The organism is Glaciihabitans sp. dw_435 (genome assembly GCF_018449675.1).
Classification (GTDB): domain Bacteria; phylum Actinomycetota; class Actinomycetes; order Actinomycetales; family Microbacteriaceae; genus Glaciihabitans.
In genome coordinates this window covers 1-57,671 of sequence record NZ_JAAVUZ010000009.1, presented here as the reverse complement: position 1 = coordinate 57,671, position 57,671 = coordinate 1, and the positions used below count along the sequence as shown (strand labels likewise).

The window sequence follows — 57,671 nt, the reverse complement described above, 5'->3', positions numbered from 1 at the left end:
TGCCATCACAATTCCACTGCACCCGCACCCGGGATACGTCCACCTGCTCGATGAGCGCGAGGACGGCTCCACGCACGATGGCCCGGCCGGCGTGGGCGACCTCTCCGGGCAGCGCCCTTCCGTCAATGGGAGGCTCCACGAACTGCACGTCGAGTTTGCCGAAGCGCATGAGGGGCTGGAGGTCGTCGCGGAGTCGCTCGAATGCCTTCGCCACCGGCTCCTCGGTCAGCGTCCTGTCCCGGTCGGATACCGCGCGCAGCCGCACCATCGCGCCGGCGGCGAGGTCCGCGGTGATCTGGCGAGCCGCTTCGTCGCTCGTGGTCGTTGACCGCAGCACCGCGAGCAGCGACTCGAGGGTGGTGGAGTGGTCATCGGTGAGTTCGGCGATCGCGCTCGCCCGTTCCGCGGACGCCGCCCGGGAGTCGAGCAGGTAGGCCGGGGGAGCGGCGGCAACCTGGTGCCGAATGCTCAGGGCCACGAGTTCCCACAGCGCCGCAATGGTGGGCAGCAGGTCGGCGGCGGTCGTCCCGGGCGCGAGGCGCGGGTCGGTGAGCACGAGCAGCGCACCCGTGGACGCACCGAAGACGGCGACCGGGCGGCTGGCCGCGGCGAGCTCCCGCTCCTCGCCCCAGACGGTGCTGCGCTGCGCCGGAAGCGACCTGCGCACGGCGTCGAGCTCGTCGATGGTGACGTGGTCGATGATTACCGCATCGCCCGCCTTCTTCTGCGGCCGCCCGGTGCAGTCCTCGGTGAAGATCACCAGGGCCGAGTGTGCGACGGCCGGCTGCAGCATCTGCGAGAACGCGGGCGCAATTCCGAGCAGCGAACTCGACAGCACGGAGTGGAGGGCACCGAGCGTCTCCACAAACGGGGCCGGCCCCGGGGCATCCCGTAGCTCGATTGGGTTGGTGTCGATGCGCGTGGCCATCTGGAAAGCCTACCCGCGGTGGCTGTGACTACCCGTTCGGGTGGGGAAGTCTATTCGGTCGGTGGGGCGGTCGGTCCGGAAGTCCGGCGAAAGATGGGGGTATGACCACAGCCCCACCTCTCGCCACCGCCACCGCCCTGTCGACGATTGTCGACGAGATTGCGGGAGTGGCCGGCAGGCTGGATCAGGACCAGATGGATGCCGCGGCGCGGAGTCTGCGCGAGGCCGACCGTGTCTTCGTGCTCGGTGCCGGCCGGTCGGGTCTCGCCCTCAGCATGACCGCGATGCGCCTCATGCACCTCGGCCTCGACGTCTACGTGGTCGGAGACGCGACCACGCCCGCCATCGCCGCGGGGGACCTGTTGCTGGTTGCCAGCGGGTCGGGCACAACGGCGGGCATCCTGCGCTCGGCCGAGACGGCGGTGTCCGTCGGCGCTCGCGTGCTGTGTCTGACCACCGCCCCGGATTCGCCCCTGGCGGCGCTCGCATCCGACGTCGTCACGATTCCCGCCGCCCAGAAGCAGGACCGCGCCGGCACGGCGTCGGCCCAGTACGCCGGTGGCCTGTTCGAACAGGCAGTTGTTGTCGTCGGCGATGCACTCTTTCACGCGCTCTGGCTCGTCTCCGGTCTGACGGCCGACGAGATGTGGTCACGGCATTCCAACCTCGAATAATCCACCAACCCCCGTAAGGAACACCATGAAGCTCCAAGTCGCTATGGACGTACTGACCACCGAAGACGCACTCGCGCTCGCCGGCAAGGTCGCACCGCACGTCGACATCATCGAGCTGGGCACCCCGCTCATCAAGGCCGAGGGCCTGCGCGCCATCACCGCCATCAAGAAGGCGCACCCCGACAAGATCGTTTTCGCCGACCTCAAAACGATGGACGCCGGCGAGCTCGAGGCCGACATCGCCTTCTCCGCCGGTGCCGACCTCGTCACCGTTCTCGGCACCGCCGGCGACAGCACGATCGTCGGCGCCGTCACGGCCGCCACCAAGCACGGCAAGGGCATCGTCGTCGACCTCATTGGTGTCGCCGACAAGGTCACCCGCGCCCGCGAGGTCATCGCGCTCGGCGCCGAGTTCGTCGAGATGCACGCCGGACTCGACGAGCAGGCCGAAGAGGGCTTCACCTTCCAGACGCTGCTCGACGACGGCGAGACTGCCGCCGTGTCGTTCTCCGTCGCCGGTGGTGTGAACGTGTCGACCATCGCCGCGGTCCAGCGCGCGGGAGCGACCGTCGCCGTCGCCGGCGGTGCGATTTACGGAGCGGATGACCCCGCTGCCGCGGCCGCCGAACTGCGCGCCGCGATCGTCTAACCGAACCATCCGGAGCACCCCCGGGGCGCCCCTGTCACGAGCCCCATACGCCTGTCGTGTGGGGTTCGTTCGTTAAATCTCAGCAAACAGCCAGCTATGGCCTAAAACAGGCAGCTCAATTAGATTTACGCCCCCGGTCGGGGGAGGATAGAGGCCATGACCATCAGCGCTGAAACGCGCGCCGAAGCTCCCGAGACCGTCCGCCTGGGTTACACCCTCTGGGCCGTACTTCGACGTGACCCCACTCGTCCATTCACCGGCGGAGATCTCGCGCCCGCAATCGCGGCCGTCGAGGCCGCAGGCGTGACCATCCGCGGTTTTTACGACGTCTCCGCCATGCGCGCCGACGCCGACATCATGATCTGGGTTCACGGGCCCGACGCCGAGAAGTTGCAGTGGGCACTGCGCGAGCTGCGCCGCAGCGAACCGCTGTCCAACCTGCTGCCGACGTGGAACGCGATGGGCGTACACCGCGACGCCGAATTCACGCGGAACCATCTCCCGGCCTACATGCGCGACAAGGCACCCGAGGCCTGGATCACCGTCTACCCATTCGTGCGCAGCTACGAGTGGTACATCCTTCCCGAGGACGAGCGCAGCGGGATGCTCCGCGACCACGGTCGCAAGGGTGCCGAGTACCCGCAGGTTCTCGCCAACACCGTCGCCTCGTTCGCCCTGGGCGACTACGAGTGGATTCTCGGTCTCGAAGCTCCCGAGCTTGTCGACCTTGTCGACCTCATGCGTCACCTGCGCCAGACCGAGGCGCGCCGCCACGTGCGCGAAGAGGTCCCGTTCTACACCGGGCGTCGCATCCAGCCAGAGGAGATCGCCGAGGTGCTGCGATGACCATCGCCAATGGTGAACTTGACAGGGTGGGTGGGCAAGCCCGTGTGCTCGCCGCGACGTCGGCCGCGGCCAGTGGCCCCGAGCACGTCGAAGAGCCCGTCGCCTACGACGCGATCCTCCTCGCGAGCTTCGGCGGACCGGAGGGCCAGGACGACGTCATCCCCTTCCTCCGCAACGTCACCGGTGGCCGCGGCATCCCCGAGGAGCGCCTCGAAGAGGTCGCCCACCACTACCGCGCGTTCGGCGGCATCAGCCCGATCAACAGCCAGAACCGCGAACTCAAGGCAGCGCTCGAGGCCGAGCTCGCCAGCCGGGGCATCGACCTTCCCGTGCTCTGGGGCAACCGCAACTGGGCCCCGTACATTCGCGACGCGCTGACCGAGGCCAATGAGCGGGGCTTCACGAAGCTCATCGCGATCGGCACGAGCGCCTACAGTTCCTACTCGAGCTGTCGCCAGTACCGCGAGGACTATGCGATCGGCCTCGACGCCACCAACCTCTGGGACACCCTGCAGATCGACAAGATCCGACAGTTTTTTGACCACCCAGGCTTCGTGCAGCCCTTCATCGACGGTGTCGTGCAGGGACTCGCGGATGTCGCGGCGAAGGGCTTCACCGCCGCCGAGACGCACGTGCTCTTCTCCACCCACAGCATCCCCTCGACGGACGCCGCCAAGAGCGGCCCCGAGTCGCGTGGTTTCGGTGACGGCGGCGCCTATGCTGCCCAGCACCTCGCCGTCGCGGAAGTCGTCATCGAGGCGGCAACGACCGACGAGGTCACGCCCGCCTGGTCACTCGTGTACCAGTCGCGCTCCGGCCCGCCGAGCATGCCGTGGCTCGAGCCCGACATCAGCGACGCCATGCGCGACCTCGCGGCCGCCGGCACGAAGGCCTTCGTCATTGTGCCGCTCGGCTTTGTGAGCGACCACATGGAGGTCAAGTGGGACCTCGATACCGAGGCCATGGAAACGGCGGAGGAAATCGGAGCGTTCGCCGTGCGGGTTCCCACCCCCGGCATCCACCCCGCCTACGTCACGGGTCTCGTTGACCTCGTCATGGAGCGCGTTAACGGAACGCCGACCGCCGACCGCCCGTCGATGACGGAGCTCGGCCCCTGGTATGACGTCTGCCGCCCAGGCTGCTGTGAGAACGTCCGGCTCGGGTTCAAGCCCGCGCTGGCGGGTTTGGCACCATGACGCCGTCACCGTCCGTGGCCGCCGGCACCTTCCGTATCGGAACCCGTGGCAGCGCGCTCGCCCTTGCCCAGACCGGAATCGTCGCGAAGGCCCTCGCGGCGAAGACCGGCCTGACGGTCGAGCTCGTTGTCATCAGCACCGAGGGCGACCGTTCCAAGGAGTCCCTTGCCAGTCTCGGTGGCACCGGTGTCTTCGCGAGCGCCCTGCGTGAGGCGCTCATCGCGGGGGAGTGCGACGCGATCGTGCACTCGCTCAAGGACCTCCCCACCGCTCCCTACCCGGGGCTCGTCATCGCGGCCATCCCCAAGCGGGAGGACGCCCGTGACGCCCTGGTCGCCCGTGACGGCCTGACCATGGACACGCTTCCCGAGGGAGCCCGTGTCGGTACCGGGTCGCCGCGCCGAGTGGCGCAGCTGCGTGCGCGCCGCCCCGATGTCGAGGTCATCGACATCCGCGGCAACATCGATTCGCGCCTCGCGCGGGTTCTTGACGAGACAACCCCGCCCGAGCGACGCCTCGACGCGGTCATCCTCGCCGCGGCCGGCCTCGGTCGCATTGGGCGCCTTGGCGCCATTACCGAGTACCTCAGCATTGACGGCTGGCCCACCGCACCCGGACAGGGAGCGCTGGCCATGGAAGTCCGCGCCGGCGATGAGAAAAAGGTGCAGTCCCTCGACCACAAGACGACGCGCATCGTTGTCGACGCCGAGCGCGCAGTGCTCGCCATTCTCGAGGCGGGCTGCGCCGCACCGATCGGCGCAAATGCCCTGGTCGACGACGGTTTGCTCTTCCTTTCCGCACGGGTTTACGCCACCGACGGGTCCCGCCGCATCACAAGCTCCCACGCGCTGTATGTTTCAGACGTGAAAGATCCTTCGATTGAGGTAGCGACGAGCGTCGCGCGTGATCTTCTGGACTCCGGGGCGGCGTCACTCGTTCCGCCGGGGAGCGTCCTGTGACCGCCGGCGTGAAGCCGCTCGCGGGCTGGCGCGTACTGGTGCCGCGCGGCGGCAAGTGGGGCGACGGCGTCGCCGCGGAGCTCCGCGGGTTCGGGGCACTTCCCGTGATCGCCCCCATGATCAACTTTGCGTCGTCCGGTGATGGTCCGGCGCTCGAGAGCGCGCTGCGCGAGCTGCAGGATGGCGCGTTCGACTGGCTCGTCATCACCAGCGCCACCACCGTCGACGTTCTGATGAGCCAGCGCGTCGTGATCCCCGACACCACCAAGATCGCCGCCGTCGGAGAGACCACCGGCGCCGCGTTGTCCCTCGCCGGATACCGCGTTGACTATGTCCCCGAGGCCGATAACTCCGCGCGCGGACTCGTCAAGGAGTGGCCACGCTCGGAGATTTCCGGACGCGTGCTCGTTCCACAGTCCGACATTGCCGAGCCGACCCTGGTGAGCGGCCTCGCCGCCCTCGGACTCGACGCGCGATTTGTCGCCGCGTATAGGACTGTCGGGGTGCCCGTCGCCCAGAACATTCGCGAGGACGTGGCATCCGGCCGCATCCGCGCCATTCTCGTTACCTCGGGCAGTGTTGCCCGCCAGATTGCCGGTCAGCTGGCGCCGATTCCCGACGAAACGGTGGTCGCTTGCATCGGCCCCCGCACCGCCTATGACGCGCGCGCGGCCGGACTGAACGTCCACGCAATTGCCGAAAACCGCACAGCGACCTCGCTGGTGGAGGCCCTCGTGGAATATGCCACACACCCGACCGACAGTGCCCCGGAGGCCTAACGTGTCCGACCCGCTCCACCCGTACATCCGACCGCGCCGTCTTCGTGCCACTCCCGCCATGCGGCGACTGGTAGCCGAGACGCGCCTGCACCCGGCCGACCTGGTTCTGCCCATGTTCGTGCGCGAGGGCATCACAGAACCCGTGCCGATTCAGTCGATGCCGGGCGTCGTGCACCATTCCCTCGAGAGCCTCAAGGTTGCCGTGGCGGAAGCCGCCGAGGCCGGCATCGGTGGAGTGATGCTCTTCGGCATCCCCGAGCACAAGGACGCCGTCGGCTCGGGCGCCGTCGACCCCGAGGGAATCCTCAATGTCGCGACCCGCGTCGCCGTCGACACCGTCGGTGACGCACTGGTCGTACAGACCGATCTCTGCCTCGACGAGTTCACCGACCACGGGCACTGCGGAGTGCTCGACGACAAGGGACGCGTCGACAACGACGCAACCCTGCTCGTCTACCGCGACATGGCGCTTGCCCAGGCCGCAGCCGGATCCCAGTTGCTCGGACTCAGCGGCATGATGGACGGCCAGGTCGCCGCCGTGCGTGACGCCCTCGATGCCAACGGGTACTCCGATACCGCCGTGCTCGCCTACGCGGCGAAGTACGCCTCCGCCTTCTACGGTCCCTTCCGCGAGGCCGTGCAGTCCTCGCTCGTCGGAGACCGCCGCACCTACCAGCTCGACTCGGGCAACCGTCGCGAGGGCCTCCGCGAGGTCGCGCTCGACATCGCCGAGGGTGCTGACATCGTCATGGTTAAGCCCGCGGGCAGCTACCTCGACGTGCTCGCCGACACCGCCGCGTTCAGCGAGGTGCCGGTCTGGGCGTACCAGATCAGCGGGGAGTACTCGATGATCGAGGCTGCCGCAGCAAACGGCTGGATCGACCGCGAGGCAGCCATCTTCGAGAGTGTCCTCGGCATCAAGCGCGCAGGCGCGGACGCCATCCTCACGTACTTCGCGGTCGAACTCGCCCGCACCCTCAGCGGCATTCCCCGCCGCGTCGGACGGCGCGCCAAGTGAGCGAGAACGACGACCAGTTCGCCCGCGCCCGCGTTTCGATCCCCGGCGGTGTGAACTCACCGGTTCGCGCGTTCGGTTCGGTCGGCGGCACGCCCCGCTTCCTCGTCTCGGCCAACGGCGCCTACGTCACCGACGTCGAGGGACGCAACTACGTCGACCTCGTCAGCTCGTGGGGTCCGGCCATCCTGGGTCATGCCCATCCCGATGCCGTGAAGGCGGTTCAGGATGCCGCGGCGCGCGGCCTCTCGTTCGGGGCATCCACCCCGGCCGAGACCGAGCTCGCGGAACTCGTCCGCGCCCGCGTCACCAACGCGGCGGGCGACGCTCCCATCGAGAAGCTTCGCCTCGTCTCCACCGGCACGGAAGCCACGATGACGGCCATCCGTCTTGCCCGCGGCTTCACCGGCCGCGAGCTGCTGATCAAGTTCGCCGGTCACTACCACGGTCACTCCGATGGCTTGCTCGCCGAGGCCGGATCCGGACTTGCGACGCTGTCGATGCCCGGTTCCGCCGGCGTCACGGCGGCGACCGCGGCGCAGACCATCGTCGTGCCCTACAACGACCTCGAGGCGCTTCGCGCGGTCTTCGCCGAGCGCGGGGACAACATCGCCGCGATCATCTTCGAAGCAGCTGCCGCCAACATGGGTGTCGTCGTGCCGCAACCCGGCTTCAACGCCGCGATCAGCAAACTCGCCCACGAGTACGGCGCCCTCACCATCATCGATGAGGTCCTCACCGGCTTCCGTGTCGGCCCCGCCGGCTGGTGGGGTCTCGAGTCGGAGACCACCCCGTGGATCCCCGACCTCGTCACTTTCGGCAAGGTCGTCGGCGGCGGAATGCCGCTCGCCGCCCTCGGCGGTCGCGCCGACGTCATGGACTACCTCGCACCCCTCGGCCCGGTCTACCAGGCGGGCACGCTGAGCGGGAACCCGGTCGCGGTCGCGGCGGGCCTGGCAACATTGCGGGCAGCGGATGACGCGGTGTACGCGAAACTCCACGCAGTGGCAGACACCATCTCCGCGGCGGTATCGACCGCCCTCACCGCCGAGGGAGTGGCCCACGTCGTGCAGCGGGCAGGCACCCTCTTCTCGTTCGTGTTCTCGAGCACAGCTCCCCAGAACTATGACGAGGTGCGGGCGCAGGATGCGTTCCGCTACCCGCCGTTCTTCCACGCGATGCTCGACGCGGGTGTCTCACTTCCGCCCTCGGTCTACGAGGCGTGGTTCGTCTCCGCGGCCTTCGACGACGACGCCATCGCGCGCGTGGTTGCGGCGCTCCCGGCGGCCGCCCGCGCCGCTGCCGCAGCAACCCCGTAGCTAAGTCCGCCCGACACCCACGTTCCCCGCCCGACCACCCACGTTCCCCGTGCGGCGGGAGAAAACGCAGGCTTCGGCGGGAGAACCTGGCGCGTGGCGGGAGTCCTCACTCCCGCCACGCGCTTTTTTCTCCCGCCAGGATCGTCGTGAGCGGCGGGCCAGGCTACTTCGTGCGGCTAATCGCAGCCGTATCGCTCGCCGAATGCCTCGTGGACGCGTTCTCTCGCGGTCGGGCTGCCCCACTCGTGGAATCCTGTGCAATTCGCCGATGCGTGGCTGGCGTAGAGCCCGAAAATGCCCACCGAAACGTAGGTATAGGTGTCGCGACCGTCACCGCCGCCTGTGCTGCCGGTGCCGGCGTTGCTGAGCGGCAGATCTACCCTCGCGCCGTCGGGAAAGACGAGTGGGACTCCCGCCGGAACACAGCTGGCACGACGATCGACGTCAAGCGATTCGACCGTCACTGGTTCCGCGGGTGTGCAGGCGACCAGATCGGTTCCCGCATCGTGTGCGTTCAGCGTAAGGGTGCCACTGCACCCGGAGACGGACGCGACAACGACGATCCCCACCGCGGCAGCCAACAGGAATGGATGTCTCGTCATGCCTAGCCCCTACTGACCGTGTGCCCGGCGCCCCTACGCCGAGTCGCGCCAGACGATTTCGGTGTCGAGCAGCAGACCGCCCGAGGGGGCCTTCTCGCCCGCGAGCTGGTCGAGCACCTGCTGGGCGGCGCGACGCCCGAGAGCGTCCGCGGGCTGGCGCACGGTCGAGAGCGCCGGAAAGCAGCGCAGCGCCCAGGTGCTGTCATCGAATCCGACGATGCCCACGTCCTCGGGAATCCGTCGCCCCGCCTGCTTGAGCACGTCCATGGCTCCGGCCGCGATCGCGTCCGACGCGGCGAAGACGCCGTCGATGTTCGGGTCACGCCGCAGCAACTCGCGCATGCCATCGGCGCCGGACGAGTACTGGTACAGCGGATAGGACACCACGAGGTTGGGGTCAAACGCGTCCCCGAGCGCCGCGGTGAATCCGGCGAGGCGATCGTGGCCCGAGTCGCGGTCAAGCGCGCTGGCGATCATGCCCACGCGGGTGCGCCCCGTGGCGAGCAGCCGCCGCGTGATCTGCTCGGCTGCCGCGGTGTTGTTGATGCCGATGTAGGGAAGGTCGGGGGTGTCGGTGGGGTGGCCCACGAAGGACGCGGGGATTCCGAGCTGCGCAACGGCAAGCGCGATGGGGTCTCCTGCGCGGGCTGACAGGATGATCGCGCCATCCACGAATCCTCCCCTCAGGTACTCGGCAACCCGGTCGCTGTCGCGTTGCGAGTCAAGAATCAGGGTGACCATCTGGTAGTCGGCCTCGGACAGCACCGCGTTCGTCCCCAGCAGGATGTTGCCGATGTTGGGGTCCTCGAGCACGAGCGAGTGCGGCTCGTGCACAACGAGGGCGATGGCGCGCGACCGCTGCGTGACGAGGTTGCGCGCCGCCGTGTTTCGCACGTATCCGACCTGCGCGATGGCTTGTTCGACCGCGATGCGGGCGTGCTCCGAGACGTACGGTTCGCCGTTGAGCACCCGGGACACCGTGCCGCGCGAGATGCCCGAAACCGCGGCAACGTCGTGAATTGTCGCTCGGCGTGGTCGCGAGCTATCACGGGGCATGGCCCCACTGTAGCGCGGCACACGCGCCTCCATCTCGCCGCGCACAACGGTCGCTCGTAGCCGCGCACGACGATCACTCGTCGCCGTCTGCGAGGGGCGGATGCCACGGGGCGGCGTCCCTACCGGACGCGCCTGGATTGCACAATAGGGCACCGCCGCACCACAAAATTTTGACATTCCGGGATTCGTCCGTTTACTCTGGGAACGTTCACAGAGGCTCGGCTCATTTTTTTTGAGAGCGTCTGTGAACCTTCACAGAAATCGCGTCTGCGGTGGGTGAAGTGACATGCGCACCGCCAATGACGTCGAGGACACTTGTGACTTACCCCGAACCACCCCTGCCATCCGCCGTCGGGCTTGGCACGGCAGGGCTCATCTACGGATGCGACTACAACCCCGAGCAGTGGGGCCCCGCGACGTGGAGTGAAGACGTCGCCCTCATGCGCGAAGCGGGCATCAACCTCGTGGCGATCAACATCTTTGGCTGGTCCCACGTCGAGCCCCGCGATGGCGAGTTCTTCTTCGACGATCTCGACACCGTCATCGAGTTGCTGCAGTCGAACGGTATTGGTGTGAACCTCGGCACGGGAACCTCGTCACCGCCCCCGTGGCTCAGCACGAGGCATCCCGAGATCCTGCCGCAGGTCGCCGACGGCACGACACGTTGGCCCGGAGGGCGCCAGGCGTGGTGCCCCAGCTCTCCCGTCTTCCGCGACCGGGCGCTGCGCCTCGTCGAGGCGACGGTACAGCGCTACGGCAGCCACCCGGCGGTCAAGCTCTGGCACGTGTCCAATGAGCTGGGCTGCCACAACGCCCTGTGCTACTGCGACGTCTCGGCCGCGGCCTTTCGCCGGTGGCTGCAGGCGCGCTACGCGACCATCGAGGGACTGAACGAGGCGTGGGGCACCGCGTTCTGGAGCCAGCGATACTCCGACTGGGACGAAATCCTCCCTCCCCGGGCGACCCTCTCGTTCTTGAACCCGACGCAGAACATCGACTTCTCGCGCTTCAGCTCGGACGAGCTGCTCTCGTACTACCAGGCGGAGGCCGCGGTGCTCCGCGAGCACAGCACCATCCCCGTCACGACGAACTTCATGGTGACCGCCCACATCCGCACCCAGGACTACTGGCAGTGGGCACCCAAGATGGACCTCATCGCCAACGACCACTACCTCGACAACCGGCTCGATGTGCCGCACCGCGAGTTGTCGTTTTCAGCGGATGCCACGCGCGGCCTCGCGTCCGGACAGCCGTGGCTGCTCATGGAGCACTCCACGAGTGCCGTCAACTGGCAGCCCCTCAATCGGGCAAAGACCCCCGGCGAGATGATGCGTAACTCACTCACCCACGTTGCCCGGGGCGCGGACGGGGTGTGCTTCTTCCAGTGGCGCGCGTCGGTGCAGGGCACCGAGAAGTATCACTCCGCTGTGCTGCCGCACGCCGGTGTGGACAGCCGTGTCTGGCGGGAATCCGTCGAACTGGGTGCGCTCATGGGCCGTCTCGGGGAAGTGGCGGGATCCACCGTGCACGCCGACGTCGCGATCGTCTTCAGCTGGGAGGCGTGGTGGGCGGCCGACTTCGAAGCGCACCCGTCGAGTGAGCTGCGCTACCTGGACCAGGTGCAGCAGCTGTATGAGGCGCTGTGGAGCATGGGCGTCACGGCCGACATCGTGAAGCCCGGCGCGGCGCTCGACGGCTACCGGCTCGTGGTCGTGCCGAGCCTCTACCTCGTATCGGACGAGGACGCGGCCGTCATCACGGACTTCGTTGCCGGTGGCGGTCACGCGGTGATCTCCTTCTTCAGCGGGATCGTCGACGCCGATGACCGCGTTCGTGCGGGTGGGTACCCGGGAGCGTTCCGCGAGGTGCTCGGCGTGCGCTCCGAAGAGTTCTACCCGCTGGGAACTGACGAGACGGTGTCGCTCAGCGACGGGTCCACCGGGTCCCTCTGGAGTGAACTGCTGCACCTCACCGGAGCGGAGGCGTGGGTGACCTATGCCGACGGGCCTCTTGCGGGAGTACCGGCGATTACGCGCAACGCCCATGGACGCGGCGTTGGCTGGTACCTCGCGACCGCCGTCGACCCCGCGGCGCTCATCGGGCTGCTCGCGACCATCACGGCCGAGGCGGGTGTCGTCCCGATCGGAACGGTGGCGCCCGGCGCCGAGGTAGTTCGCCGCCGGTCGCAGGAGCGCGACTACATCTTTGTGCTCAACCACACCGACCAGCCGATCCATCACGAGTTCCGTGGTTTTGACCTGGTCACCCAAGAATCCGTTGACGGCTTCGCGTCCGTAGCTCCCGGCGGCGTCCACATCATCCGACAGGACAGGAAGACATCATGACGACCACCGCCGCTGGGATAACCAGACCGGTCACCGCCGACCCGCCACGCCAGCGGAAGCCGCGCAACAGGAACGCCAAGGCCATCGCGATCTTCGTGCTGCCGTTCGGAGTGCTCTTCCTCGCCTTCTACATTCTCCCGATCATTTATGCGGTGTGGGAGTCCCTCCAGGTGATCCACCGCGAAGGCACCTACGGAAAACCGACGCAGGTGTTCGGGGGGCTGAGCCAGTACATCCTCGTCTTCCAGAGCGCGGACTTCTGGGGCTCCATCGGCCGGGTCCTCGTATTCGGCATCATCCAGGTGCCGGTCATGCTGGGGCTCGCGCTGGTGTTCGCCCTTCTGCTCGACTCGCCGCTGCTCAAGGGCAAGCGGTTCTTCCGTCTCGCATTCTTTGCCCCGTACGCGGTGCCGGGCGTGATCGCCGCGATCATGTGGGGCTATCTGTACTCCCCGAGCCTGTCGCCGTTCAAGCTCGTCACCGAACACTTCGACCTGCTGTCGGGCGGCACGATCCTCTGGGCCATTGCCAACGTCGTCACCTGGGTCTTCGTCGGCTACAACATGCTGATCATCTACTCGGCGCTGCTGGCCATCCCGACCGAGATCTACGAGGCGGCACGACTGGATGGCGCCGGACAGTTCCGCATCGCCTGGTCGATCAAGATTCCGCTCGTCGCCCCCGCGATAGTGCTGACCGCCGTCTTCTCCATCATCGGAACGCTCCAGCTGCTCACCGAGCCGGCGGTGTTCAAGCAGTTCACGTCGACCATCACCAGCACGTTCACCCCGAACCTGCTGATCTACTCGACCTCCGCCGTTCCGAACTTCAACCTCGCGGCCGCGTTCTCCGTCGTCCTCGCGCTGGCAACGTTCGTCCTCTCCTTCACCTTCCTTCGAGTCACCCAGCGGAAGAGCTCAGAATGACCTCACACGTCTCGTCCCGGCGCGCCACCAAGGTCCCGCGCCGGGTCATCACTCCGCGCCCATCCAAGGCGCAGACCGAGAGCCCGATGTCGCGGGCCGCGGCCATGCTGATCATGGGTGTCTTCACCCTGTACTTCCTGATTCCGATCTTCTGGCTGCTGGTTTCGTCGACGAAGACCCTCGACAACTTCAACTCGACGTTCGCCTTGTGGTTCACCCCGACGTCCCTCTCGGACGGCATCACCAACATCGTGTCCCTGTTCACCTACGAGGGCGGAATCTTCCCGCGCTGGATGCTCAACAGCATCGTGTACGCGGCGATCGCCGGCGGTATCGGAACCGTGTTCGCGGCGATGTGCGGCTATGCGCTGTCCAAGTACCGCTTCCGCGGACGGGAGGCGATCTTCAACACGATCCTCGGCGGAGTGCTCGTGCCGGCGACGGCCCTCGCGCTTCCGCTCTTCCTCATCTTCAGCCAGGTGCAGCTGACCAACACGTTCTGGGCTGTCTTCCTGCCGAGCATCGTGAGCCCGTTCGGGGTCTACCTCAGCCGTATCTACGCCGGGTCGAGCGTTCCCGACGAAATCATCGAGGCTGCCCGCATCGATGGCTCCGGCGAGATCCGCACCTTCTTCACCGTCTCCGTGCGCCTCATGTCTCCCGCGCTGGTGACCATCTTCCTGTTCCAGTTCGTCACCATCTGGAACAACTTCTTTCTTCCGCTCGTCATGCTGCGCGACCAGTCGCTCTTCCCCGTGACGCTCGGCCTCTATACGTGGAACTCGCAGGTCATGAGATCCCCGACATTCGAACCCTCGTTATCGTCGGCGCGTTTGTGTCAATCATCCCGCTGCTTGTCGCGTTCCTCTCCCTCCAGAAGTTCTGGAGGGGTGGGCTCGGCTCGGGTGGGCTCAAGTAAGGAAACAACGACGTTTGCACTGCGAAGCGAAACCCCTCCGCCTCGCGTCCCTTCACCGATTGGAAATAGTCACATGGCACTGAAACACACACGGGTCGCGGCGATCGCCGCGCTCTCCATGATTGCGCTCGCGGGATGTTCCGCCGCTGGAACCACCTCGGGCTCGGCCGGCTCTGCGTCCTCGTGCACGCCGTCCACGGGCGATGTCACCCTGAACTTCACCACCTGGGTTCCCGGAATGGACAAGGTCGTCGCACTCTGGAACGCGAAGAACCCCACGATCCAGGTCAAGGTGCAGACCGTGCCGAACGGCAACAGCGGTACCTACCAGAACTTCTTCAACGAGCTCAAGGCCGGCAACGCCCCCGACATCGGACAGGTGGAGTACGACACCCTCCCCGCCTTCCGTGTTCAGGACGGTCTTGCCGACATCTCTGCCTGCGCGGGTGTCTCCGACGCGAAGGCGGACTTCTCGTCCGGACTCTGGAACCAGGTGACGTTTGGCGAGGACACGGCCGTCTATGCGATCCCGCAGGACTCCGGCCCCATGCAGATGTTCTACCGCAAGGACCTCTTCGACAAGGCCGGGATCGCAGCCCCGACCACGTGGGAGGAGTACGCGGCCGACGCCGTCAAGATCAAGGCGCTGGGCGGCAACATCACCAACTTCCCCAAGGGAGACGTCAACTGGTTTGCCGGACTCGTCGCGCAGGCCGGCGGACAGTGGTTCACCAACACGGGCGACTCCTGGGACGTCAACCTGACATCTGCCGAGTCGACAAAGGTCGCCAGCTACTGGCAGGACCTCATCTCCAAGAAGCTCGTCACCACGATCCCCGGATTCACCGACCAGTGGAACAACGCCTACAACACGGGCGAAGACTGGACCTGGGTCTCCGCGGTCTGGGGTGCCAACACCATCATCAGCGGTGCCCCGAAGACCACGGGCGACTGGGCAGTGGCTCCCATGCCGCAGTGGGAATCCGGAGCGAACGTCTCGGCAGCATGGGGCGGATCGTCGAGTGTCGTCTTCAAGGGTGGAAAGCACCCGGCCGAGGCATCCAAGTTCCTGCTCTGGCTGAACACCAGCGATGAGGCGCTCAACGCCCTGATCGCCGGCGCCAACCTGTACCCGGCCAGCACCGCGGGCACCGAGCTGCCGGCCCTCACGGGCCCGGTCGCGTTCTACGGCAACCAGACCATCTACAAGGACTTCTCCGAGGCCGGCAAGGTCGTGAGCCCGTTCACCTGGGGCCCGACGATGACGCAGACCTACAACGACGTCGCGGATGGTTTCGGCGCAGCACTCACCGGCAACGGAACGCTGCAGGATGCGCTCGCCGCAGGGCAGACTAAGACGATTGCGGCCCTCAAGGCGCAGTCCATCCCCGTGAAGTAGAAGAGCAGACAGCATTTCCCACGTAATCCACCTCCGTGCCGCGGGCACCAGCTTCGTGCTGGACGCCCGCGGCACGGCCGTACCCACATTCATCCACTGGGGAACCGACCTCGGCGAGCTGTCCCAGAGCGACCTCGAGGCGCTCGCCGATGCCGCCGTTCCGGCCGTCGGGTTCAGCTCGCCCGATTTGCCCCTACGCTCCACCGTGCTCCCGACGATCGACGCAGGATGGCAGGGCCGCCCCGCCCTGTCCGGTCACGGTGTCGGCAGCGCCACCGGGGGAGCATGGGAGCTCGTCTCCGTGACACCCCGCGCCGAGGCATCCGTCGTCCTGCTCCTGCGCAGTGCGGCACTGGACGTCGCCCTCGACTATGAGCTGACGCCCGAGGGACTGCTGCGTGCCCGCGCCGCGGTGGTCAACACCGCAGCCACCGGGTATGCGCTCGAGCAGCTGAACGTCATTCTTCCGGTGGCCGCACAGGCGACCGAGGTTCTCGACTTCGCCGGTCACTGGTCGGCAGAGCGCCAGCCGCAGCGCCGCGACCTCGCGACCGGATCATGGGCGCGCGAGATCCGCCACGGGCGCCCCGGCCACGACGCGCCCTTCGTCACGGTCGCCGGAACCCCCGGGTTCGGCTTCCGGTCGGGCGAGACCTGGGGTGTTCATCTCGCCTGGAGCGGCAATCACCGCGTCTGGGTCGAGAGCCAGGTGTACGGCCCCGCGGTGATGGGTCTCGGCGAGCTCCTCGCCAGTGACGAGGTCGTGCTCGCCCCCGGTGAGCGATACGAGACACCCTGGGCCATCGGATCATTTTCTGCCGTGGGCCTCGACGGCGTCTCGGCGCGCTTCCACCGGTACCTGCGGCGCACGAGCCGCAGGGCCGCAAGCGACGCGGTTCGCCCGGTGATTCTCAACACCTGGGAGGCCGTGTACTTCGACCACGACCTGACAACCCTGCGGTCGCTGGCCGACGTGGGCGCAGAGGTCGGCGTCGAACGTTTCGTTCTGGACGATGGGTGGATGTCCCGCAGAACCAACGATGCCCGCGGACTTGGCGACTGGGTGATCGACGCCGAGCGCTGGCCCGGCGGTCTCGGCCCGATCGCCTCCTACGTCACCTCTCTTGGCATGGACTTCGGCCTCTGGGTCGAGCCCGAGATGCTCAACCTCGACTCCGATGTGGCGCGCGAACACCCGGAGTGGGTGCTGAGCACGGTCGCCGGCGAGCCGGGACTGACGGCCCGAAACCAGTACGTGCTCGACCTCACCCAGCCCGCGGCCTACGCCAGCGTGCTCGCGCGGTTGAGCGCGCTGCTCGACGACTACCCCATCGCCTACCTGAAGTGGGATCACAACCGGGACCTCTTCACCGCGAGCAGCCACGACCAGACGCTGGCCGCCTACCGGCTGATGGACGAACTCCTCGCCGCGCACCCCGGCGTCGAAATCGAGTCCTGCGCGTCGGGCGGGGGCCGCATCGACCTCGAAATCCTCGGGCGCACCACGCGCGTCTGGCCGAGCGACACCAACGACCCGCTGCAGCGCCAGTCCATCTACCGCTGGACGAGCACACTCATCCCGCCCGAGTTCTTCGGCGCCCACCTCGGCGCCGCAACCGCCCACACCACGGGCAGGACCCACGGCCTCGCGTTCCGCTTCGCCACCGCCCTGTTCGGCTGGGCCGGCATCGAGTGGGACATCACCCGCGCGACCCCCGATGAACGCGTCGCCGTCGCCACCTGGCTGCGCGAGTACAAGGCACTCCGCCCCCTGCTGCACTCCGGCACCGTTGTGCGGGCGGATCCCACTGATCCCACGCAGTGGGTTCATGGGGTCGTAGCGGATGACCGTTCGGCCGCGGTCTTCGCGGTGGTCTCCACCGCCATCTCACCGCAGTCGGTCCTTCCCCCGGTGCGATTGCCGGGGCTCGACCCCCTCGCCCGCTACCGGGTGGAGGTCATCGACCTCGGCGCGCCCCCGCGCTACTTCGCCGTCGCGCTCCCGGCGTGGATGACCACGGACGCCGCGTCGCCCCTCGAGCTGTCGGGAGCTGTGCTCGGCGAGGTCGGCGTTGCCGCCCCTCCGCTTGCCCCGGAGCAGGCCGTCGTGCTGCGCGTCACCCGCGTCGAGAACGGGTAGCACCACTGTCGACGACCCGACCGTCGGGGTTATCGTTGCAGCACCATGGGAGCGAAGACGCTGTCGACCGACTGCTGCATCGTGGGCGGAGGCCCCGCCGGGATGATGCTTGGCCTGCTGCTGGCCCGGGCCGGGATCGACGTGGTGGTACTAGAGAAGCATCGTGACTTCTTCCGCGATTTTCGCGGCGACACGATTCATCCATCCACACTCGATCTCATTGATCAGCTGGGGCTCCGCGAGAAATTCGAGGCAATACCCCACAGCTCTATCCACAGGCTCGACGTAGTTGTGAACGGCACGCGGTTGCGCCCCGTCGACTTCCGGCACCTGCCCAAACCCAACCGCGAGATCGCGCTGATGCCGCAGTGGGACTTCCTCGACCTGCTCGCCGACGAGGCACGCGGCATGCCCAATTTCCACCTGATCATGGACGCAGAGGCAACCCGACTGCGGCGCAAACTGCGGCTGCCGAAGAACGCCGATGCGGGCAAGCACCCCCGCGGTGTGGGGCTTCGCATCGCCGACCGGGACGGCCGCGGCGGCAGCCAACGGATCACGGGGGTCGTGGCATCCACCCCCGACGGTCCCCTCGACATCTCGGCGGGGCTCACCGTTGCCGCCGACGGACGTGACTCGCGCATGCGGGCCGCGTCCGCGCTGCCGGTGCGCAACTTCGGCGTCGCCATCGATGTGCTGTGGTTCCGGATGCCCCGTCCGGCCGTCACCCCTCCATCGACGCTCGGCTACCTGAACGAACGGACCATGGTGGTCACGATTCCGCGACCCGATTACTACCAGACGGCCATGCTCATACCGAAGGGCGGTTTCGACGCCGTGCGGGATGCGGGGTTGCCGGCATTCCGTTCCGACATCGTTGACGCGGCCGCGTTCCTCGCCCCGGTGGTCTCGTCGCTCGAGAGCTGGGACCAGGTCAGCCTGCTCTCGGTGCAGGTCAACAGGCTCGAGCGCTGGTACCTGCCGGGGTTCCTCTGCATCGGGGACGCCGCGCACGCCATGTCCCCGGCCTTCGGCGTCGGCATCAACTACGCGCTGCAGGACGCGGTCGCGGCGGCCAACATCCTCTCCGGCCCGATGACTGCCGGAGGGGTGACGAAGCGCCACCTGGCAGCCGTGCAGCGACGGCGCGCCTGGCCGGTGCGGATGATCCAACCGGTGCAACTGCAGCTGCACAAGGTGATCGCCCGGCCCAACGCGGGAGCGATCCTCCCGAACCCTCTTCCGCGGCGGGTGAAGCTGGCCCTGGCAGTGCTGCTGCCGAGCGCTCGGATCTTTACCGCGCGCCTGATCGGCCGCGGTTTCCGGCCGGAACGCATCCGGTCGGAGCTACTGCACCCCGCGGCTACGCGCGCACGTTGACGACGGTTCGCCCCCGGGATTCCCCGGCGAGGGTGCGTGCGGCGGCTCCTGCCGCGTCGGTCAGTGACACCTCGGTGGTCAGGGAATCGAGCAAATCGAAGTCGAGATCCCACGAGAGCCTGTCCCATGCCTCCAGGCGCATACGTCGGGGCGCCTCCACCGAGTTGATGCCGAGGAGGGTCACGCCGCGCAGGATGAACGGCATCACCGTGGTCGGCAGATCGGACCCGCCGACCAGCCCGCAGGCGGCCACCGTTCCTCCGTAGACCGTCTGTGCGAGTGCGTTGGCGAGGGTGGTGCCACCGACCGAGTCGATGACGCCCGCCCAGCGCTGCTTTTGCAGCGGCTTGCCCGGCTCCGCGAGTTCCGACCGCGCGATCGTGCCGGCGGCCCCCAGCGACAACAGGTAGTCGCGGTGTTCCGGGCGCCCGGTCGAGGCGATGGGGCGGTGACCGGATGCCGCGAGCAGCGCGATCGCGACGGACCCGACGCCACCCGATGCCCCGGTGACCAGCACATCGCCCCCGCCGAGCCCGCCGCGCTCCAGGGCAAGCACCGACAGTGCCGCCGTGAAGCCTGCGGTGCCGATGGCGGCGGCGCGGCGCGCGGATATCCCGGGCGGCAGCGGCACGAGCCACTCCGTCCGCACTCGGGCCCGGGTGGCGAGCCCGCCGTTGTGCGTTTCCCCGATGCCCCAGCCATTGACCAGAACCCGGTCGCCCACCCTCACGGACGCGCTCGCGTCGGCCGATCCCGCAACCGCGGCAACGGTACCCACGAGATCGATGCCGGGAATCAGTGGACTCGTGCGCATGACGCCGGGGTTTCCCGCGAGCGCCAACCCGTCCTTGTAGTTGATGCCCGACCACTCGACGTCGATGAGAACCTCGCCGTCGCCCAGGGGGCCTTCTCCCAGCTCGGAGTCGGGAATGTCCTCCCGAAGTTCGACGCGCACCGCGGATGCGCCGCCGGCTCCATCGCGGGTGACCTGCAGTGCACGGAACATACGTGTCCTATCCGAAGAGAATGCGGGCTTCGTCGTACCGGCTATCCGGCACCGTGTTCAGCGTGCCGAGAGCCTCTTCGAAGGGTACGTGCACAATGTCCGTTCCGCGCAGCGCGACCATCTGGCCCCAGTTGCCCTCGACCACCGAGTTGATCGCGGCCATGCCGAGGCGGGTGGCGAGCACCCTGTCGAAGGCGGACGGGGTGCCACCGCGCTGGATGTGTCCAAGGGTGGTCGCCCGCGTTTCGATGCCGGTGCGTTCCTCGATGATGGGCGCGATCATCTCGCCGATGCCGCCGAGGCGAGGTCGCCCGAAGGCATCGAGACCACGTTCCGAGTGCGCGTCATCCATGCTGTCCAGGGAAAATCCCTCGGCAACGACGACGAGGGGAGCGCGCCCGCGGTCATGGGCCGCCGTGACCCAGTCGCAGATCTGCTCGACAGAGGTCTTGCGTTCCGGGATGAGGATGGCGTGCGCGCCTGCCGCCATGCCCGAGTGCAGTGCGATCCAGCCGACGTGGCGTCCCATCACCTCGGCGACCATGCAGCGGTCATGGGCGTCACCGGTGGTGCGCAGCCTGTCCATCGCGTCGGTGGCGATGCCGACGGCCGTGTCGAATCCGAAGGAGTAATCCGTCGCCGACAGGTCGTTGTCCACCGTCTTCGGAACGCCGACGATCTTGATGCCAGCGTCGGTCAGCCGGCGGGCGGCGGCCAGGGTTCCCTCGCCGCCGATCGCGATGATGGCGTCGATGCCGTTCGTGCGCATGACCTCGTTGACGCGGTCGACTCCGCCGATTCCCTCGAACGGATTGGTGCGGGATGTCCCGAGGATGGTGCCACCCTGCTTGCTGATGCCCTTCACCTCGTGCCTGCCGAGGGGCACGATGTCGCCCTGCACAACACCCCGCCAGCCATTACGAAAACCCACGAATTCCTGGTTGTAGACCTGGATGCCGGTGAACACTGCCCCGCGGATTACCGCGTTCAGGCCGGGGGCGTCTCCGCCGCTGGTAAGGATGCCGATTCGCATGACTACATTGTGCTGTATTCGGTTTCTCGTGGATATGGACGCCCCAATATCGTGGGCGCCGCACAAATCTGACTGGCCACGCACTCTCAGCCCCCGCTAAGGTTGGGCTGCGCCGCTGTAGTCGCGGCGCTCTTCCTCGCCAGTTCGGCGGCCATACCTTCTCTGGAGTAACAATGACCGATGTCAACGGGGTTCCCCCTTACGTTCCGCCGACCAACGACGGCCCGCCGCCGTATGTCGCCCCGACCGGTGCGGGCGGCTACCCGCCGGCAGCCGCTCCCGGCCGCACCCTCGGAATCGTCGCCCTCGTGCTGGCAATCCTCTTCAACATCGTCGGTGGCATCGTGGGAATCGTCGCCCTCGTGCAGTCCCGCAAGGCTGGCCAGAAGAACGGCTTCGCCCTCGCCGCGATCATCGTCGGATTCCTGACCTTCATCCTGTGGATCGTCGGCATCATCGTGGCGAGTGTCTTCATTGTGGGCGTCGCCAGCGACCTGAACAGCGCGTGCGACGGTCTTCCCACCGGAACGGCCGTCACGGTTCAGGGACAGCCGGTCACCTGCCCGTAACACGCACACACGCATAACGAAGGGGCGCTGCCGGTGTATTCACCAACAGCGCCCCTTCTGCATTCGCCCGTGCCCTGCGGGGCTGGAGCGAAGTTATGGGTTTGGGCGCCCGCGTCGGGCGCCCCGGCTCGGGGCATCCGCCCCTCTCCAGGCGAAGCCGCGAGCGGGATAAGCCCTAGAGCGTGACCGTCTTGTTCTCGCCGACGTCGGGCTGACCGCCGGTGACGGCCGCCTTCGCCACCTTGAAGAGGGTGACGAGCTTTGGGTCATCGGTCGACCAGTACTCGACGGTGTCGGCGGTCACTTCGAGCAGGGCGACGGTCGCGTCGTCGCGTCCCTCGGGGAACCACGCCTCGGCCTGCGTGTTCCACAGCTCGTCGATCTTGGCGGGGTCACGCGTGACGCGGGCGGTTCCCGCGAGCGAGACCCAGCCCTTTCCGGACTCGAAGGCCACGTTGACCTGATTGTCGCCGGCGATGTCCTCAGTCTTGGGGGAGGGGTCCTGGGTGAAGAACCACAGGGTGCCGTCGAACTCGATCTCCTGCATGCCGAGCGGCCGGCTGACCAGCTTGCCCTCGGAGGTGCGCGTGGTGAGGATGCCGATCTTTGCCGCCTTCACGAGCGCGGCGATCTTCTGGATGTCTTCGTCTGTCGCAGTCATACCCCGACGGTAGGCGCGTTCGCCGCGGTGCGGACAGGGCTCGACATTCGGATGCCACGGGGTTAGGTATGTTCGTGCAACGCTTCCGCGTGAACCGCGCAGGCGGTCTGATCCGCGTGCTCATCGCACACGACGAGCTGTTCGCGGCAGCTGGGCTCGGCGCAATTCTCCATGCGTTTGGTCGCGGTGCCGCACGCGTAGCAGTGACCCAGCACCGCGGCATCCGCTGTGAAATCGATCGACTTGCGGTCGTCGAAGACGTAGAGCGATCCCTTCCACAGGCCGGAGTCGCCGTACTTCTCGCCGTACTTCACGATGCCGCCGTCGAGTTGGTAGACCTCGCCGAAGCCGCGGCTGACCATGAGTGAGCTGAGCACCTCGCACCGGATGCCGCCGGTGCAATAGGTGACGACGGGGGAGCCCTTGAGGTGGTCGTACTTGCCGCTGTCGAGTTCGGCGACGAAGTCGCGGGTGGTGGCGACGTCCGGCACGACGGCGCCCTCGAAGCGGCCGATCTCGGCCTCGAACGCGTTGCGGCCGTCGAAGAACGTCACTTCCTTGCGCTCGACGAGGTCGTGCAGTTCCTCGGGCGTGAGGCGCGTGCCGCCGCCGATGACACCGTTCTCGTCGACCCTGAGCTCGCCGGGGGCGCCGAAGCTGACGATCTCGTCGCGCACCCGCACGCTGAGGCGCGGGAAGTCATTGCCTTCACCCTCGCTCCACTTGACGTCCATGTTCTTGAACGGAGCGTATTCGCGGGTCTTGCGCAGGTACTTCTTGACGTCGGACAGCTCGCCGCCGACGGTGCCGTTGATGCCGTCCTTCGACAGCAGGATGCGCCCGGTGATGCCGAGGGACTCGCACAGGTCACGCTGCCACAGGCGAATCGCTTCGGGGTCGGCCAGTGGCGTGAATGCGTAAAACAGCAGGATTTTGGGAACGGCCACCGCACGAGTTTAGGTTGCCAGCCTCCCGCCGCGCTTGACCCGTACCATTTCAGACGTGACCACCCCCGAATCCGTGCTGCCCGCACCGCTGCACGCGCCCGCCGCTTCCGCCGCTTCCACCTCTTCCATAGCGCCCACCTCGTCTGCCCGCTCTGAGGTCGAACGCCTCGGCGCCGAGCGCTACGTGCTGCTCACCACCTTCCGGACGACCGGCGTGCCCGTCTCCACCCCAGTCTGGATCGGGCAGGACGGCGACACCCTCCTCGTCACCACCCGCGCCGGCTCCGGCAAGGTCAAGCGACTGCGCAACAGCGGCCGCGTCGAGCTCACCCCCTGCGACATTCGAGGAAACGTGGCGGATGGCGCGGCCACCGTCAGCGGAACCGCCGAGGTCTTTACCGACCCGGACTCCCGGGCCACCCTCACCGCGATCTTCGAAGAGAAATACGCGACCCGCTGGCACGAAATGCGCGCGGCAGATGCGAAACGCGATACCCCGCCGGTCTCGGCAACACTGAGGATCACGCTCGCGTGGCTGGACCCGGGGTACCCGGGTCATCCCGCTCGCTCGGCCCCGGGGCATCCGCCCCTCGCGTCTTATTTCGCCAGATCAGGAACTTCTGGGAGAAACCCTCCCATTTCTCCTGATGTGGGCCAAATGTGGCCGCCCAGTCCTTATCTGGCGACATGGCCGGTCGTTCTCGCGAAATGGCCGGTCGGTGCACGAAATGACTGGCTATCTAGCGACGTGGATGGCCCGAACGCAGCGGAAACGTATGGGTGGGGCGAGTGGATGGCTCGGCCGCCGCGGGCAATTGCGGTCGCTCGCAGCTCGCAGCCCGCCGCCCGCCGCCCGCGATCAGCGGAACGTCGGCAGCACCACGTAACCTCGACGGCATGGATGCAGCACCCCTGAACGCGACGGAACTCGGCGCTCCCGCCGAAACCGACCGCACGGGTGATACCGCCCCCGTACGCACTGTCTACGCCCCGGGGCATCCGCTCAACCTGAAGCAAACCCTCGGGCCGCTGAGCCGCGGCCACTACGACCCGACCCTCCGGTGGGATGGCCCTGCCGTCTGGCGCACCCTCAACACTCCCAGCGGCCCGGCGACCCTGCACCTGGTGGAGCGGCGCGACGGCATCTCGGCAACGGCGTGGGGCCCGGGCGCGGCTGACGCGATCGCCGGCGTCCCCGAGCTCTGCGGCCACGGGGACGACTGGTCCGAGCTCGACGTCAGCAACAACGCGTTCCTCGCCGAAAGCCTGCGACGCTCGCCGGGGCTGCGGTTGCTCCGCACGAACGCCGTGTTCGAGGCGCTGCTGCCCGCGATTCTTGAGCAGAAGGTCACGGGCATCGAGGCCCGTCGCGCCTGGCGGCAACTCATCCTCAAGTACGGCGAGCCGGCGCCCGGCCCCGCCCCTGACGGCATGCGCGTATTTCCTTCGGCGGACGTCTGGCGCCGCATCCCCTCGTGGGAGTGGCACCGCGCCGGCGTCGGCCCGCAACGTTCCCAGACCGCCGTGCGCGCGTCGGTCGTCGCCGCATCGCTCGAACGCACCCTCACGATGGGGCGGGGCGGGGCGGATGTCGCGAGCAAGCTGCGATCTCTTCCGGGCATCGGCATCTGGACCGCCGCAGAAACGACACAACGCTCCCACGGCGACCCCGACTCCCCGAGCGTCGGCGACTACCACCTGCCCGCCGTTGTCGGGTGGGCCCTCATCGGCAAACCGGTGGATGACGACGGCATGCTGGAGCTGCTCTCGCCGTGGGCGGGTCACCGCCAGCGCATCATGCGGCTGATCGGGGTAAGCGGATTCCGCAAACCGATGTTTGGGCCGCGCATGACGATCCAGGACCACCGCGGCCACTGATGCGTGCGCGTCAGCAGCTCTCGTATACGTAGTCCGCGCTCGCCGGGGTCGTCAGTTCACGGTCGCGCAGCACCGTGGCCCGCGGCGTCGACCGGTCGGCGCAGGCGTCGGCGAACGAGCCGCGCAGGTCGTCGGTGTACTCGATGTCGATCACGTGGTCTCCATATACATCGCGGTAGGCACTGCACTCGTCGAACCGGTAACACTCCTCGCTGACGGCGAAGTCGAACCCCGCGGCATCCCGCCCCTTCGTTCCGAGCTCTGCCGAATTCTTTTGCCCGGCCGAGAGCCCCGCCGCGTGAGCACGGCTCACCAGCAGCGCTGCGAGTTGCAGGGAGTTCTGCTCGCTGAGCGCGCCCCTCGACCGTGACCACGAGTCGAGGTTGTCGAACTCAACCGCGTCGAATCCGCTCGTGGCACACCCGGTGATGGTCGCACCGATGATCGCGGCGATTCGCTCGCGCTTCGCGGCGGACGAAGTGTCGAACAACATCTCGTCCGGCCAGTTGGCGTCGATGACCGGCTGACCATCGGCACCGCGCAGCAGCAGGTCGCCGCGGGAGTCGAGCCAGAGCTGCGCATCCTGCGGCTGACTCTGAAAGGCGTTGATGTAGCAGATCGAGTAGGCGCCGGACGCGGGCTCATCTGTGCTGTCGCGGGCGACGATCCCCACCCCGGACGGCACGGCGTAGGCGCCACCGAGCTGGTAATCGACGCCCGTGTCGGTGGGCAGGTTCACGATGGATGTCCGAGTCGGAGGGGTCGCCGTGGATGATCCTGGCGCGGCCGAGCATCCCGAGAGGAGCACCGTTGCGACACACGTGAGCGCCGCGATGCGCGCATATCGACCAGTGGTACCCCGCATCCCTGCACTGTAGCTGTAGCCAACCGACAGACGAATGGGAGCCGTTCGCGCCCAGGGCTACCGTGGCGCCGTGAACATGTTGCTGCGCACCATCTTTTTGGGCTGGCTGAGCCGGCGTCGTTCGAAGCTTGGAGTGCACGACGTGGGGCGTGTGAACCTGCGGGTGTTGCCGAACGATATCGACGTGCTGCGTCACATGAACAACGGTGTCTATCTCTCGGTGATGGACCTGGGACGGCTCGACCTGCTGACGCGAACGGGCATGCTGCGCGGGATGACAGCGCGTGGCTTCTATCCGGTGGTGGCGAGCGAAACCATCAGCTTTCGCCGGTCGTTGCAGCCCCGTCAGCGCTATACCCTCGAAACCCGCATAGTCGGTTACGACGAGCGCTCGGTGTACGTCGAACAGCGTTTTGTGTCGGGTGGCGAGATCTACGCCGTGGGTTTTGTACGCGGCCGATTTCTCAAGCGCACGGGTGGCACCGTCGCGATGCACGAGCTGGGCACCGCGCTCGGCGTCGACACCACGACGCTTCTGCCGCCCGCGTGGGTGTACACGTGGGCGGCAGATGTGGCGCTGCCGTCGAACAGAAGCAGTTACACGAGCGACTGGGTGTAGCGGTCGCGCACCTCGTTCAGCCGCGCCTGCTGTTCGGGTGACCAACTGACGGCCGCGCCATCCGGGGAATGCTCGGCGAAGTTGATCGTGTTCTCGGGGGAGATCCATGCCGCGAGACTGCCGAACAGCGCGTTCGCGGCGCCGGGCACGACGGTCTCGAACAGCGACGGGTCGGGAACACCGATGACCATGAGGGTGAAGTTTCCCGAGCGTCCACCGACGGCGGAGCCCTCCGGGACATCCACTGCCGTCGCCGATCCCTGTTGGCGCACCTCGACTCCGAGCAGTGGGGTCTGCTTGTTTACGCCCACGTGGGCGAGAAGGACGTCGACAAAACGTTGATCAATCGATGTGAGGAGGCGCCCGCTGGTCCACCCGGGCCCGGGGTCGGGCGGGTCATTGTGGATCATGGCGATGGCGGCGGCGGGCATCTCATCAAGGACGTCGAGGTAGACGGGCGCGATCTCGCGCAGCGGAGCGGCCAGGCGCGCCCCGGTCTCGACGTCACCGGGGTAGGCGAATCGCACGCTCAGCAGGGTGTGTCCCCGCAGGGGTTCGGGGACCTGGGGAATGTCGGGCAGCCGCGTGATTGCGGCGCTCGTCGATACCTGGGGGTCGGTCGTTGCGGTGTAGTCCACCCACGCCCGCAACGCCTGCTCGATGTCGTCACCGTCGAACAGAAGCGCCCCGCCGTACAGCGTCGCGAGCTCGACGAGTTCGACGCGCACCCCGGTGACGATTCCGAGGCCGAACCTGCCGCCCCGCAGCGCCCAGAACAGATCGGGGCTCGTGTCGGCGGTAGCCTCCACGACTCTGCCGTCCGGCGTGACGACCGTGAATCCGCGCGCGTAATCGGACGAAAACCCATGGCTGCGCGAGAGCGGCCCGAGCCCACCACCGAGCAGGTAGCCGACCACGCCCACGGTCGCGCTGGATCCCGCGATCGGCGCGAGCCCGTGCTCCGCGGCCGCGGCAACGACCTGACCCCAGCGCACGCCGGCGCCGATCGTGGCGATGCGCGTGCCCGCATCGATCGCCACGATGTTCAGCCGCGACGTCGTGATGAGCAGCCCACCGGTGACGGCCACACCGCCGTGACCGGTCGACTGCACGGCAACGGAGAGCCCGTTATCGCGGGCAAAGAAGACCGCTTCGAGGACATCGGATGCCGCGGCAGCGCCCACGACGACATCCGGAGTGTTGACGACCGAGGTGTTCCACGAGAACACCTCGTCGGTGAAGCCTTCGTCCGTTGGGGTCAGGACGGGGCCGGAGACGCGACTACGAAGAGACGAGATATCAGCCATGGTTCCGACCATATCGACGACCCCGGGTCATCCACAGGGGGTATTTTTCGACGCGGCGGGAGTTAAAACAGACTTCGGCGGGAGAAGCTGGCGCACGGCGGGAGCTATAACTCCCTCCGGTCGCCGGTTTCTCCCGCCGAAGCGATGCGCGCGTGAGGCTGTGGCTAGCTCGCGGCGACGAACGCGGCGAACGCGGCCGCATCGTCGACGGCGCCACCGTACTGCTTACCGTTGACGAGAACTGTCGGCGTTCCGAAGCCCTGGGTTCCCTGCAGATCGGGGTTGGCGACGGCTCGCTTCGTGGCGGCTGTGGCCCAGGACGCGAATCTCTGGTCCTTGATACAATCGGCGATCGAGTCGCTCTTCTGTACGCCTGCCGCCTTCGCAATGGCAAGAATCTCGGCATCGGTGCGACCGGCACCACCCTCGGCGGGCTGGTCGACGTACATCGCGGCGTTGAACGCGAAGAACTGGTCGGGGGAGTAGTTCGCCACACAGCCGGCAGCGTTCGCCGCGCGCGTGGAGTACTTGGTGCTCGACGCGCGGTCGAGGATCGCTACGGGGTGGATCTCGATCGTCGCGTCGCCCGCCTTCACGAGCGACTCGATCTGGCTGCCGTTGGTCGACTCGAACGACTCGCAGATCGGGCACTGGTAGTCGACCCAGATCTGGATCGCCTTCGCGGTGCTGCCGGCCGCGGGCACGGTCTCCACAGGCTGCCCACCCGCCTTGATCGCGGCGGTCGGCACTGCCTCGAGGTTCTGCCCGATGACGATGCCGTCGCTCAGCATGTTGAGCGGTCCGGGTCCCGCGGGCTTGTTGACGCTCACGATGATGAGCACAACGGCGGTGATGATGGCAAGCGTTCCGACGACAAGACCGCTCTGGATCAGCACCCGGTTGCGACGCTGTTTCTTCTTCTCCGCCTCGCGAAGCAGGCGGGCGTGCTCACGCCCCGCCTCACGTCGTTCGTTCTTGCTGAGGCGCGCGTCGCCTGGATTGCCGGTACTCATGAAACCCCACCCTGAAAGCGTGGGCGCCCCGAAGCGCGCCCTCTGTCGCTGCGAACAAATCGCTTCAGCCTAGCCACCGAAGCTGGAGGCACCCTTGGGAAGCGAGCGCAGCGCCCGCGCAGAATGAGGAGAGCGGATGCCTCGCGGCGGTCTTATGCGGCGGCGGCGGCCGACCCCGTGCGGCACACCGGGGGATCGATCGCCTCGAGCACCTTCACCGACGTGGAGTTCAGGGCCGCGAGCTCTTCGGGTGTCAGGGCGTCGAAGAAGTAGCGGCGGATGGTCGCGGCGTGATCGCTCATCGACCCGAGGACCGCACGTTTGCCATCGGCGGTGAGGGCGACCCAGCTGCTGCGCAGATCTGTGTCGCAGTCGCGACGCTCGACGAGACCGCGGCGCTCCATCCGGGTGACGAGGTGGGAGATCCGACTCTTCTCCCAGCCGAGATGGTCGGCAAGTTCACCGGCGCGCAATTGGCCAGCGGATGACTCGAAGATCGAGATCAGAACCTCGAACTCCGACCGGGAGATGTTGGCATCGCGCTGCAGCTGCTGCTCGAGTGCTTGATCGAGCTGGCGCCGCATGGCGTAGAACGTGCGCCAGATGCCCCACTCTTCATCGCTAATCCGGGATACCTCGCTCATATATACAGCGTATCGGCAACCGTTGACGCGTCACCGAGTTGGCGCGGTATTGGTGGGGGCTGGACAACTCGCGCCTCGTGCGTTCGCCAGAACGTCGTGCGGGCATAGCACGGGTAAACATCCGGGGCGGGAGCGTCCCAATGCTCCCCCTACAGCAATAGGGTTGAAGGTGGTCCGCCTCGTACTGTCGCGAGAGTCGCGGGCCACGTACTGTTCCGGCACTCAGGAGAACCCCTTGACCGAAAACGCCCCCGTCGATCTCACATCGACCGACGCCTGGAAGAATCTCGCCGGCATCGCCGACGGCTTCTCGCCTGATCTCCGCGCTTGGTTTGATGCCGACGCAGGTCGCGCCGACCGCTACACCTTCCAGGCTGCCGACCTCACCGTCGACCTGTCGAAAGGCCTCCTCACGGAGGAGATCGTCGCCAACCTCGTGCAACTGGCCAAGGACCTCGACGTTGCGGGTCGGTACCAGGCCATGATCACTGGCGAGCACATCAACGCCACCGAAGACCGTGCCGTTCTCCACACCGCGCTGCGCCGTCCGAAGGACACCGAGGGACTTGTTCCTCCGAAGGGCTTCATCGTCGACGGCCAGGACGTCGATGCCGATGTGCACGCGACGCTCGACAAGGTCTACGCCTTCGCGGAGAAGGTGCGCTCGGGCGAGTGGACAGGTGTCACCGGCAAGCGGATCGAGACGGTCGTCAACATCGGTATCGGTGGATCCGACCTCGGTCCCGTCATGGTCTACGAAGCGCTCAAGCCCTACGTGCAGGCCGGAATCGAAGCACGCTTCGTTTCCAACATCGACCCCAACGACGTATTCGAGAAGACCGCAGGCCTCGACCCCGAGACGACGCTGTTCATCGTTGCTTCCAAGACCTTCGGCACTCTCGAGACCCTGACCAATGCGCGTCTCGCTCGCGAGTGGCTGTGGGCCGAGCTCGGCACGGCTGGCGTTCTCGAGGACACCGACGAAGCCCGCACCGGCGCCGTCGCGAAGCACTTCGTCGCCGTCTCGACCGCCCTCGACAAGGTCGCCGCCTTCGGCATCGACCCCGAGAACGCGTTTGGATTCTGGGACTGGGTGGGTGGCCGGTACTCCGTCGACTCCGCCATCGGAACCTCCGTCGTCATCGCCATCGGGCCGGACAACTGGCGTGAGTTCCTCGCGGGCTTCCACGCCATCGACGAGCACATGCGCACCGCGCCGATCGAAGAGAACGTTCCCGTTCTCATGGGTCTGCTCAACGTCTGGTACTCGAACTTCCTCGGAGCGCAGAGCCACGCGGTACTCCCCTACGCGCAGTACCTGCACCGCTTCCCGGCGTACCTGCAGCAGCTCACCATGGAATCGAACGGCAAGAGCGTGCGCTGGGACGGTTCGCCCGTCACGACCGGCACGGGTGAAATCTTCTGGGGCGAGCCGGGCACGAATGGCCAGCACGCCTTCTACCAGCTCATTCACCAGGGCACCCAGCTAATCCCCGCGGACTTCATCGCGGTCGCCAACCCGGCGCACCCGCTGAAGGATGCCACGGGCGATGGTGCCGGCGTCGAGCCCGGCCAGGACGTCCACACCCTCTTCATGGCGAACTTCTTCGCGCAGACGAAGGCGCTCGCCTTCGGCAAGACTGCCGACGAGGTCCGTGCCGAGGGCACCAAGGAGTCCGTCGTTCCCGCCCGCGAGTTCGCCGGAAACCGCCCCACCACCTCGATCCTCGCACCGGCCCTCACGCCGAGTGTCGTGGGCCAGCTGATCGCGCTCTACGAGCACATCGTCTTCACCGAAGGCACCATCTGGGGCATCGACTCCTTCGACCAGTGGGGTGTTGAGCTCGGAAAGCAGCTCGCGCTGCAGATCACTCCGGCCGTCGCCGGTGACGCGGCCGCACTCGAGGCGCAGGACTCCTCGAGCAAGGCGCTCATCGCCAAGTACCTCGAGCTGCGCAAGTAACTCACGCCGACAGAAGAGCCCCGCAACCATCACGGTTGTGGGGCTCTTTTGCGTTCCGCCCGTGAACGGGGTATTGACGCGCGCCACGGTTGTTGCCAATGTGGACACTGTTCACATGATGAAGCTCTGAGAGGACTACCGATGCCCGCAATGTTCGTCAACCTGCCGGTGACCGACCTGGAACGCGCGAAGGCGTTCTACACGGCAATCGGATTCACCATCAATCCGGCGTTCTCCGACGAAAAAGCCGCCTGTGTCGTCGTCGAGGAGGACCACAACTACTTCATGATCCTGGTCAGGGAGTACTTCCAGACGTTCTCGGAGCTACCCATCGGTGACCCCGCCCTGAACCCGTCCGTGTCGACCGCCATCTTCTTTGACAGCCGTGAGGACGTCGACACATCCGTCGCGGCCGGCATTGAGGCGGGTGGCAGCGAACCCCGTCCTGCCGCCGATTACGGCTTCATGTACCAGCGCCAGATCACGGACCCCGACGGCAACTTGCTCGAGTTCGGGTACATGGACCCGGTTGCCGCGCAGCAGGGGCCTGAGGCGTTCCAGGACCAGCAGGCGTAAGGGCGGCGATCAGCCTCACGCCCGAGGCGAAGGTTGCCGTGAGGTCATCGGTAACGACACTGTCGTCCATGATCCGTTTCCGTCCGCGACATAGTCGGGGGTGGGGCACTCCTTATAGGGGTCCCGTGGCTTTCGCCACGTGGGTGCGGGCGGAGTCGTAGCGCGAAAATCACGCTGCCCGCGACTCAGGCGGTGGCGCTGGTGAAGAGCGGTTCGGGTTCCGGCGCGGTGTCGACGTCAACGTGCACGCCGGGGACCGGGCGGGCCAGGTACTCGGTGAAATACCCGATGACGAGGCGCTTGCACTCGTTGATGAAGAACTCGTCGCCGTCGGGGTCGACTTCAAAGGCCTTGGTGACGAGTCCGTCGGCCAGCGCCAGCACAACTTCGACGTGCTTGACGAGGTCGGGGCGGGGAAGAACGTCGTATCGAACGGAGAACATTTCCGCGATGATGCGGGAGAGCATCGTCTTGTTGCTCTCCTGGGTGCTGAACAGGTTGCCGTCGATGACGTCGCCGAAGCGCAGCCAGCGGTAGCCCGGCTCGCTGCGGTACAGCTCCGCGAACACGCTCAGCGCGCTCATCATCGCGTCTTGCCAGTCGAGGATCTTCTCGTCGAGAACCCGCTCCGCACTGGCGACGTAACGGGTGAGGTTGCGGGCCGCCAGCGCGCGGGCGATCGATTCGAGGTCATCGAAGTAGCGGTAGACGCCGGGGGCCGAGATTCCTGCACGCTTGGCGATGAGAGTGATGCTCAGGCTGTTGTAGCCGACCTCGTCGATGAGGGCCGCCGCAGTATCCAGGACCAGATCGAGGCGCTGGGCGCTCCGATCCTGTCGAGGAAGCCGCCGAAGGCTTCCGCTAGATGCGTCAGTCATTGCTGGTACTCCCTCATGTCTTGCTCAACAGTAGTCGGCGCATTCCCGCGCACGATCCTGGCGGCTGAGATGGGCGGCAAAGACGTGCTCCCATGAATCCAATTCAGTTTTTATCATACAGGTCGTCACGTTTTGATTGGCTCAACCTACGCCGCGCATACGGGCTGCGCCACGGGTTGGCAAAAGCGATGCATCATCATGTATCGGCCAGATTTTCCGCATCGTTATCGTCGCCGAGGAACGCAACCGCCCTGTGCAAAATGTCACGGCAGGCGAGAATGGCCGGCCGTGCGCGGCTCGCGTCCCGCACCGACGTGAACACGGTGCGGGTGGGGGCGCCCTCCAGCCGCACGAGATCGACCGTCGGCGTGCGGCCGGCCCAGACGAGGTCGGGCAGGAGCGCGACAGCATTACCGGACTCAACGAGGCGGATGTGAGCCTGCAGATCGGCCGTCTCGAACCGCACGTCCGGTTCGAACCCCGCCTGGCGGCACTGCTGCTCCGCCCAGTGACGGGAGGCGGTGCCGCGCGGCTCCATCACCCAGGCGAGCGAGCGCGCGTCGCGCAACGACGAGGGCGAGGCGGACGAGCGGATGCCCCGGGCAGGGGGCACCGCGAGGCGAAGCTCGTCCTCGCACAGTTCCACCCGGTCGAGGTCGGGCTGGTGGGGAGCCGCGTGCCCGGGGTACTGCTCCGCGATCACGAGGTCGAACTCGCGGGCCCACACCTCGAAGAGGGCGTTCTCGGGTTCGCGCTGGGTGATCTCGACGCGCAGGCTCGGGTACTCGCTGGCGAGCATGGTGAGCGCCTGCGGAATTATGCCGAGCGCGGCGGATTGAAAGACGGCCATCCGCACGGTTCCCGTGACCTCCGTCAGCGACGTCACGAGTTCGGACTCCATGAGCTCGAGCCGTTCCAACAGGAGCGCGGTGTGCTCCACGAGCACCTCCGCCTGCGGGGTCAGTTGCACGCGGCGGCCGTTCTTGGTGAGGAGGGGAACGCCAGCCTCCAGTTCGAGTTGCGCCAGTTGTTGTGACACCGAGGAGGGGCTGAACGACATCGCGTCGGCGACGGCGGTGAGCGTCCCACGCAACTTGAGTTCGCGCAGCAATCGCAGGCGTCGTATGTCGAGCATCGGGGCATCCATTCATTCGGCTGTGCTTATCAATATTGTGTATGAAGATTCGCTTTATCTAATGCGACGTGCGGTAGACACTAAGACTGTTCAGACGACCCCCGGTGAGAGGCTTAACCCGTGAGCATGTCAACGCAGCAGTCCGGGGCCGAGTCCCTTCCCTACGATCTCGCGGACGAGACGATCGCCACGGTGCGCCGCTGGCTGGTCGAGTCGGCCGACGCCGCGCCCGACAAGAGTGCCGAGCGCCTCGCCGGTGTGCTCAAGGACCCCAAGGGTCTCGAGTTCACGCTGGGCTTCGTCGACCGGGTCGTGCGTCCCGAGGACCTGAAGGTCGCCGGGCGCAACCTCGAGCGGGTCGCCAAGTCTGTTCCCTCCTTCCTGCCGCTGCACCTGCGTGCCGCGATCGCGCTCGGTGGCACATTCGCCCCGATCCTGCCGTGGCCCGTCGTGCCGATCGCCCGCAAGGTGCTGCGCGACATGGTCAGCCACCTCGTGATCGACGCCACCCCGGCCCAGCTCGACCAGACGCTTGAGAAGCTCCGTGCCGAGGGCACGCGTCTGAACCTCAACCTGCTCGGTGAGGCCGTGCTCGGCGATGACGAAGCCGACAGCCGCCTGCGCGGAACCCGCGACCTCCTCGCCCGCCCCGATGTCGACTACGTATCGATCAAGGCGTCGTCCGTCGCGAGCCAGCTGTCGATGTGGGCCTACGACGAGACAGTGGAGCGGGTGGTTGCGCGTCTGACTCCGTTGTACGAACTCGCCGCGTCATCCGCGTCCCCCAAATTCATCAACCTCGACATGGAAGAGTTCAAGGATCTCGACCTGACGATCGAGGTCTTCCAGCGCATCCTCGACCAGCCGCAGCTCAAGAACCTCGAGGCGGGAATCGTGCTGCAGGCGTACCTGCCCGACGCGCTCGCCGCGTTGCAGCGCTTGACCGAGTGGGCAATGGCACGCCGGGCCGCGGGCGGCGCCGGCATCAAGGTGCGCGTGGTCAAGGGCGCCAACCTCGCCATGGAGAACGTCGACGCGATCATGCACGACTGGCCGCTGGCCACGTGGGGCTCGAAGGTCGAAACCGACACGAACTACAAGCGCGTGCTCAACTGGGCGTTCACGCCGGAGCACATCGACGCCGTGCGGATCGGTGTTGCCGGGCACAACCTGTTCGATGTGGCCTACGCGTGGCTGCTGGCGAAGCAGCGCGGGGTCGAGGACGGCATCGAGTTCGAGATGCTGCTGGGCATGGCGACCGGCCAGGCCGAGGCCGTCAAGCGTGACGTCGGACGCCTGCTGCTCTACACGCCCGTCGTGCACCCGGGCGAGTTCGACTCCGCGATCAGCTACCTCGTGCGCCGCCTCGAAGAGAACGCCAGCACCGAGAACTTCATGAGCGGGCTGTTCGAACTCTCGTCCAACGAGCACATTTTCGCCCGCGAGCAGGACCGGTTCCTCGCGTCGCTGGAGGCACTGGACACCGAGGTGCCCCCGTCGCGTCGGGTGCAGGACCGCAACCACCCGGTGGTGGCCGCTGCCGAGGCATCCACTTTCCACAACGAACCAGACACCGACCCGGCCATTGCGGCCAACCGTGCGTGGGGTCGCCGGGTGATCGAGCGCAGCGCGCACAGCACGCTGGGGCAGGAGACGCTGGCGTCCGCGCAGGTGCGCAACGCCGCGCAGCTCGAACTGCTGATCGAGGCGACTGCCAACGCCGGGGACACCTGGGCCGCCGTGCCCACCGCCGAGCGCTCGCGCATGCTGCACGACGCGGGCGATGTGCTGGCTGCCTTTCGTGGACGGCTCGTGGAGATCATGGCCGCCGAGACCGGAAAGGTCATTGCCGAGGGTGACGTGGAGGTGAGCGAGGCGATCGACTTCGCCCACCACTACGCGGACCGCGCGCTCGAACTGGACCACGTCGCCGGCGCGACGTTCGTGCCCGCGCGTCTGATCGTGGTGACGCCGCCGTGGAACTTCCCGGTCGCGATCCCCGCGGGCTCCGTGCTGTCGGCGCTCGCCACGGGTGCCGCCGTCATCATCAAGCCGGCACCGCAGGCCCGACGCAGTGCCGCCGTCATGGTGGATGCGCTGTGGGAGGCAGGCATCCCGCGCGACGTTCTCGTGCTGCTCGACATCGAAGAGGGCGACCTGGGCAAGCAGCTCGTGTCGCACCCTGCTGTCGGCCGGGTCATCCTCACCGGCGGATGGGAGACGGCCGCGCTGTTCCGCAGCTGGCGACACGACCTTCCCCTGCTCGCGGAGACCAGCGGCAAGAACGCGATCATCGTCACCCCGAGCGCCGACCTCGACCTCGCCGTCGCGGACGTCGTGAGGAGTGCGTTCGGCCACGCCGGCCAGAAGTGCTCGGCGGCGTCGCTGGTGATCCTGGTGGGTTCTGTCGGGTCATCCGACCGATTCCGTCGCCAGCTCGTTGACTCGGTCACCTCGCTGCGCGTGGGCATGGCGCAGGATCTGACCACGCAGATGGGCCCGATCATCGAGCCGGCGAGCGGCAAGCTGCTGAAGGCGCTCACCTCCGTGGATGCGGGTCAGAAGTGGCTCGTCGAGCCGCGCAAGCTCGACGACTCCGGCGCCCTGTGGTCGCCCGGCGTGCGTTCGGGTGTTGCCGCGGGCAGCGAGTTCCACCTCACCGAGTACTTCGGCCCGGTGCTCGGCATCATGACCGCGTCCAGCCTCACCGAGGCCATCGAGATGCAGAACGCGAGCGCCTACGGGCTCACCGCGGGAATCCATTCGCTCGACGTCGACGAGGTCTCGCAGTGGATCGAGACCGTCGAGGCGGGCAACCTGTACGTCAACCGCGGTATCACGGGCGCCGTCGTGCGCCGCCAGCCCTTCGGTGGCTGGAAGCGCTCCTCGGTCGGAACCGGTGCGAAGGCCGGCGGACCGAACTACCTGTTGACGCTCGGCACCTGGGAGCCGGTCGAGGTCGAGACCAGCAGCGACTTGCTTCTCGACGGCATCACCGAGTCGGTGGCCAAGATCATCAAGCGCGCGCAGTCCGGCCTCGGATTCGAGGAGTTCGACCGCGTTCGCGTGGCCGCCCTCAACGACGAAGAGGCGCGGGCGTCCGAGTTCGGCGTCGCCCGTGACGTCAGCGGCCTCGGTGTGGAGCGCAACGTCTTCCGCTACCGCCCGGTCTCGGTGACGCTGCGACTGTCGGATGACGCGGGCATGGGTGACCTCGTTCGCCTCATCGCCGCCGGAACCCTCGCCGGGTCACGCCTGACGATCAGCTCGTCGATCCCGCTTCCCGTGGGGCTGATCGAGCTCTTCGATGGCGGAGTATCGCCAGTGACCGTGGAATCCGTCACCATCGAGAGCGACGTGGCATGGCACGAGCGCCTTCGCGCCGGCGAGCTGACCACGGGTCGCGTGCGTCTGATCGGGGGAGACCCCGTCGCTCTGGCAGGCGTGGTGGAGGGTCATCCCGACATCGCCATCTATTGGGGACCCGTCACGACCGCCGGCCGCGTCGAGTTGCTGCCGTTCCTGCACGAGCAGGCGGTCAGCATCACCGCGCACCGCTTCGGCAACCCCGACCGCGGAATGGCCGAGCTGCTCGTCTAGTCGTCAGGGCCGACCGTTTACACTCGGGGCGTACCCCACGAAAGGCACCACATGACGATCCGCGCAGCGGCTGACGGTTCGGCGCTCGGCAACCCCGGTCCCGCCGGGTGGGCCTGGTATGTCGACGACACCTGCTGGGCGGCCGGCGGGTGGAAGCACGCGACGAACAACCAGGGCGAGCTCATGGCCGTGTTGCAGTTGTTCAAGGCGACGGCGCACCTCGACGATGACCTGCTGATCCTGTGTGACAGCCAGTACGTCATCAACTCCGTCACCAAGTGGATGCCGGGCTGGAAGAAAAAGGGCTGGCGCAAGGCCGACGGCAAGCCCGTCATGAACGTCGAACTGTTGCGCGAGATCGATGAGGCCCTCGTCGGACGCAAGTACCGCTTCGAGTGGGTTAAGGGTCACGCGAATCATCCGCTCAATGAGGCTGCCGACTCGCGGGCGCGCGCGGTCTCCGAGGCGTTCCAGCGCGGCGGCCCGATCCCGACCGGGCCCGGCTGGGTGCGCGGGGGCGACCCGATGCCCTCCGGGGATTTGGTGGGCGGGGCGGATGACACGGTCGAGCTTCCCTCGACGCCCGGCGAACGCGCTGCCGCTGCCCTCGCCGCTCCGATCGTGGCGACGTCGACCGCGCCGGCCGTTGCTACCCCGCGCGAGGTCCCGACGCTGTTCGCGCTGGACGAGCTCGACGAGCAGGATGCGATCGCACCCGAAGAGCCCATCGAGCTCACGGTGTCGCTGACTCCGGCGCAGTTCGCGCGGCTGCGTGCCCGCGCGTCCGCGGCCGGTCTCACCCCCGAGCAGGCGCTGGCAAAGCTGCTGTAACCCGGCGCCCTGGCACCCCGCCGCGCCATGCCGCGCCGCGCCACTCGCCACCCCGGCGCCGCTCAGCTCTCGAGCGCGACCTTCACGAGCCGCAGCGCTTCGGCCGCCGGAATCCCGAGCTCCCTGGCCCGATCGGCGTACGCGCGGGCGGCCAGCTGCACCTGCAGGGTGGCGGCGTCGGCGGTGCCCATCACGAAGGAGCCGAGGCGCCCACGTCCCTCGATGAACCCGTCTGCCTCCAGCTCGCGATACGCACGCAGCACAGTGTTGGGGGCGATGCTCAGCTCGTCGGCGAGCCCGCGCACCGTGGGCAACCGCGTCCCCGAAATCAGCGTCCCTGCCGTGATCTGCTCGATGATCTGCGCGCGCAGTTGTTCGAACGGTGCCGTGGCCGAGTCCGGGTCAATCGCGAGCTTCATGCGCCAACGGTACTGCCCCGGAGACCCGGTCGCGGCGATCCTCAGAGGTGTGGGGCGTACGGCTCTTAGGGGCGGTCGACCGCTCAGTACAGGGGAGACGTGGATGGCTCCGGCGCGGGGGCCAACTGTCCGTCCGCTGGCCAGACCGGCTCTGGCACATTGCCATCCGCGATCATGCCATCCCCGTACATGCGGGCGTTCGGCCAGATTCGGCGGAGGTAGTGCTTGCTGGGGGCCCCGATGGTGATGACGAACACGTACGTGAGGAGTAGCACCAAGTCGGCCAAGAAGATGTAGTTCGAAAGCGTGAACACGGCGTCCCGCGCTGTGGTGTCTCTGGCAATAGTTGTCACGGCCAACGCGAATGAGGGCATTGATGTCAGCGAAATTATCTGAGGTATGAGGTAACCGGAGAATAAAGCCTGGGATGTGAAGGCATCGTTCCATGCGAGTTGCTGATCATTCGTAGTCCACTCGACTCGGCGAATCGCTCGGGGAGTCAAGGCCAGAGCCGCCGCAAACCACAGCAGGCTCACGAGCAGCGGGCTCGCCGCGAGAACTGCGGGCGCCATCTCCGCGGTGGAGATGGCGCGGCTGCCCCACAAGAGGATTGCCGTCACAACCACTACGGTCAGTGCGACGGTCATCGTCGTGAAGGCGAGAATCCTCACCTGGATTGGTATGTAATCGCGGAGCTTCAACCCGCGATCCTTCATGCTGCTACGCGGCGCACCGTATGGCCCAATCAGCATGATCAATGACAGGATCAACGCTGCGATCGCCAGCGGCAGCTGTATGCCGGGCGGAGGGCCGACTTCCTCTGAGTTTGCAATGCTCCACAGGAATGCCGTTACGGCCACCGCTGCAGCGACAAGAAGAAAGGTCACCTTCGTGCGCACGGTCACGCGTTCGCCTACGGTATGCCGTACATCCGGCGTGATCGCGAGCCCCGTCGATCGGGTCCATCGGCGAAGCTGAACTGTCCGGAATCGTGGGATGAAGGCGGTCGCGCCGAGCACAACGATCAACGCCGCAATCAACACCAGCGGCACCAATAGAGCAACGTCCACAGCAGGCCTCTCCCGAGAATTCAGCTCAGGTTAGCGGGTGCATGAATCGCGGGCACACGTTGGCGGAATATCGGGGGCGGATGACCCGAGCCCGCCTGTCCCCGCAGCGCGACCCCTGCCACGCTTGACCCATGACAACAACCCCAGCTCACGCCATTGCCGACAACGCGGCCCTCATCGTGATCGATGTGCAGGAGGGATTCGCGGACTCCGGATACTGGGGCCCGCGGAATAACCCCGCGGCCGACGCCAACGTGGAGGCGCTGATCCGTGAGTGGGAGGCGACCGGACGTCCCATCGTGGTCGTCCAGCACGACTCGTCCAGCCCGGCATCACCGCTCCACCCCGCCGGCGCGGGCAACGACCTCAAGCCGTATGTGCGGCGCGTGGCATCCGCTCTCCACGTGCGCAAGACTGTCAACTCGGCCTTCTACGGCACGCCCGACCTCGGCGAGTGGCTGCGTGCGAGCGGAATCAGTCAGATCGTGATCACGGGCATCCAGACCAACATGTGCTGCGAGACGACGGCGCGGATGGCGGGCAACCTGGGCTATGACGTCCTGTTTGCGGCGGATGCCACGCACACCTTCGATCTCGCGGGCCTGGGTGACGACGTGATGACCGCGGACGAACTCGCCCGTGCCACCGTCACCAACCTGCAGGGCGGTGGCTTCGCGACGGTGGTGAGCACGGCCGACCTGCTGGCGGCGTCGGCGGCCGCGGCGGTGCCCGTCGGCTGACGCGGCGGCCCCGGCTCCCGCGGGGGTCCCGGCCGGCTGACGCGGACCAATCCCGCAGGCCCCGCCGGGAGCCCCAGCAGCACCGGCCGGCCGGCCCGACGCGCCCCAAGACCCGCACGCAGGCCCCGCCCGCCCTCGATACTTCATCGAAGGAGCAAAGTTTGTCGTGATTGGGCGCCCGCAACGACAAAGTTTGCGCTTTCGACGCGCGGCGGCGGCGCCCTGGTCGTGCGCGCGGCGGCAGCACCGCTAGTTGTACAGCTAGTCGTGCGTGCGGTGGATCAACCGCGACAGCACGATCGCGCTGCGGGTGTGATCGACATTGGGGGCCACCCGCACGCGCTCGAGCGCGTTTTCGAGCGAGGGGATGTCCCGTGAGCGCATGTGCACGATGGCGTCGGCCGATCCCGTGACGGTGCCCGCGTCGACGACCTCGGGAATGCCCGACAGGATTCGACGGAGCTCGTCGGGAGCGACGGTACCCCGGCAGAAGAGTTCGACGTAGGCCTCGGTCGCCATGCCGTCGACGGCCGGGTCCACCTGGATAGTGAAGCCACGGATGACGCCGTCGGCGACCAGCCTGTCCACGCGGCGCTTGACGGCGGACGCGGAGAGGCCGATGACCTCACCAATATCGCCGTAGCCCGCCCGGGCGTTTTTGCGCAACAGGTCGATGATTCCGTAGTCAAGACTGTCCATGCGGGTAGCTTACGGTGAAAAGTTGCGCCAACCCCGGGACATCCGAAGATTAAATGCGCAATGTGGCGATTAACTGTCGATAGGTGCGTGAAACACTGGGTGCATGACGCTCACCGACACCGTTCCCGCCGCGCCCACACGCCTACCCAGCAAGCGCACGGTGCTGATGTGCCGCCCCGATTACTTCACGGTGGTGTATCGCATCAACCCGTGGATGGACCCCGCGCTGCCCACCGACACCTCCCTCGCCGTGCAGCAGTGGCAGGTGCTGTACGACACCTACGTCGGCCTCGGCTTCGACGTGAAGCTGGTCGACCCCATCGACGGCCTGCCCGACATGGTCTACGCGGCCAACGGCGGATTCGTGCTCGACGGCATCGCCTACGGCGCGAGCTTCACCCACCCCGAGCGCCAGCCCGAGGGCCCGGCATACATGACCTGGTTCGGTGACAACGGCTTCGACGTTCGCGTCCCCAAGAACATCAACGAGGGCGAGGGCGACTTCCTGCTCGTCGGCGACGTGATTCTCGCGGGCACCGGTTTCCGCAGCGCCTCCGACAGCCACACCGAGATGGCCGAGATTTACGGCCGCGACGTCATCACGCTTGAGCTCGTCAACCCGAGTTTCTACCACCTCGATACCGCCGTCGCCGTGCTCGACCCCGCGCCCGGATACGAGAACCCCAACATCGCCTACCTGCCGTCCGCGTTCAGCGCCGCGAGCCTCGCGATCCTCGAGGAGCGCTACCCCGACGCCATCATCGTGACGGAAACGGATGCCGCTGTGCTCGGCCTCAACTCGTTCAGCGACGGCTACAACGTGGTCATCGCTTCCCGGGCCGTCGACTTCGAGCGCCAGTTGCGTGAGCGCGGCTACAACCCGATCGGCGTCGACCTGTCCGAGCTTCTGCTCGGCGGCGGCGGCGTCAAGTGCTGCACGTTGGAGCTCCGGTCATGAGCGCCGTGACCGAGTCCGTGGCATCCACCTATCTCGACCAGGAAAACCTGCACGCCGCTCACAACTACCACCCTCTCGAGGTGGTGGTCGAGTCCGGACACGGAGCCTGGGTGACGGATGTCACGGGGCGCAAGTACCTCGACTGCCTGGCTGCCTACTCCGCGGTGAACTTTGGGCACGGCCACCCCGCCCTGATCGCCGCGGCGAAGGCGCAGCTTGACCGGATCACGCTGACCAGCCGCGCGTTCCACAACGACCAGCTCGGCCCGTTCGTCACGGCGCTCGCGAAGCTCGCCAACAAGGACATGGTGCTGCCGATGAACACGGGCGCCGAGGCCGTGGAGTCGGGCATCAAGATCGCCCGCGCCTGGGGATACCGGGTCAAGGGTGTTCCGCAGAACAGGGCAACCATCATCGTCGCGGACGGCAACTTCCACGGGCGCACCACCACCATCATCAGCTTCTCGAACGACGAACAGGCCCGCGCGGACTTCGGTCCGTTCACGCCCGGGTTCGTGAGCGTTCCCTACGGGGATGCCGCTGCCCTCGAGGCGGCCATCGACGAGACCACGGTTGCCGTGCTCATCGAGCCGATCCAGGGCGAGGCCGGCATCGTCGTGCCGCCCGCGGACTACCTGCCTGCCGTGCGGGAGATCACCACGCGTCACAACGTGCTGTTCATCGCCGACGAGATCCAGTCGGGTCTCGGTCGCACCGGGGCAACGTTCCAGTGCGACAACGTGGGAGTCGTGCCCGACCTGTACCTGCTGGGTAAGGCGCTCGGCGGTGGCATCGTGCCGGTGAGCGCGGTCGTCGGCAACAAGGACATCCTCGGCGTTCTGCGCCCCGGCGAGCACGGCTCGACGTTCGGCGGTAACCCGCTGGCCGCCGCGGTCGGATCCGCCGTGGTGGCCCTGCTCGCCACCGGCGAGATGCAGGAGCGTGCCCGGGTGCTGGGTGAGTACCTGCAGCGGGGTCTCACCAGCCTGATCGGACGCGGCGTCGTCGGAATCCGCGGTGCCGGCCTCTGGGTCGGCGTGGACATCGATCCGGCGCTCGCCACGGGACGCGAGGTCTGCGAGCGGCTCATGCAGCGCGGCGTTCTGGTCAAGGACACGCATGGCTCCACGATCCGGTTTGCGCCGCCCATCGTGGCATCCGAATCTGATCTCGAATTCGCGGTCGAGCAGCTGTCGGCGGTCCTGGACGACCTGCGGGCGTAACCGCCGCGGGGGTCGTCGTCTGGAAAACCTGCGTGTGCCCTCGCGGCGCGAACGACGGTTTGTCCAGATCAGGGCCGCAGTCGCGCTGTGCAGTAAGACACATAGAACGGTCGTTTGCGCGCCCCGGAAGCGCACCGCATACTCGAAGCCGTGCTTACACCGACCGCGTCCCCCGAGGCGCACCCCCAGACCCCCAGCCTCGACGGACGTCGCTTCATCCTCAAGTCCTCCACCGCCAGCGCGGTCAACGAGGAGTCGCCCTCGCTGTTCCGCTACAGCGAGCAAGATGGCGTCATCTGGGGCGACTACGAGGGTGACACCGTCACCTTCGGGCGCATGGTCGGTACCCGTGTCGGTGACCTTCTCGAGGTGCAGTTCGTGCACGTTATGGTCGATGGGGGAGCGGTCGTCTCCGGGTCGAGTGCGAGCACCATTGAAGTGGATGCCACGAACCACCTGTCCCTCGTCGAAAACTTCCGTATCCACGACACCGACCACGTGAGCGTCTGTGTGGAGATCGCTCCGGCCGGGGCATCCACTATTTCATAGTTGTGACGCTCGTCGCATCCGCGTAACCTGACTCCAACAGGAAACGGGGGTGCTCGTGGGCATCGAGGACAACACGCGGCCGCTCGAAGACGGCATCGTCACCGACTTTTCGAAGCGGATGAACTACGGCTCGTACCTCGCGCTGCCCGAGCTGCTCAGCCTGCAGCGCCCCGTGAGTGACCCCGTGCACCACGATGAGATGCTGTTCATCATTCAGCACCAGACCAGCGAACTCTGGATCAAGCTGCTGCTGCACGAGCTGCGGTCCGCCCGCGATCTGATGCGGGATGACGACATCGGCACCGCGCTAAAGCGCATTGCCCGGGTCAAGCACATCCAGGAGACGATGACTCAGCAGTGGTCGGTCCTGGCGACGCTCACCCCGACCGAGTACTCCGAGTTCCGGGACTTCCTGGCGAACTCCTCGGGCTTTCAGTCGCACCAGTATCGTGCGGTCGAGTTCATCCTCGGCAACAAGAACGCGAAGATGCTCAGGGTGTTCGACAGTGACCCCGAGGCGCGCCAGGTGCTGCAGGACCTCCTCGACGAGCCGAGCGTGTACGACGAGTTTTTGCGGTACCTCGCCCGGCATGGGTACCCGATCCCCGAGCGCATCCTCACCCGCGACGTGACGAAGGCGTGGGTCCTCGACCCCGAGCTGCTGCCGATCTTTAAGGGCATCTACGAGTCGACGGGCGACAACTGGCGTGTCTACGAGGCCTGCGAGGAGCTCGTCGACCTCGAAGACAACTTCCAGTTCTGGCGCTTCCGCCACCTGCGCACGGTGCAGCGCACGATCGGAATGAAGACCGGTACCGGTGGGTCCAGCGGTGTCGACTTCCTGCAGCGCGCCCTGAGCCTCACCTTCTTCCCCGAGCTCTTCGCCGTGCGAACGGAGATTGGTGCGTGAGCGCAGCGGTCTTCGTCTCCGCCGACGAGGTGTGGCTGGGCGGATGGCGCGGCGCAAGTCTCCTGCGGATCGACGGTAACCGGCTCGACTGGGTCGCACCCCTCGCCGCCGCGACCGAACGACCGACGTTCCACGTGCCGGGCACGATCTTCGGTGGCTTCACCGACTCGCACGTGCATCTCGGCCTCATTGACCCCGACCTTCTCGTCGCCGGCGGCATCGCCCGCGTGGTGGATCTCGGCGGGGATCCCGAATCGATCGTTGCGCTGCGCGACAGGGGACGGGTGGATGCCTCGGCCGTCGCCATCGAGTTCGCGGGGGCATTTCTGACAGCGCCCGGCGGATACCCGAGTGATCGCTCGTGGGCACCGCGATCGTCGCTCCGGGAAGTGGCGACCCCGCAGCAGAGTGGCGCCGCGATCGGAGAGCTTCGCGGCCTCGGGGCGACGCGCATCAAGATCACGCTCAACAGCAACGCCGGTCCCGTCTGGGACGACGGCATGCTCGCCGCCGTCGTGACGCAGGCCCACGCCGTCGGGCTACCGGTGGTCGCCCACGCGGAGGGTCCCGGGCAGGCACAGCGCGCGGCCCGCAGCGGTGTGGACACCCTTGCCCACACCCCCTGGACCGAACGACTCTCGGACGACGATGTCGCGCACCTCGCCGCCACCCTGGCCATCACGAGCACGCTCGACATCCACGGCTACGGCGACTACGGCGCCGACTACGCCACCGCGCTGGACAACCTCACCCGTTTCGTTGCCGCCGGTGGACGCGTGCTCTATGGAACCGACCTCGGCAACGGACCGCTCCCTACCGGGCTCAACGAGCGTGAGCTCGTGGGCCTCGCGGCGGCCGGACTCGATGCCGCTGGCATCGCCGCTGCGGTGGTCCCCGACGTAACTTCCCTCGACACCCGCATCTCCTGGATCCCCAACATCAGCACCGACCCCGCCGCCACAGCGAGCTGGTTCGCGTCCTCGACCGTGCTCGCCGTCGCCTCCCTGAAGGAACTCTTCGCATGACAACTCCCACCTCCGCCCACTCCACCCCCGCTCAGCCCGGCGCCGGCAAGCACGCCCCCACTCCCTCCGCAGCCCAGCTCGACGCGGCCGATCCGCTCCGCGAATACCCTGCCCGGTTCATCCCGAGCGACGACGTCCTGTCGTATCTCGACGGCAATTCGCTCGGGCGTCCGGTGGCCGCCACCGCCGCCCGTTTTGCGGACGTCGTGCAGCACGCGTGGGGCGACCGACTGATCCGCTCGTGGGACGAGGGATGGTTCGAGCTGCCGCTCACCCTGGGTGACCGCATCGGATCCCTGACGCTCGGTGCAGCCGGAGGGCAGACCGTCGTTGCCGACTCCACCACCGTCATGTTGTACAAGCTCGTGCGTGCGGCCGTCGATGCCCGTCCGGGTAGGTCCGAGATCGTGATCGATGACGATAACTTCCCGACCGACCGGTTCGTGCTGGAGGGAATCGCCAAGGAGCGCGGCCTCACCATCCGCTGGATCCACGTCGACAAGACCCGGGGTGCAACCGAGGCGCAGGTGCGGGAGGTCGTGACAGAGACCACCGCCGTGCTCGTGCTGAGCCATGTCTCGTATCGCTCGGGCTACATCGCCGACATGCGCGCCATCACCACGGCAGCCCACGACGTCGGTGCGCTCGTGCTGTGGGACCTCTGCCATTCCGTCGGCTCGGTGCCCATGCAGCTCGATGAGTGGGGCGTCGACCTCGCCGTCGGCTGCACCTACAAGTACCTGAACGGCGGCCCGGGATCCCCGGCCTTCGGCTATGTCGCCCGCGCCCTGCAGACGTCCATCGAGCAGCCCATCTGGGGCTGGATGGGTGCAAGCGATGTCTTCGGCATGGTGGAGAAGTTCACGCCGGCCGACTCGATGCGCCGGTTCATCAGTGGCACGCCGTCAGTGTTGGGCATGCTCGCCATGCAGGACATGCTCGACCTCATCGAAACGGCCGGCATGACCGCCATCCGCGAGAAGTCCCTCGCCCTCACCGACTTCGCATTGGCGCTCGTCGATGAGCTGCTGCTGCCGCACGGGGTCACCGTGGGCACGCCGCGGGATCACGCCGAGCGGGGCAGTCACGTCACCATCAGTCATCCGTCGTTCGCTCGTGTGGTCGCGGCGCTGTGGGAGCAGGGCACGATCCCCGACTTCCGCAATCCGTCGAGCATTCGAATTGGGCTGTCACCGCTGAGCACCACCTTCGCCGAGGTCGAGCTGGGGGTGTTCGCCATCCGCGACGCGCTGCTCGCCGACGTCGCGACCACCCCCGATCTCGCGACCACCCCCGCCGTGCCGACCGCCAACCCCACCGCCACCCCGACCCCGTGAGTGCCATCCTCGACGACATGGACTCCCGTCCCGGGAGCACAACGTCGCTGCTGCGCACGATCGTCGGCCTGTACCTGCGGCGGGTCGGCGGCTGGGTGTCGGTCGCGACCCTCATCGCCCTCATGGAGCAGCTCGACACCCCCGCCGCCCGCACCCGCACCGCGGTCACCCGCCTGGTGAAGAAGGACCTGCTGCTGCCGAAAACGGTCGACCGCGTCGCCGGCTACGAGCTCAACCCGCAGGCCGCGGGCATGCTGGAGAAGGGCGACCGCCGCATCTATGCCGCGCGCAGCATGCGATCGGATGACCCGTGGTGCCTCGTCTCGTTCTCGATCCCCGAGGAGTCGCGGGCCGTCCGTCATCAGCTGCGCCGCCGCCTGCACTGGATCGGCTGCGGCACCGTCTCGCCCGCCCTCTGGATCTGCCCCGACTACCTCAGCGCCGAGGTCGACGACATCCTCGACGACCTCCGACTGCGCGAGCATGCCACCGTCTTCCGCACGGATCGGCCCCGCGTCAGTGGCGAGCTGCGGGACGCGATCGCGCAGTGGTGGGACCTGGATTCACTCGAGCGGATGCACCGGGAGTTCCTTATCACGCTCGACCCGCTGGTCACCACAGACCTGGTCGACCCGGCGGCGGCGTTTTCCCGGTACATCCGCGGTGTCGACAGCTGGCGGGTCATCCCGTATCTCGATCCCGGACTGCCGGCGGACCTGTTGCCCGCCGAGTGGCCCGGATCCGACAGCACCCGCGTCTTCGGCGAGCTCACGCAGCGCTATGCCGACGACGCGTGGGCGCATGTAGAAACGTTGACCTCGCCGCGTTGACCTCACCACGCTGACCGCCACTCGGGCCTGGCCGGGACCCACGCTGACGTCCTCGCCGCGCTAACCTCGCGCTGACGCCGACCCGGCGCCAGCCCTCAGTCGAGGAAGCTCGAGGCTTCCGCAAATCCGAACGCCGGGAACGCCTCAGCCGTGCCGGCGTGGGTCAGTGCACCGTCGACCGTGGACACAGCCTTATAGAGCGCGGGATCGCGCTGCACCGCTGCCTTCCAGCCGAGGGTCGCGAGCTGCACCACGTAGGGCAGGGTCGCGTTGGTGAGCGCGGCGGTCGACGTCGCGGACACCCCGCCGGGCATGTTCGCGACGCAGTAGAACGTGGACTGCTCGACCGGGTAGGTCGGGTCGTCGTGGGTGGTGGGACGCGAGTCCTCGAAGCATCCGCCCTGGTCGATGGCGATGTCGACGAGCACCGATCCGGGCTTCATGCGCGACACCAGTTCGTGCGACACGAGCGTGGGCGCCTTCTTGCCGGGAACGAGCACCGCTCCGATCACGAGATCGGCCTCCAGCACGCTCTTCTCGATCTCGTAGGCGTTCGAGATGACGGTCTTCGCGCGGCCGCCGAAAGTGTCATCGATGAACCGCAGGCGCGCAATCGACAGGTCGAGGATCGTCACGTCGGCCCCCGCCGCGAGTGCCTGGCTGAGGGCGTTCTGTCCGGCCATGCCGGCGCCGATGATGGTGACCTTGCCCGGACGCACCCCGGGAACTCCGCCAAGCAGTACTCCGCGTCCGCCCTGTCCGCCCATCAGGTGGTACGCGCCGACCATGACCGAGAGGCGGCCGGCAACCTCGCTCATCGGGGCAAGCAGCGGCAGCGTGCCATCCGCCAGCTGCACTGTCTCGTAGGCGATGGACGTCGTGCCCGCCGCCAGCAGTGCAGCCACGAGTTCCTCGTCGGCGGCGATGTGCAGGTAGGTGAAGAGCAGCAGGTCGCGGCGCAGGCGCGGGTACTCCGAGGCGACCGGCTCCTTGACCTTGACGACCATGTCGGCTGCCCACGCGCCGTCGACGTCGGAAATGGATGCCCCGGCCGCGACGTACTCCGCATCGGTGATGGCAGCACCGAGGCCGGCGCCGGTCTCCACGACAACCGTGTGACCGCGGCGCACGAGTTCGAAGACGCCGGACGGCGTGAGGCCTACCCGGTACTCGTGGTTCTTGATTTCCTTCGGGACACCGATGATCACGGGTTTCTCCTTGTGTGGATGGCTTCGGGGCGCGCGACTCTGCGTGCTTCGTGGTCAAGCCTTCCGGATATTTGTTTCGCTGGCATTAACGTCGAATATAATTTGGCAACTGGCGCAGAAGTTTTATGAAAAGTCGGAGTCAGCGGGCAGCCCCTCGGAAACACCGAATTCCCTTCGGTGCTATTGCGGCCCGCTATCGCCTCGCCGCCGCCCCGCCCGCACTATCTGCCCCACGACCCGGCGCCCCGCCCGCGCTGTCTGCCCCACGACCCGCCGCCACGGCCCGCGCCACGTCCCCACCGCCCCGAATCCCGTCCACACAACCCAGCACGAGGTCATCCCATGAGCAGCATCAGCGACAACGGCACCCCCGACATTGACGAGATCGACGAGCGCATCGTCTGGGAGTTGTGCACCGACGCGCGGCTGTCGAACAAGGAGCTCGCGGAACGGGTCGGGCTCGCGCCATCCACCTGTCTGATGCGCGTGCGCGCGCTGCAGGAGCGCGGCGTGATCAGGTCGTACCACGCGCACCCGGACTGGAAGGCGCTGGGGCTGTCGGTCGAGGCGATCGTTACCGTGCGGCTGCGGGCGCAGGCTCGTGGCGACATCGACACCTACGCCGAGCGGGTCATCACGCTGCCGAATGTGCTGAACGTGTTCTTCCTCGGAGGGGCCGATGACTTTCTTATCCACGTGGCCTGCAGCAGCACGCAGCAGCTGCGGGACTTCGTGGCGCAGCAACTGAGCATGGACAGCTCCGTGGCATCCACCCAGACGAACATCGTGTTCGATCACTTCAGCGGGCTCGAGCACCTCGCGGGCGGATCAAGCTGGGCGCAGGCGCGCGGGCCGATCTCGGCGGCCAAGAAGAGGTAGTGCGGTAGACCCACGCCGGCGGCTAAGACCCAGGGGTAGTGCGACTAGCCGCGTGCCATCTCGCCGCGGCCCTCGGCAACCCGGGTGAAGCGGGTCATTCCGAGGCCATTCGTCTCGCTCTCGCGCACCGGGATGTCGGTAGGCAAGAGGAACGACCTGCGCACGATCTCGTCGAGAACGACGACGCTGACGACCGACTTGACCTCGGGGCGGATGGAGACGACCCCGGTGACGAAGTCGTGGACGCCGGTGATGTCCACCGCGCGGATCAGCAGCATCGCGTCGTGCTCACCCGTGGTGATGGAGCAGTACTCGACATCCGGCATCTGGAGAATGCCTTCCCGGAAGCGATGCCAGCTCTGGGGGTGCACCGTCACGAAGACGAGGGCACTGATGTCGAGACCGACCAGGCGGGGGTCGATGGTGGCCGAGAATCCGGTGATGACCCCGGTCGCTGTCATCTGCTCGACGCGGTTGTAGGCGCTGGCCCGGGAGATGTTGACGCGCTCGGCGAGAGCTGCCATGGAAATTCTGCCGTTATCACGCAGCACGCTGAGGATGCGGAGGTTCGTTTCGTCGAGTGCGGAACCTTTTTGTCCAAGAATGTCGGTGTCTGTCTGTCCCGCGTTCAACATTGTTTTCCCCCATGAGGTTGACTAGTTGGATCTGTCTAAGTCATTGGAACTCTATTCGACAAAATGCAGTGATTGTGACAATGTTTCCACACACCGTCCAGCAGTGCCCCCATCGCGGGCCGGTTCCCTTTCCCTGCTGGTCCTGCCAGCGCATACCTACGGAGGCACCCCGTGGTTTCACACCGCAGTCGCACCGCATTCGCCATTGGCGCAGCGGCAGTGACAGTTGCGCTTCTCGTCACCGGCTGCAGCGCCGGCTCGAGCTCGAGTTCAACGAAATCGTCCACCATCGTGATCGACCGGGTCTTCGACCTGAAGACCGCCGACCCGAGCCGCCAGTACGAGCCCACCGGCGCCATTGTCGACAAAGCTCTCTACGAGACCCTCCTGACGTTCTCCGGTTCCGATGTCTCCAAGACGGTTCCCGGACTGGCGACGGTCGAGGCATCCGCTGACTCGAAGACCTTCACCGTCACTCTCGGCGACGGCCACGTCTTCTCCGATGGCAGCCCGGTCACCGCGGATGACGTCGTGTTCTCGCTCAACCGCGTCATCGGTATGAAGGGCAACCCGTCGTTCCTGCTCAGTGGCGTGACCGTCACGAAGAAGGACGACAAGACCGTCATCCTGACCAGCGCGACGTCGAACCCCGCACTGCCCTTCATCCTTCCGAACCCGTCGCTGTCGATCCTGAACTCCAAGGTCGTCATCGCCAACGGTGGAACGACGGATGAGAAGGACTCCGCAGAGGCGTACCTCAACGCGAACTCCGCGGGCTCCGGCCCGTACGTTCTCGACACGCTGGACCTCACCTCGCAGGTTGTGCTGACCACGAACCCGAAGTACTCGGGCGACGACAAGCCGACCTACAGCCGTGTGGTGCTGCGCAACGTCGAAAGCGCGACGCAGAAGATCAACATCGAGGGCGGTGACTCGCAGGTCGCCCTCGACCTCTCGGGTGACCAGGCTTCTGGTCTCGGATCCGGCATCACCGTCGCCTCGACGCCGTCGGCCAACGTGATCTTCCTGCTGCTGAACCAGAACTCCAAGGTCTCCACGATCACGAGCAACCCGGACTTCGTTTCCGCCGTCAAGAAGTCGATCAACTACGACGACCTCGTCTCCCTCGCGGGCAAGGGCGCAGCCCAGGCCAACGGAATCGTGCCGTCCATGTTCCTCGGAGCCCTCGGCTCTGCTGACAAGACGACGTACGACAAGACCGGCGCTGCCGCTGACCTCGCGGCCAGCGGATACAAGGGCGAGAAGGTCACGCTGAGCTTCCCGAGCGACATCTCGCTCAATGGAGTTGAGTTCACCGTTCTCGCGCAGCGCATTCAGTCGCAGCTCAAGGATGCGGGCATCACGGTTGATCTCGCGCCCGCGCCGGTCGCGACCGAGTTCGCCGCGTACCGCGACGGCAAGGAGGCCCTCGGCCTCTGGTACTGGGGCCCGGACTTCCCGGACCCGAGCAACTACCTCGAGTTCGCTCCCGGTGGCGTTGTCGGTCTTCGTGCCGGCTGGCCCGAGGGATCGGATGCGACCGTGACGGCTGCCGCAACGGCAGCCCGCGCCGGTGGCTCGAACGACGAGCGCGCCACGCAGTTCACGACGTACCAGAAGGCGCTCAATGCGACCGGCCCGTTCATCCCGCTGGTGCAGCCTGCCAACAATATCGCCTCGGCTTCGTCCGTGACCGGTGTTGAGTACAACGCAGTGTGGACGATCGACATCGCGGCTCTTGGCTCCAAATAACACTCTGGTGAGGCCCGCACGCGCAACGCGTGCGGGCCGCACCGGCCACCCCTTTGCCCGCTACCTCATCCAGCGAATCCTGACGTCGCTGCTGTTGGTGGTGGGAGTCACCCTGGTGACGTTTACCCTGACGAACCTCGTTCCCGGTGATCCGGTGGCGGCGGCGCTCGGACAGCACGCGGCGGAGGATCCCGCCATCGTGGCGAGCTTCCGCGCCCACTACGGAGTCGACCAGCCCCTCGTTGTGCAGTACTTCACCTACCTCGGCAACCTGGTGCACGGGGACCTCGGTGAATCGCCAACCACGCATCATCCCGTGCTTGAGGATTTGCAGGTAGCGGTTCCCGCCACTCTCGAGATCGCCATCGGCGCGATCGTTCTCAGCGTCATCATCGGCGTGGTTCTCGGAACTCTCGCGGCGTACCGTCGCGGCAAGGTCACCGACCACGTTCTGCGGGTGGTGTCCCTGCTCGGGCTCAGCGTTCCGACCTTCTGGCTGGCGCTCGTGCTCTACTACGTCTTCTTCTTCAAGCTGCACATCGCGCCCGGATCGGGACGCCTGTCGGCCATCTACGCCGCGCCGCCCACCGTCACCGGCATGACCACGGTTGACGCTCTGCTCGCCGGCCAGTGGGACGTCTTCCTCGACGCCAGCGCACACCTCTTCCTTCCGGTGCTCGTGCTCACGCTCTACACGGTCGGCCTACTGACGCGGTTCGTGCGCACCGCCGTTCTCGAGATTCTCGACATGGACTACGTGCGGGCCGCCCGCGCGAAGGGCCTGCCGGGCCGCACGGTCGTGTGGAGCTATGTGCTCCGCGGCGCGAGCATCCCGGTGCTCACCATCGTCGGACTCGCCTTCGGAAGCCTCCTGTCAGGAACCGTGCTCGTCGAATCGGTCTTCTCGTGGCCGGGGCTCGGAAGCTACGCGTTCAAGGCGGCCTCCAACCTTGACCTGCCGGGAATCATGGGCGTCGGTCTGGTGATCGGCATCATCTACCTCGGCACGAACCTCATCGTCGACCTGCTCTACAGCGTTGTCGACCCGAGAGTGAGACTCGCATGATGAACACCCGCATCAAGCGCCCGAGGATTCATCTCGGTGCATGGGGCGCGCCGCTCGGCATCATCGGCGCCGTGATCGCGCTCGCCTGGATCGTCGTCGCGTTCCTCGCGCCGGTGATCGCCCCGCACGATCCGCTCGCCCAGGACCTCCCGCGCCTGCAGGCGCCCGGCGGCGACACGATCCTCGGGACGGACAGCCTCGGCCGGGACGTCTTCTCGCGCCTGATCTCCGGCGCGGGCGTGACGATCCCGCTCGCCCTGCTGCTCGTGGTGCTCTCGGTTCTCATCGGCACGATTCTCGGTTCCATCGCCGGGTTCTTCGGGCGCTGGGTGGACGAAACGATCATGCGCATCACCGACCTGGTGATGGCGTTCCCCACGGTCATCCTCGCCATGGTGATTGCCGCGGCGCTCGGGGCATCCCTCCTCAACGCTGTGTACGCGGCACTGATCGTGTCATGGCCGTCCTACGCGCGCCTCACCCGTGGCCTCGTGCTCGGGTTGCGGTCGTCGAACTACGTGGTCTCGGGCCGGTTGCTCGGCTTCTCGCCGTGGCGGTCGCTGTGGCGGGACATCGCGCCGAACATCATCGGCCCGATCCTCGTGCTCGCGAGCCTCGACATCGGTACCGCGATCCTGCTGCTCTCGGGCCTGTCGTTCCTCGGACTCGGCGCCAAGCCGCCGACCGCCGAGTGGGGTTCGATGGTCTCCGACGCAATCGGCAACTTCGACCAGTGGTGGCTCGGTGTCTTCCCCGGGCTCGCGATCCTGACCGTGGTCGTGGCCTTCAACTTCGTCGGCGATGCCCTGCGCGATGCCCTCGACCCGAAATCCGCGACGCTCCGCGGCGGAGGGCCGACACTGTGAACAGCCTCACCATCGAGAACCTGACGATCTCCGTCGCGACGAGTTCAGGCCAGCGCGAGATCGTCAGCGGAATCGATATCACCCTCGAGCGCGGACGCATCCACGGCCTCGCCGGCGAGTCCGGCTCGGGCAAGACGATGACGGCCCTCGCCGTACTGAACCTGCTGCCCGAGCGCGCGCAGCTCACCGGAAGCATCCGTCTCGCGCCCCGCGACACCACCCTCGGTGACCCCACCGAGATCGTCGGGGCCTCCAAGCGCGTGATGGGAGCCATCCGTGGCCGCCGCATCGCAATGGTCTTCCAGGACCCGTCGACGAGCCTCCACCCGCAGCTGTCCATCGGGCAGCAGCTCACCGACCACGTGCGCCATCACCTCGGGCTCAACAAGCGCGACGCGACCGCCCGCGCCGTCGAGTTGCTCACCCGCGTGCGCGTTCCGAACCCCGAGGGTGCCCTGAAGCGGTACCCCCACCAGTTCTCCGGCGGACAGCGCCAGCGCATCGCCATCGCGGTCGCCCTCGCCTGCGACCCCGAAGTGCTGCTCGCCGACGAACCCACCACCGCGCTCGACGTGACCGTGCAGGCAGGCGTGCTCCAGCTGCTGCGCGAGCTCGTCGACGAGACCAACCTCACGGTGCTGCTCGTCACCCACGACCTCGGTGTCATGAGCGCCGTCGCTGACGAGGTCACCATCATGAAGGCAGGACGCATCGTCGAGTCGGGGCCGCGCCAGCGCATCTTCACGGCGCCCGAGCACGAGTACACCCGCGCGCTGCTGGCCGCGCTTCCCGGTTCGACGGTCGAAGAGGACGCCGACACGCTGGCGCAGCAACTGGCGGCAGCGGCGGAACTTCCGGATGACGCGGAACGTCTGGATGACACTGACTTTCCGGATCGCTCGGAACTTCCGGATGCCCCGGGCGACGGCACCCCGCCCTCCCTCAGCGACGCCGACCTCCCCATCGGCTCATCCGTGCTGCCGGGTCAGGCGGACCTGCCCGATGTAGCCGGTTTCCCCTCACGGCCGGGATCACACCGCGCCGAGTCATCCGCCACTCTGGACATCTCCGATGGCCCGGACGAGGAGCGCACCCATGTCTGATGTAACACCTGCCGCAGCCGGCACCCTGTCTGGAGTGCGCGACGTGCTCACCGCCGTCGATGTCACCGTCGACTACCGCGGGCACCCGCCGGTGCGCGCCGTCGATGGCGTGTCTGTGTCCATCGCGCCCGGTGAGGTCGTTGCGCTCGTGGGCGAGAGTGGGTGCGGAAAGTCGAGCTTCGCGCGCGCCGTCGTCGGAATCGAGAAGCGTTCGGGCGGAACCGTGCACCTCGATGGGGCCGACGTGCCGTTCCTTGGCCTGCGCCGGCGTGGAGTGCAGTCGACCGGCATCCAGATGGTGTTCCAGGACCCCAACTCGTCGCTGAACCCCCGCCGCCGCGTCGCCGATCAGATCAACGACGGAATCCGCACGGCCGTGGCCCGCGGGGATGCGTCCTCGAGCGCGGCCGACTGGCTTGAGCGCGTGGGTCTCGCGGCCGATGCCGGGCGTCGTTACCCGCACGAATTCTCTGGCGGGCAGAAGCAGCGCATCGCGATCGCGCGAGCGCTCGCGGCCCGTCCGCACATGCTGGTCGCGGATGAGCCGATTTCCGCGCTCGATGCGTCGACCCAGACCGCGGTCGCCGCCCTAATGCGCAGCCTCAGCCTCGAAGCCGGCGCGGGAATGCTCTTCATCTCGCACGACCTCTCCGTGGTGCGCCGCATCGCCGACCGCACCCTGGTGATGTACCAGGGCCGCATCGTCGAGTCCGGTCACACGGAGACCGTCTGGCAGAACCCGATCCACCCGTACACGCAGGCGCTGCTGGCCGCGATCCCGATCCCCGATGGCGCGGGCCGCCTGCCGCTCGCGCCGCTCGAGGAGCACCGCGCCGCGTGGACTCAGGTCATCCCCGAGGCCATCGATCGCGAGCTCGCCGCGTAGTTCGTTGCGCCGCGGGGCTCGCGCCGCGCCGTCCACCCGTGCGAAATTGGCATGGTGCGCGCGCGACCCGGCCGCGGCACACTCGATACATGAGTGATGCACTGATCGTGGACGTCGTACGCGTTTTCACCAACGACGCCGGAGAGTTCGGCAACGAGCTCGGCCTGGTGCGCAGTTCGCCCGCCACCGAGGGACGCGAGCAGCAAATAGCAACGGCCCTCGGGTTCAGCGAGACCGTGTTCATCCAGCAGACCGATGATGCGCGGGATGTCTCGGAGCGCACCGACCCGGCCGGTGGCGAGGCTGAGCGTGCTGCTGTCATCCGTATCTTTACTCCGGCTCGTGAGTTGCCATTCGCCGGGCATCCCAGCGTCGGGTGCGCGTGGTGGCTTGCGAACGGCGGCTCGCCCGTCGACGTTCTCGCGGAGAAGGCCGGGGACGTGCGCGTCCGGTACGACGGCGACCTCACGTGGATCACGGGCAGGGCAGCATGGGCTCCGGAATTCACCTGGCATCCGCTCGCGACACCGGGAGACGTGGATGCGCTCGAATCATCCGACTTCGAAACGGGATCGAACTACGCGTGGGCGTGGGTGAACGAGGCGGAGGGCATCATGCGATCGCGGATGTTTGCGCCGGCCATGGGCATCGGTGAGGACGAAGCGACAGGCGCCGCCGCCGTTGCGCTTACCGCGCAGCTGGGGCGCGACCTCGATATCCGCCAGGGACGCGGCTCGCGCGTGCTGACCCGACTCGGGTCTGACGGCGACGTGCACGTTGCCGGACGAACAGTCGCCGACCCCTCTCGAACGATCTCGCTGTAACGAAGCTTGCCTGAAGAGATCTCGCCTGAACAGAG

The 57,671-nt window shown here is 67.0% G+C and carries 54 protein-coding genes (1 of these 54 running past the window's edge); 36 read left to right on the top strand and 18 right to left on the bottom strand.

The window, feature by feature from the left end; all coding sequences use genetic code 11:
* Nucleotides 1-928, bottom strand: partial view of a LuxR C-terminal-related transcriptional regulator gene (locus HB677_RS12560; RefSeq protein ID WP_213816057.1) — the 5' portion only. The gene continues 374 nt to the left of window position 1, outside the view; the window shows 928 of its 1,302 coding nt (coding positions 1-928); its start codon is at nt 926-928; the stop codon falls past the left edge of the window.
* 101 nt (nt 929-1,029) lie between these two features.
* Here HB677_RS12560 and hxlB point away from each other — a divergent pair, with 101 nt between their 5' ends.
* The 8 genes from hxlB (at nt 1,030) to hemL (ending at nt 8,365) form a co-directional block, all read left to right on the top strand.
* Nucleotides 1,030-1,602, top strand: a complete 573-nt coding sequence (gene hxlB / locus HB677_RS12555; RefSeq protein ID WP_213816056.1) for a 6-phospho-3-hexuloisomerase — start codon at nt 1,030-1,032, stop codon at nt 1,600-1,602.
* A gap of 25 nt (nt 1,603-1,627) precedes the next feature.
* Complete coding sequence (hxlA, locus tag HB677_RS12550) at nt 1,628-2,251, top strand: 3-hexulose-6-phosphate synthase (protein WP_213816055.1); 624 nt, start codon at nt 1,628-1,630, stop codon at nt 2,249-2,251.
* 156 nt (nt 2,252-2,407) lie between these two features.
* Nucleotides 2,408-3,097: a hydrogen peroxide-dependent heme synthase gene (gene hemQ, locus HB677_RS12545; protein ID WP_213816054.1), complete on the top strand. Its 690-nt coding sequence runs from the start codon at nt 2,408-2,410 to the stop codon at nt 3,095-3,097.
* A complete protein-coding gene (locus tag HB677_RS12540; protein ID WP_213816053.1) occupies nt 3,094-4,293 on the top strand; it encodes a ferrochelatase in 1,200 nt (399 codons plus the stop codon). The genes hemQ and HB677_RS12540 overlap by 4 nt, the downstream gene beginning before the upstream one ends.
* Entirely contained in the window at nt 4,290-5,252 is a 963-nt protein-coding gene (hemC, locus tag HB677_RS12535; protein ID WP_213816052.1) for a hydroxymethylbilane synthase, read from the top strand. Before HB677_RS12540 ends, hemC begins: the two co-directional genes overlap by 4 nt.
* Nucleotides 5,249-6,031: a uroporphyrinogen-III synthase gene (locus HB677_RS12530; protein ID WP_213816051.1), complete on the top strand. Its 783-nt coding sequence runs from the start codon at nt 5,249-5,251 to the stop codon at nt 6,029-6,031. The genes hemC and HB677_RS12530 overlap by 4 nt, the downstream gene beginning before the upstream one ends.
* On the top strand, nt 5,994-7,049 hold the full coding sequence (hemB, locus tag HB677_RS12525; RefSeq protein ID WP_213816050.1) for a porphobilinogen synthase: 1,056 nt from the start codon (nt 5,994-5,996) through the stop codon (nt 7,047-7,049). The genes HB677_RS12530 and hemB overlap by 38 nt, the downstream gene beginning before the upstream one ends.
* Nucleotides 7,046-8,365 (top strand): glutamate-1-semialdehyde 2,1-aminomutase, encoded by a 1,320-nt coding sequence (gene hemL, locus HB677_RS12520; RefSeq protein WP_213816049.1) that lies wholly within the window; start codon nt 7,046-7,048, stop codon nt 8,363-8,365. Before hemB ends, hemL begins: the two co-directional genes overlap by 4 nt.
* A gap of 176 nt (nt 8,366-8,541) precedes the next feature.
* Here hemL and HB677_RS12515 read toward each other — a convergent pair whose 3' ends face one another.
* Nucleotides 8,542-8,967, bottom strand: a complete 426-nt coding sequence (locus tag HB677_RS12515; protein ID WP_213816048.1) for a hypothetical protein — start codon at nt 8,965-8,967, stop codon at nt 8,542-8,544.
* Between the two features lie 33 nt (nt 8,968-9,000).
* A complete protein-coding gene (locus HB677_RS12510; protein ID WP_213816047.1) occupies nt 9,001-10,023 on the bottom strand; it encodes a LacI family DNA-binding transcriptional regulator in 1,023 nt (340 codons plus the stop codon).
* 299 nt (nt 10,024-10,322) lie between these two features.
* On the opposite strand from HB677_RS12510, the gene HB677_RS12505 reads away from it, so the two are divergent.
* The 5 genes from HB677_RS12505 to HB677_RS12480 are packed head-to-tail and all read left to right on the top strand — an operon-like array spanning nt 10,323 to nt 19,132.
* Nucleotides 10,323-12,368, top strand: a complete 2,046-nt coding sequence (locus HB677_RS12505; RefSeq protein ID WP_213816046.1) for a beta-galactosidase — start codon at nt 10,323-10,325, stop codon at nt 12,366-12,368.
* Complete coding sequence (locus tag HB677_RS12500) at nt 12,365-13,294, top strand: carbohydrate ABC transporter permease (protein ID WP_213816045.1); 930 nt, start codon at nt 12,365-12,367, stop codon at nt 13,292-13,294. The genes HB677_RS12505 and HB677_RS12500 overlap by 4 nt, the downstream gene beginning before the upstream one ends.
* Nucleotides 13,291-15,612, top strand: coding sequence for an extracellular solute-binding protein (locus tag HB677_RS18875; protein WP_307852591.1), 2,322 nt, complete (start codon nt 13,291-13,293; stop codon nt 15,610-15,612). The genes HB677_RS12500 and HB677_RS18875 overlap by 4 nt, the downstream gene beginning before the upstream one ends.
* Nucleotides 15,613-15,667: 55 nt before the next feature.
* Nucleotides 15,668-17,752 carry an alpha-galactosidase gene (locus HB677_RS12485; protein WP_307852590.1) on the top strand — a complete coding sequence of 695 codons (2,085 nt, stop codon included), beginning with the start codon at nt 15,668-15,670 and terminating at the stop codon, nt 17,750-17,752.
* 45 nt (nt 17,753-17,797) lie between these two features.
* Entirely contained in the window at nt 17,798-19,132 is a 1,335-nt protein-coding gene (locus HB677_RS12480; RefSeq protein ID WP_213816043.1) for an FAD-dependent oxidoreductase, read from the top strand.
* On the opposite strand, the gene HB677_RS12475 is transcribed toward HB677_RS12480, so the two are convergent.
* Entirely contained in the window at nt 19,116-20,138 is a 1,023-nt protein-coding gene (locus tag HB677_RS12475; protein WP_213816042.1) for an MDR family oxidoreductase, read from the bottom strand. The genes HB677_RS12480 and HB677_RS12475 overlap by 17 nt on opposite strands.
* Before the next feature lie 7 nt (nt 20,139-20,145).
* Nucleotides 20,146-21,171 (bottom strand): 6-phosphofructokinase, encoded by a 1,026-nt coding sequence (locus HB677_RS12470; RefSeq protein WP_213816041.1) that lies wholly within the window; start codon nt 21,169-21,171, stop codon nt 20,146-20,148.
* A gap of 173 nt (nt 21,172-21,344) precedes the next feature.
* Between HB677_RS12470 and HB677_RS12465 the strand changes: the two genes are divergently transcribed.
* Entirely contained in the window at nt 21,345-21,740 is a 396-nt protein-coding gene (locus HB677_RS12465; protein ID WP_213816040.1) for a DUF4190 domain-containing protein, read from the top strand.
* 175 nt (nt 21,741-21,915) lie between these two features.
* Here the strand turns inward: HB677_RS12465 and HB677_RS12460 are convergent, their stop codons facing one another.
* Complete coding sequence (locus HB677_RS12460) at nt 21,916-22,401, bottom strand: pyridoxamine 5'-phosphate oxidase family protein (RefSeq protein ID WP_213816039.1); 486 nt, start codon at nt 22,399-22,401, stop codon at nt 21,916-21,918.
* Between the two features lie 62 nt (nt 22,402-22,463).
* Nucleotides 22,464-23,348 carry a rhodanese-related sulfurtransferase gene (locus HB677_RS12455; RefSeq protein WP_213816038.1) on the bottom strand — a complete coding sequence of 295 codons (885 nt, stop codon included), beginning with the start codon at nt 23,346-23,348 and terminating at the stop codon, nt 22,464-22,466.
* A 55-nt stretch (nt 23,349-23,403) separates the two neighbouring features.
* Here HB677_RS12455 and HB677_RS12450 point away from each other — a divergent pair, with 55 nt between their 5' ends.
* A complete protein-coding gene (locus HB677_RS12450; RefSeq protein ID WP_307852589.1) occupies nt 23,404-24,264 on the top strand; it encodes a PPOX class F420-dependent oxidoreductase in 861 nt (286 codons plus the stop codon).
* Nucleotides 24,246-25,226: a DNA-3-methyladenine glycosylase gene (locus HB677_RS12445; RefSeq protein ID WP_255546587.1), complete on the top strand. Its 981-nt coding sequence runs from the start codon at nt 24,246-24,248 to the stop codon at nt 25,224-25,226. Before HB677_RS12450 ends, HB677_RS12445 begins: the two co-directional genes overlap by 19 nt.
* Before the next feature lie 10 nt (nt 25,227-25,236).
* On the opposite strand, the gene HB677_RS12440 is transcribed toward HB677_RS12445, so the two are convergent.
* Entirely contained in the window at nt 25,237-26,091 is an 855-nt protein-coding gene (locus HB677_RS12440) for an endo alpha-1,4 polygalactosaminidase (protein ID WP_213816037.1), read from the bottom strand.
* A gap of 76 nt (nt 26,092-26,167) precedes the next feature.
* Here HB677_RS12440 and HB677_RS12435 point away from each other — a divergent pair, with 76 nt between their 5' ends.
* On the top strand, nt 26,168-26,710 hold the full coding sequence (locus HB677_RS12435; protein WP_255546595.1) for a thioesterase family protein: 543 nt from the start codon (nt 26,168-26,170) through the stop codon (nt 26,708-26,710).
* Here HB677_RS12435 and HB677_RS12430 read toward each other — a convergent pair.
* From HB677_RS12430 to HB677_RS12420, 3 genes are all read right to left on the bottom strand, one after another.
* Entirely contained in the window at nt 26,689-28,017 is a 1,329-nt protein-coding gene (locus HB677_RS12430) for an FAD-binding oxidoreductase (RefSeq protein ID WP_213816035.1), read from the bottom strand. The two genes, HB677_RS12435 and HB677_RS12430, sit on opposite strands and share 22 nt — an antisense overlap.
* Nucleotides 28,018-28,181: 164 nt before the next feature.
* Nucleotides 28,182-29,030, bottom strand: a complete 849-nt coding sequence (locus HB677_RS12425) for a thioredoxin domain-containing protein (RefSeq protein ID WP_213816034.1) — start codon at nt 29,028-29,030, stop codon at nt 28,182-28,184.
* Nucleotides 29,031-29,182: 152 nt separating this feature from the next.
* A complete protein-coding gene (locus HB677_RS12420; RefSeq protein ID WP_213816033.1) occupies nt 29,183-29,674 on the bottom strand; it encodes a MarR family winged helix-turn-helix transcriptional regulator in 492 nt (163 codons plus the stop codon).
* A gap of 235 nt (nt 29,675-29,909) precedes the next feature.
* Between HB677_RS12420 and pgi the strand changes: the two genes are divergently transcribed.
* Nucleotides 29,910-31,637, top strand: coding sequence for a glucose-6-phosphate isomerase (pgi, locus tag HB677_RS12415; protein WP_213816032.1), 1,728 nt, complete (start codon nt 29,910-29,912; stop codon nt 31,635-31,637).
* A 141-nt stretch (nt 31,638-31,778) separates the two neighbouring features.
* Nucleotides 31,779-32,213 carry a VOC family protein gene (locus tag HB677_RS12410; RefSeq protein ID WP_213816031.1) on the top strand — a complete coding sequence of 145 codons (435 nt, stop codon included), beginning with the start codon at nt 31,779-31,781 and terminating at the stop codon, nt 32,211-32,213.
* A gap of 185 nt (nt 32,214-32,398) precedes the next feature.
* Here HB677_RS12410 and HB677_RS12405 read toward each other — a convergent pair whose 3' ends face one another.
* Nucleotides 32,399-33,091, bottom strand: coding sequence for a TetR/AcrR family transcriptional regulator (locus HB677_RS12405; protein WP_213816030.1), 693 nt, complete (start codon nt 33,089-33,091; stop codon nt 32,399-32,401).
* 196 nt (nt 33,092-33,287) lie between these two features.
* Nucleotides 33,288-34,226, bottom strand: coding sequence for a LysR family transcriptional regulator (locus tag HB677_RS12400; protein ID WP_213816029.1), 939 nt, complete (start codon nt 34,224-34,226; stop codon nt 33,288-33,290).
* Nucleotides 34,227-34,352: 126 nt separating this feature from the next.
* Between HB677_RS12400 and HB677_RS12395 the strand changes: the two genes are divergently transcribed.
* Both HB677_RS12395 and HB677_RS12390 read left to right on the top strand, forming a co-directional pair.
* Complete coding sequence (locus HB677_RS12395) at nt 34,353-37,826, top strand: bifunctional proline dehydrogenase/L-glutamate gamma-semialdehyde dehydrogenase (RefSeq protein WP_213816028.1); 3,474 nt, start codon at nt 34,353-34,355, stop codon at nt 37,824-37,826.
* 51 nt (nt 37,827-37,877) lie between these two features.
* Nucleotides 37,878-38,657 carry an RNase H family protein gene (locus HB677_RS12390; RefSeq protein WP_213816027.1) on the top strand — a complete coding sequence of 260 codons (780 nt, stop codon included), beginning with the start codon at nt 37,878-37,880 and terminating at the stop codon, nt 38,655-38,657.
* A gap of 62 nt (nt 38,658-38,719) precedes the next feature.
* On the opposite strand, the gene HB677_RS12385 is transcribed toward HB677_RS12390, so the two are convergent.
* Entirely contained in the window at nt 38,720-39,076 is a 357-nt protein-coding gene (locus tag HB677_RS12385) for a GntR family transcriptional regulator (RefSeq protein WP_213816026.1), read from the bottom strand.
* Between the two features lie 83 nt (nt 39,077-39,159).
* Nucleotides 39,160-40,146 carry a hypothetical protein gene (locus HB677_RS12380; protein WP_213816025.1) on the bottom strand — a complete coding sequence of 329 codons (987 nt, stop codon included), beginning with the start codon at nt 40,144-40,146 and terminating at the stop codon, nt 39,160-39,162.
* Between the two features lie 131 nt (nt 40,147-40,277).
* Here HB677_RS12380 and HB677_RS12375 point away from each other — a divergent pair, with 131 nt between their 5' ends.
* The gene (locus tag HB677_RS12375) at nt 40,278-40,886 is read left to right on the top strand and encodes a cysteine hydrolase family protein (RefSeq protein WP_213816024.1); all 609 of its coding nucleotides are present in this window, start codon (nt 40,278-40,280) and stop codon (nt 40,884-40,886) included.
* Nucleotides 40,887-41,147: 261 nt separating this feature from the next.
* Here the strand turns inward: HB677_RS12375 and HB677_RS12370 are convergent, their stop codons facing one another.
* Nucleotides 41,148-41,585, bottom strand: a complete 438-nt coding sequence (locus HB677_RS12370) for an Lrp/AsnC family transcriptional regulator (protein WP_213816023.1) — start codon at nt 41,583-41,585, stop codon at nt 41,148-41,150.
* A gap of 103 nt (nt 41,586-41,688) precedes the next feature.
* On the opposite strand from HB677_RS12370, the gene ddaH reads away from it, so the two are divergent.
* The 7 genes from ddaH to HB677_RS12335 all read left to right on the top strand — a co-directional run bounded on the left by ddaH (nt 41,689) and on the right by HB677_RS12335 (nt 48,417).
* Nucleotides 41,689-42,543, top strand: a complete 855-nt coding sequence (gene ddaH, locus HB677_RS12365; protein ID WP_213816022.1) for a dimethylargininase — start codon at nt 41,689-41,691, stop codon at nt 42,541-42,543.
* Nucleotides 42,540-43,766 (top strand): ornithine--oxo-acid transaminase, encoded by a 1,227-nt coding sequence (gene rocD / locus HB677_RS12360; protein ID WP_213816021.1) that lies wholly within the window; start codon nt 42,540-42,542, stop codon nt 43,764-43,766. Before ddaH ends, rocD begins: the two co-directional genes overlap by 4 nt.
* Nucleotides 43,767-43,916: 150 nt before the next feature.
* Nucleotides 43,917-44,315, top strand: a complete 399-nt coding sequence (locus HB677_RS12355) for a hypothetical protein (RefSeq protein WP_307852588.1) — start codon at nt 43,917-43,919, stop codon at nt 44,313-44,315.
* A 55-nt stretch (nt 44,316-44,370) separates the two neighbouring features.
* Complete coding sequence (locus HB677_RS12350; RefSeq protein ID WP_213816140.1) at nt 44,371-45,225, top strand: tryptophan 2,3-dioxygenase; 855 nt, start codon at nt 44,371-44,373, stop codon at nt 45,223-45,225.
* Nucleotides 45,222-46,250, top strand: coding sequence for an amidohydrolase (locus HB677_RS12345; RefSeq protein WP_213816020.1), 1,029 nt, complete (start codon nt 45,222-45,224; stop codon nt 46,248-46,250). The genes HB677_RS12350 and HB677_RS12345 overlap by 4 nt, the downstream gene beginning before the upstream one ends.
* On the top strand, nt 46,247-47,587 hold the full coding sequence (kynU, locus tag HB677_RS12340) for a kynureninase (protein WP_213816019.1): 1,341 nt from the start codon (nt 46,247-46,249) through the stop codon (nt 47,585-47,587). Before HB677_RS12345 ends, kynU begins: the two co-directional genes overlap by 4 nt.
* The gene (locus HB677_RS12335; protein ID WP_213816018.1) at nt 47,584-48,417 is read left to right on the top strand and encodes a PaaX family transcriptional regulator C-terminal domain-containing protein; all 834 of its coding nucleotides are present in this window, start codon (nt 47,584-47,586) and stop codon (nt 48,415-48,417) included. Before kynU ends, HB677_RS12335 begins: the two co-directional genes overlap by 4 nt.
* A 95-nt stretch (nt 48,418-48,512) precedes the next feature.
* Here the strand turns inward: HB677_RS12335 and ald are convergent, their stop codons facing one another.
* Nucleotides 48,513-49,625 (bottom strand): alanine dehydrogenase, encoded by a 1,113-nt coding sequence (ald, locus tag HB677_RS12330; protein WP_213816017.1) that lies wholly within the window; start codon nt 49,623-49,625, stop codon nt 48,513-48,515.
* Between the two features lie 342 nt (nt 49,626-49,967).
* Here ald and HB677_RS12325 point away from each other — a divergent pair, with 342 nt between their 5' ends.
* Entirely contained in the window at nt 49,968-50,504 is a 537-nt protein-coding gene (locus HB677_RS12325) for an Lrp/AsnC family transcriptional regulator (protein WP_213816016.1), read from the top strand.
* A gap of 44 nt (nt 50,505-50,548) precedes the next feature.
* On the opposite strand, the gene HB677_RS12320 is transcribed toward HB677_RS12325, so the two are convergent.
* Entirely contained in the window at nt 50,549-51,139 is a 591-nt protein-coding gene (locus HB677_RS12320; protein ID WP_213816015.1) for an Lrp/AsnC family transcriptional regulator, read from the bottom strand.
* Nucleotides 51,140-51,310: 171 nt separating this feature from the next.
* Between HB677_RS12320 and HB677_RS12315 the strand changes: the two genes are divergently transcribed.
* From HB677_RS12315 to HB677_RS12290, 6 genes are all read left to right on the top strand, one after another.
* A complete protein-coding gene (locus HB677_RS12315; RefSeq protein WP_213816014.1) occupies nt 51,311-52,891 on the top strand; it encodes an ABC transporter substrate-binding protein in 1,581 nt (526 codons plus the stop codon).
* A gap of 7 nt (nt 52,892-52,898) precedes the next feature.
* Nucleotides 52,899-53,957, top strand: coding sequence for an ABC transporter permease (locus HB677_RS12310; protein ID WP_307852587.1), 1,059 nt, complete (start codon nt 52,899-52,901; stop codon nt 53,955-53,957).
* A complete protein-coding gene (locus tag HB677_RS12305) occupies nt 53,954-54,823 on the top strand; it encodes an ABC transporter permease (protein ID WP_213816013.1) in 870 nt (289 codons plus the stop codon). Before HB677_RS12310 ends, HB677_RS12305 begins: the two co-directional genes overlap by 4 nt.
* Nucleotides 54,820-55,926, top strand: coding sequence for an ABC transporter ATP-binding protein (locus tag HB677_RS12300; RefSeq protein ID WP_307852586.1), 1,107 nt, complete (start codon nt 54,820-54,822; stop codon nt 55,924-55,926). The genes HB677_RS12305 and HB677_RS12300 overlap by 4 nt, the downstream gene beginning before the upstream one ends.
* Nucleotides 55,919-56,812 (top strand): ABC transporter ATP-binding protein, encoded by an 894-nt coding sequence (locus HB677_RS12295; protein WP_255546585.1) that lies wholly within the window; start codon nt 55,919-55,921, stop codon nt 56,810-56,812. The genes HB677_RS12300 and HB677_RS12295 overlap by 8 nt, the downstream gene beginning before the upstream one ends.
* A gap of 89 nt (nt 56,813-56,901) precedes the next feature.
* Nucleotides 56,902-57,636 (top strand): PhzF family phenazine biosynthesis protein, encoded by a 735-nt coding sequence (locus tag HB677_RS12290; RefSeq protein ID WP_213816012.1) that lies wholly within the window; start codon nt 56,902-56,904, stop codon nt 57,634-57,636.
* The last annotated feature ends 35 nt before the right edge of the window (nt 57,637-57,671 follow it).

Bases quoted from the DNA above. Each gene is read 5' to 3' on its own strand.
- HB677_RS12370 (WP_213816023.1), bottom strand. From the start codon at position 41,585: ATGGACAGTCTTGACTACGGAATCATCGACCTGTTGCGCAAAAACGCC.
- HB677_RS18875 (WP_307852591.1), top strand. From the start codon at position 13,291: ATGACCTCACACGTCTCGTCCCGGCGCGCCACCAAGGTCCCGCGCCGG.
- HB677_RS12410 (WP_213816031.1), top strand. From the start codon at position 31,779: ATGCCCGCAATGTTCGTCAACCTGCCGGTGACCGACCTGGAACGCGCG.
- HB677_RS12465 (WP_213816040.1), top strand. From the start codon at position 21,345: ATGACCGATGTCAACGGGGTTCCCCCTTACGTTCCGCCGACCAACGAC.
- HB677_RS12430 (WP_213816035.1), bottom strand. From the start codon at position 28,017: ATGGCTGATATCTCGTCTCTTCGTAGTCGCGTCTCCGGCCCCGTCCTG.
- HB677_RS12425 (WP_213816034.1), bottom strand. From the start codon at position 29,030: ATGAGTACCGGCAATCCAGGCGACGCGCGCCTCAGCAAGAACGAACGA.
- HB677_RS12320 (WP_213816015.1), bottom strand. From the start codon at position 51,139: ATGTTGAACGCGGGACAGACAGACACCGACATTCTTGGACAAAAAGGT.
- HB677_RS12440 (WP_213816037.1), bottom strand. From the start codon at position 26,091: ATGCGGGGTACCACTGGTCGATATGCGCGCATCGCGGCGCTCACGTGT.
- HB677_RS12515 (WP_213816048.1), bottom strand. From the start codon at position 8,967: ATGACGAGACATCCATTCCTGTTGGCTGCCGCGGTGGGGATCGTCGTT.
- HB677_RS12305 (WP_213816013.1), top strand. From the start codon at position 53,954: ATGATGAACACCCGCATCAAGCGCCCGAGGATTCATCTCGGTGCATGG.
- HB677_RS12505 (WP_213816046.1), top strand. From the start codon at position 10,323: ATGACGTCGAGGACACTTGTGACTTACCCCGAACCACCCCTGCCATCC.
- HB677_RS12325 (WP_213816016.1), top strand. From the start codon at position 49,968: ATGAGCAGCATCAGCGACAACGGCACCCCCGACATTGACGAGATCGAC.
- HB677_RS12435 (WP_255546595.1), top strand. From the start codon at position 26,168: ATGTTGCTGCGCACCATCTTTTTGGGCTGGCTGAGCCGGCGTCGTTCG.
- HB677_RS12375 (WP_213816024.1), top strand. From the start codon at position 40,278: ATGACAACAACCCCAGCTCACGCCATTGCCGACAACGCGGCCCTCATC.
- HB677_RS12405 (WP_213816030.1), bottom strand. From the start codon at position 33,091: ATGACTGACGCATCTAGCGGAAGCCTTCGGCGGCTTCCTCGACAGGAT.
- HB677_RS12400 (WP_213816029.1), bottom strand. From the start codon at position 34,226: ATGCTCGACATACGACGCCTGCGATTGCTGCGCGAACTCAAGTTGCGT.
- HB677_RS12480 (WP_213816043.1), top strand. From the start codon at position 17,798: ATGGGAGCGAAGACGCTGTCGACCGACTGCTGCATCGTGGGCGGAGGC.
- hxlB (WP_213816056.1), top strand. From the start codon at position 1,030: ATGACCACAGCCCCACCTCTCGCCACCGCCACCGCCCTGTCGACGATT.
- HB677_RS12470 (WP_213816041.1), bottom strand. From the start codon at position 21,171: ATGCGAATCGGCATCCTTACCAGCGGCGGAGACGCCCCCGGCCTGAAC.
- hemC (WP_213816052.1), top strand. From the start codon at position 4,290: ATGACGCCGTCACCGTCCGTGGCCGCCGGCACCTTCCGTATCGGAACC.
- HB677_RS12295 (WP_255546585.1), top strand. From the start codon at position 55,919: ATGTCTGATGTAACACCTGCCGCAGCCGGCACCCTGTCTGGAGTGCGC.
- HB677_RS12510 (WP_213816047.1), bottom strand. From the start codon at position 10,023: ATGCCCCGTGATAGCTCGCGACCACGCCGAGCGACAATTCACGACGTT.
- HB677_RS12290 (WP_213816012.1), top strand. From the start codon at position 56,902: ATGAGTGATGCACTGATCGTGGACGTCGTACGCGTTTTCACCAACGAC.
- rocD (WP_213816021.1), top strand. From the start codon at position 42,540: ATGAGCGCCGTGACCGAGTCCGTGGCATCCACCTATCTCGACCAGGAA.
- HB677_RS12500 (WP_213816045.1), top strand. From the start codon at position 12,365: ATGACGACCACCGCCGCTGGGATAACCAGACCGGTCACCGCCGACCCG.
- hxlA (WP_213816055.1), top strand. From the start codon at position 1,628: ATGAAGCTCCAAGTCGCTATGGACGTACTGACCACCGAAGACGCACTC.
- ddaH (WP_213816022.1), top strand. From the start codon at position 41,689: ATGACGCTCACCGACACCGTTCCCGCCGCGCCCACACGCCTACCCAGC.
- HB677_RS12420 (WP_213816033.1), bottom strand. From the start codon at position 29,674: ATGAGCGAGGTATCCCGGATTAGCGATGAAGAGTGGGGCATCTGGCGC.
- HB677_RS12385 (WP_213816026.1), bottom strand. From the start codon at position 39,076: ATGAAGCTCGCGATTGACCCGGACTCGGCCACGGCACCGTTCGAACAA.
- hemB (WP_213816050.1), top strand. From the start codon at position 5,994: ATGCCACACACCCGACCGACAGTGCCCCGGAGGCCTAACGTGTCCGAC.
- HB677_RS12390 (WP_213816027.1), top strand. From the start codon at position 37,878: ATGACGATCCGCGCAGCGGCTGACGGTTCGGCGCTCGGCAACCCCGGT.
- HB677_RS12475 (WP_213816042.1), bottom strand. From the start codon at position 20,138: ATGTTCCGTGCACTGCAGGTCACCCGCGATGGAGCCGGCGGCGCATCC.
- kynU (WP_213816019.1), top strand. From the start codon at position 46,247: ATGACAACTCCCACCTCCGCCCACTCCACCCCCGCTCAGCCCGGCGCC.
- HB677_RS12460 (WP_213816039.1), bottom strand. From the start codon at position 22,401: ATGACTGCGACAGACGAAGACATCCAGAAGATCGCCGCGCTCGTGAAG.
- HB677_RS12445 (WP_255546587.1), top strand. From the start codon at position 24,246: ATGGATGCAGCACCCCTGAACGCGACGGAACTCGGCGCTCCCGCCGAA.
- HB677_RS12395 (WP_213816028.1), top strand. From the start codon at position 34,353: ATGTCAACGCAGCAGTCCGGGGCCGAGTCCCTTCCCTACGATCTCGCG.
- HB677_RS12540 (WP_213816053.1), top strand. From the start codon at position 3,094: ATGACCATCGCCAATGGTGAACTTGACAGGGTGGGTGGGCAAGCCCGT.
- hemQ (WP_213816054.1), top strand. From the start codon at position 2,408: ATGACCATCAGCGCTGAAACGCGCGCCGAAGCTCCCGAGACCGTCCGC.